This is a genomic window from Amycolatopsis sp. NPDC114484, assembly GCF_055633755.1.
The window spans coordinates 291,439-346,466 of the sequence record NZ_JBVKDQ010000008.1 but is presented as its reverse complement, the minus strand read 5'-3'; the positions used below and the strand labels follow the sequence as shown (position 1 = coordinate 346,466).

Genomic DNA, 55,028 nt, shown 5'->3' with positions numbered 1-55,028 from the left:
CATTCTCAAAGGAAACCCCGACGAGGGGGTTTCATATTAAGCTCTACTGGCTTAGTTCACTAGCACACTGTTGAGTTCTCAAGCAACACACCCCGAACCAACCCCGGAATCAACCAGGCCAAGCTCGATGCGTTATTTCAAGCTTTTGGTCGAGCATGCCGGTACCTACAAGCTAGTCGTAGGGAGTCGGCGGCCGCTCGTGGGCCGACGCTGAACATTACCTGGTCCGTTTCGCGGTGTCAACCCGCTCGGCCCTGGCTCCTGATCGGTGAGGCTTTCGGCCCCGCCGGCCCGGTGTTCCTGGCGACGAAGAGAAGATTACATGCCGTCCAACCACCCGAAAACAGGGGGGTCACTTAACGGCATCGACGCTGGTCAGAGCCTTGACAGCGGGCTGATTCGACCGGTTCGCGGGCCGTCGGGCGCGCTCGGCGGGGCTCCGGACGGCCCTCGAGTGACCCAGGTCTCCGCCGGAACGCCTTCGAACCGGCCCAGCCGCGGCCCAAGACCACTCCTTCGCGGCCGCATCCGCAACCCAATTACGCAGGTCAGCCCGCTGCCCGGCCACCCGACTGATCCGCAGCCACACCCGCCGAAAAACGAAAGCCGCCGGTCAGTGCAGTGCACTGACCGGCGGCCGACAAACCTTCACCCGCTTAGGGCGACCTCGAAAGACCTACCCGGGCAACCGGGGCAAGTACCGAGGCGGAACCCGAGCTGGCGCGACCCGCGTGTAGTCCGCGGCCAGCGCGAGCATCTTCCCGTCCGTCCACTGTCCGCCCATGAACGAAATCCCCACCGGCAGCGGTCCGACCGAACCTGCCGGCACGGTGACGGCCGGGTAGCCCGCCACCGCGGCCGGGGTCGAGGACGGGATCACGTCGTTGTCGCCGACCGCGCAGTCCGTCTTCCAGGCAGGAGGGTTCGTCGGCGACGCGATGGCGTCCAGGTCGTACTTCGCGAGGGTCTCGTCAAGGGACCGGCGCGACAGGTCCGTCAGCTCGGCCCGGTTCTTCAGGTAGGCCGGATCCTGCGGACCGGGCGCGGCGAGCGCCTGCTCGAACAGTTCCTGACCAGCGAAGCAGGTGCGTTCCAGCGGGTCAGCGCGGTTGTACGCGACGAGGTCCGCCAGGTTCCGCGGGCCGGTGGGGCGGGTGGCGAGGTAGGCGTCGATGTCGCGGTGGAACTCGGTCAGCAGCGCCGGGAACTCCAGCGCCGCGAGCCGGTCCTGGTACGGCAGCGTCACCTCGACAACCGTCGCGCCGGCGCGTTCCAGCGAGGCTTTCGTCTTGCTGACCACGGCGTCCGTGTCCGGGCCGAGCACCGGCAGCCGCCACAGCCCGATCCGGGCACCGCGCAGAACACCGGGGCGAAGGAGTTTCGCGTAGTCGGTCGGCTGGGTCGACGGGTAGCGCAGGGTGGCCGGGTCGGAGGGGTCTCGGCCCTGCAGGACCGAGAGCGTCAGCGCGGTGTCGACGACGTTGCGCGCGATGGGTCCCGCCGTGTCCTGTTCCGCGGAGATCGGCACGACGCCGGTGCGGCTGACGAGCCCGAGGCTCGGCTTGTGCCCGACTGTCGCGGTCATCCCGGCCGGGCACACAATCGACCCGTCGGTCTCGCTGCCGACCGCGACCTGCGCGAGCGACGCGGCGACGCCGGCCGCGGATCCGGCGGATGACCCGCACGGGTTGTGGTCCAGCACGTATGGGTTGTTGGTCTGCCCGCCGACGCCGGACCAGCCGGAAGTCGGCTTCGCGGCGCGGAAGTTGGCCCATTCCGACAGGTTCGCCTTGCCGAGGATCACCGCGCCGGCGTCGCGCAGCCGGGTGATCAGCGTGGCGTCCTTCGCCGGACGGCTCCGCAGCGCGCGCGAACCGGCGGTGGTCTGCTGGTCGTGGGTGTCGACGTTGTCCTTGACCAGCACCGGGATCCCGTCGAGCGGACCGCGGGTGCGGCCGGTCCGGTGCCGGACGTCGCTGGCCGCGGCTTGCGCGAGCGCGGCCGGGTTGAGCGCGAGGACGGCGTTGACCTTCGGGTCCAGCACCCGGACCCGGGCGAGGTACGCGCTGGTCAGCCGGGTCGCGGTGAGCTGCCCGGTCGCCATCCGGTGCTGCAGCGACGGGATGTCCGCGCGGTCGAGGTCGAAGTGCAGCTCGGCCGGGTCCGAGTGGTCACCCCGCATCGCGACCGCTGGCGGCGCGGTGGCCAAGCCCGCCGCCGCGACCAGTGCGGCGAGTACGGCGGGCAGTCTTTTTCCCATGTTCCGATGCCTCCCCAACGTCGGAGCACGGCCCGGGGGCTCCTCAGAGCATCGGCAACAGAGTCCGGAGCTCGTACGGAGTGACCGCGCTCCGGTAGTTGTCCCACTCGACCCGCTTGTTGCGCAAGAAGAAGTCATAGACATGCTCGCCGAGCGCTTCCGGCAGCAGCTCGGACTTCTCCATCTCGGAAAGCGCCTCGCCGAGGTTCTGCGGCAACTGCGAGTAACCGGCGGCGCGGCGCTCGGAGTCCGACAACTGCCAGATGTTGTCCTCGGCGGGCGGCGGCAGCTCGTAGCCCTTTTCGATGCCCTTCAGCCCCGCGGCCAGTATCACCGAGTAGGCCAGGTACGGGTTGCACGCCGAATCGAGCGTCCGGATTTCCACGCGCCGCGACGACGCCTTGCCCGGCGAGTACATCGGCACGCGCACGAGCGCCGAGCGGTTGGCCCTCCCCCACGACACCGTCGTCGGAGCCTCGCTGCCGCTGATCAGCCGTTTGTAGGAATTGACCCACTGATTGGTGACGGCGGAGATTTCCTTGGCGTGGTGCAGGACCCCGGCGACGAACGCCTTGCCGGTCTCGGACAGCTCGTGCGGGTCCTCGGCGTCGTAGAACGCGTTGCGGTCGCCTTCGAACAGGCTCACGTGGGTGTGCATGCCGGAACCGGGCTGGTCGGTGAACGGCTTCGGCATGAAGGTCGCGCGCACGCCCTGGGTCAGCGCGACCTCCTTGACGACGTAACGGAACGTCATCACGTTGTCGGCCATGGTCAGGGCATCGGCGTAGCGAAGGTCGATTTCCTGCTGCCCCGGCGCGCCTTCGTGGTGGCTGAACTCGACCGAGATGCCCATCGCCTCGAGGGTTTCGATCGCGTGCCGGCGGAAGTGGGTCGCGGTGGCGTGGCTGGCCTGGTCGAAGTAGCCGCCGTTGTCCGCGGGCTCGGGCTCGCTGCCGTCGTCGGGGAGGTTGGCGAGCAGGAAGAACTCGATCTCCGGGTGCACGTAGCAGGTGAAACCGGCCTCGCTGGCCTTCGACAGCTGACGGCGCAGCACGTGCCGCGGGTCGGCCCAGGACGGCGAACCGTCGGGCATCGCGATGTCGCAGAACATCCGCGCGGAGTACGGGCCGCCCTCCGGGGTCTCCCACGGCAGCACCTGGAACGTGGACGGGTCGGGCTTGGCGACCATGTCCGACTCGTAGACGCGCGCGAAGCCTTCGATGGCCGAGCCGTCGAAACCGATGCCCTCGCTGAACGCGCCCTCCAGTTCGGCGGGCGCGACCGCGACGGACTTCAGAAATCCCAGCACGTCGGTGAACCACAGGCGAACGAAACGGATGTCGCGCTCTTCCAAAGTGCGGAGCACGAATTCCTGCTGGCGATCCATGGCCGAACCCTAACCAGCACGTGTTAACGCCATGTTTCACGGGTCACCCCCGTTGGAGTCCGATTTATGCCGCGGCGGCGAGCTGGGGCTTCCTTGACCGGGTGATCGACAGCGAAGCGACCGACGCGATGACCGCGAGCCCGGCGGCGACGTACCACGCGATCGCGTAGTCGCCGAACTGGTCGCGCACCGCTCCGGCGGCGGAAGCGGCGAACGCCGCGCCCAGCTGATGGCAGGCGAAGACCCAGCCGAACACGATCGGACCGGCTTCGCCGAAAGACCGGCTGCAGAGCGCGACCGTCGGCGGAACGGTCGCGACCCAGTCCAGGCCGTAGAAGAGGATGAACGCCCACATGCTCGGCTGGACCGAATTCGTGAACAGCTGCGGCAACAGGGCGAGCGAAACTCCCCGCAACGCGTAGTAGACGCCGAGCAGGATCCGTGGGTCGACACGGTCGGTGAGCCATCCCGACGCGATCGTTCCCACCACGTCGAAGACACCGACCAGCGCGAGCAGGCTCGCCGCGGTCGTCTGCGGCATGCCGTGGTCGTGGGCGGCCGGGACGAAGTGCGTGCTGACCAACCCGTTCGTGGTCGCCCCGCAGATGGCGAACCCGACGGCGAGTAGCCAGAACGTACGGGTGCGCGCGGCCTGGAACAGCACCGTCAACCCTCGGCGGACAGTGCCGACCTTCGGTGCCGGGCGCGCCACTTCGGTGTCTTCGGGCGCTCCAAACGCGACAGTGCCGACATCGGCGGGGTGATCGCGTACGGCCAACAGCACGACCGGGACCACCGCGAGAGCCGCGATGGCGATGACCATGGATGCCGTCCGCCAGCCGTCGTCCACCGCGAGCGACGCGATCAACGGCAGGAAGATCAGCTGTCCGGTTGCCCCGGCGGCGGTCAGTACGCCGGTTACGACGCCGCGGTGGCGCACGAACCAGCGCGTCGCGACCATCGCGGCGAAGCTCATCGCCATCGAGCCGGTGCCGAGGCCGACGAGCACGCCCCAGCAGAGGATCAACTGCCAGCTGGCGCTCATGAAGACCGTGCCGCCCGCACCGAGAGCGACGACGCACAGCGCGGTAGCCGCGACCCGGCGGATACCGAACCGCTCCATCAGTGCTGCCGCGAAAGGCGCGAAGAGGCCGTACAGGACGAGGTTGACCGAGACGGCTGAGCCGATCGTGGCGCGGGACCAACCGAACTCTTGGTGCAGCGGATCGATCAGGACGCCCGGCGCGGCGCGGAAGCCGGCGGCGGCAAGGAGGGCGACGAACGCGGCCGCCGCAACGAACCAGGCGCGGTGCAGGCGGCGGGCGGGACGAGTCTCAACGGTCACGAGCAGTCAGTCTGGCGTGGTACGGGCCTGGTCGACAGTGGCCGGAAGGACACCATCCGAAAGGATCGGGCCAACCAAGTAGGCTCTCAGCCATGCTCAGCCGACGTGTCCTGCCGGCGCTGCTGCTCCTCGGGCTGGTCGGCGGTTGCACCGCGGCACCCCCCTTGCCCGCGGCGGACGGGTTGGTCGCCGCCGCCAAGGAGGACTTCGCGAAGGTCCGCAGCCTGCACTTCTCGGTCGGCGTCAACGGGGTGCTGCCCGGCCTGCCGATGACCAAGCTCGTCGGCAACGCGACCCTCAAGAGCGGCGGACAGGCGAGCGGCAGCGCGGAATTCACCGATCGGTCGTTCTCGTTCACCGTCTCCGGGCACACCGCGACCGCCAAGGACACGAAGGGTCGCGAAACGAACGGTCCCACGCCCTTCACGGTCGGCCGGTTCCTCGGCCCGCACGGCGGCCTGATCCGTCTCCTCGACTCGCTCCAGCAGCCGAAAACCGAGATCCGCGAGACGATCCAGCACATCGACGGATACCGCGTCGGCGGAACGGTGCCCCAGGCTGTCGCGGCGACGCTCGTGCCGCAGATCCACGCGGACGTAAACGTGAAGATCTGGGTGACGGTGACCGAACCGCACCACTTCGCGCGGATGTGGCTGCAGGTGCCGCCAGCGACGAACCGCGACAGCCCGGTGATGTACGAAGTGCTGTTGACGGATCAGCAGTCTTAGCAGTTGCCGTCGCTCGCGAACCGGCACCTGATAGCCCGGCCGATTCGCATGAACACCGCGCTGGTCGCGAGCCAGCGCAACCTCAGCTGGCCTTACAGCGAGTGCCGTCCGGCGGTGTCGTGCCATCGATGAGGTACGCAGTCCCCGCCTTGTCGACGCAGGCGTTCCCCTGCAGGAACACCGTGTGCTGCGTCCCCTCGAAGGTCAACAGCGACCCCTTCAGCGCCTTCGCGAGATTCACGCCCGCCTGGTACGGCGTCGCCGGGTCGTTCGTGGTCGAGATCGTCAGGGTCTTCGGCAGGCCTTCGACGTTCGGCTCGTGCGGCTTCGACGTGTTCGGCACCGGCCAGAACGCGCACGCGTCGCGAGCGGAGCTGGCTTGGCGACCGTCGTCGAGGAACGGCGCAGCCTTTACGTATTTCTCCTGGCCTTCGAGGATCTGCTTCGGATCGGTGATGCGCGGATCGTCGACGCAACGGATCGCGATGAAGGCGTCCTGTGTGGTGCCGTAGCTGCCGTCCGGATTACGCTCGTTGTAGATGTCGGCGAGCTTCTCCAACGTCGTGCCGCGCTGCAGCTTCAGCTCGTTCAGCCCGGTGTTGAGGTACTCCCAGAGACTCTGCTGGTAGAGGGCCTGGATGGCACCGGTGGTCGCGTCGTCGTACGACAGCTTGCGGCCGTCGCCCACGGGCACGGGGAAGTCGATCAACCGGCGCGTGAGGTCTTGAAACTGCTTCGTCGCCGCGGCCGGGTCGTGGCCGAGCGCGCAGTCCTGACGCGCCGCGCACCACTTCGCGAACTCGTTGAACGCTCCGCCGAAGCCTTGGCCCTGCGCGACGAGTGAGTCCTCCGGGCTCTGCGTCGGGTCGACAGCGCCGTCTAGAACGAGCGCGCGCACGTTCTTCGGGAAGGTCTCCGCGTACGTGGATCCGATGCGCGTGCCGTACGAGTAGCCGAGGTACGTGAGCTTCTCGTCGCCGAGGACGCTTCGCAGCACGTCCATGTCCTTAACGACGTCGCGCGTACCGACGTGCGCGAGCATGTCGTCGCCGTACTTCGTGCGCTGTGTGCACTTCGCGGCGAAGTCTTTCTGTTCCGTCTCCTGCTTCGCGACGCCGGCGGGAGAACCGTCGGTCTCGCTGTCGTCGGCACGGTCGGCGTCGCGCTCGGGTCCGGTCAGGCATTTGATCTGCGGTTCGCTGGCCCCGATCCCCCGCGGGTCGAAGCCGACGAGGTCGAACCGGTCGCCGAGATCGGACTTCGACACCTGGTCGAGCAGGCCCGCCGCGGCGACCATGCCCGAAGCGCCCGGTCCGCCCGGGTTCACCACGAGCGAACCGATTTTCTGGCCCGGATCGCTCGCGCGGTGCCGCAGCACGCCGATGGTGATCGTCTGGCCGTCCGGTTTGTCATAGTTCAACGGGACCGTGAGCCGTCCGCACTCGATTCCCTGCGTCTTGAAGGCGGACCGCGCGTCGTCCGAGGTCGCGTAGGGTGCACACGCGGACCAGGAGACGCTCTGCCCGTAGAACCGCGCCAGTCCGGCGGGCACCGGGCCCACCGGCGCGTGCGATTCGACCGTCGGCACGAGCGCGGCCTGATCGGGCTTGGCCGAGCACGCCCCGAGCGTGGTCGCGAGCAGGCCGGCAGCCGCTAACGCGACGAACGGATGGACTTTCGGGCTGGCGCTGGGATGACGTGGCACGGTTTGATCGTGCCATCCGGGCGCGGAACTCGAACGCACCGTCGGCGCGTTGGGCAGTGCGGGGTGCGACCGGAGACACATCGACACGAGGAGACCAGGGGTGGCACTGATCAGCCGGGTGGGCAAGCGGCTCCGCCGGATCATCCAGCGGCCGGGCAGCGTCGAGCTGACCCGTTACGAAGCGCTGCTGCCCGCCGTCGAGAAGCTCGAACCGGAGCTGGAGAAGCTCGAGGACGCCGAGCTCACCGAGCGCGCGGGCAAGCTGCGGGACGCCATCGGCGGGGCCGCCTCGTTCACCGACGGCCAGCTGATCGAGATCTGCGCGCTCGGCCGCGAGGCCGCCCGGCGCAAGCTCGGCGAGCGGGCCTTCGACGTGCAGTTGCTCGGCACCATGGGCCTGCTCACCGGCCACGTCGTGCAGATGGAGACCGGTGAGGGCAAGACGCTCGCCGGCGCGCTGGCCGGCGCCGGGTACGCGCTGCGCGGCCGCCGGGTGCACGTCGTCACGGTCAACGACTACCTCGCCCGCCGCGACGCGGAGTGGATGGGCCCGGTCTACGACCTGCTCGGCGTCACCGTCGGCTGGGTCGAACCGGCGCACTCGAAGGAGGAGCGCAAGGAGGCCTACGGCAAGGAGGTCACCTACGGCGCGGTCGCCGAGATCGGCTTCGACGTGCTGCGCGACCGGCTGGTCACCAGCGCTGACGACCTGGTGCAGAAGGCCCCCGAGGTGGCGATCGTCGACGAGGCCGACTCGGTGCTGGTCGACGAGGCGCGCGTGCCGCTGGTCATGGCCGGTTCGATCGACCACAACGACGCCGACGAGGAGGTCGCCAAGATCGTCCGGCGGCTGCGGCTCGGCCTGCACTACGAGACCGACTCCGAGGGCCGCAACGCGTGGCTGACCAGCGCCGGCGCGTCGGTCGTGGAGAAGTCGCTCGGCGGTGTCGACCTGTATGACGAGTCCGGTTCGGACCGGCTCGCCGCGGTGAACGTCGCCCTGCACGCGCACGCGCTGCTCACCCGCGACGTCGACTACCTGGTCCGCGACGGCAAGGTGCAGCTGATCAACGCCGCCCGCGGCCGCGTCGCCGAACTGCAGCGCTGGCCGGACGGGCTGCAGGCCGCGGTCGAGGCGAAGGAGCAGGTCACCGCCACCGACCGGGGCGAAATCCTCGACTCGATCACGGTGCAGGCGCTGCTCGCGCGCTACCCCGAGGTCGCGGGCATGACCGGTACCGCGGTCGCGGTCGCCGAGCAGCTGCGCGAGTTCTACAAGCTCGAGGTCGCGGTCATCCCGCCGAACACCCCGAACGTCCGCGAGGACCAGCAGGACCGCGTCTTCGCCTCGCCGTCGCAGAAACTGCGCGCGATCGAGGAGGAGATCCGCACGGTGCACGAGACCGGGCGGCCGATCCTCGTCGGCACCCAGGACGTCGCCGAGTCCGAGGAGCTGGCGGAAAAGCTGGCGAAGGCCGAGCTGCCGTGCGTCGTGCTGAACGCGCGCAACGACGCCGAAGAAGCCGCGATCATCGCCGAGGCGGGCAAGAAGGGCGCGGTCACCGTGTCCACCCAGATGGCCGGTCGCGGTACCGACATCCGGCTCGGCGGCAGCGACGGCACGACCCGAGAAGAGGTCGCCGAGCTGGGCGGCCTGCACGTGATCGGCACCGCGCGGTATCCGTCGAGCCGTCTCGACGGGCAGCTGCGCGGCCGGTCGGGACGACAGGGCGACCCGGGCAGCGCGATCTTCTTCGCGAGCCTCAACGACGACCTCGTGCTGTCGAACGCGCCGGACCTGCCGGACGGCATCGACGCGGACACCGAGACCGGCGAGATCACCGACCCGGCCGCGCACCGGCAGCTCAACCACGCCCAGCGCGTGGCCGAGGGCGTCGACCTGGAGATCCACCGCAACACCTGGCGCTACACCCGGCTGATCGAGCGGCAGCGCGCCGAACTGCTGGAGCACCGCGACAAGGTGCTGCACACCGGGCTCGCGGCCGAGGAGCTGGAGAAGGCGCAGCCGGAGAAGTTCGCCGAGCTGAAGGAAAAGCTGGACGACTCCGACCGCCTTGAGCAGGTGTGCCGCGAGGTCCGGCTGTTCCACCTCGACCAGCTGTGGTCGGACCACCTGGCGTACCTCACCGACGTGCGCGAGAGCATCCACCTGCGCGCGCTGGCCCGCGAGACGCCGCTGGACGAGTTCCACCGCGCGGCGATCCCGGAGTTCCACAAGATCATCGCCGAATCCGCCTCGCGGGCGGCGAAGACGCTCGAGGAAGCCGAGATCACCGACGACGGCCTCGACCTCGAGGACGTCGGCGTGCGGCGGGCGAACACGACGTGGACGTACCTGGTGCACGACAACCCGTTCGACTCGGACTTCGAGCAGACGGTCAAGAAGGTGCGCAGCATGATGCGGATGAAGAAGTCCTGATTCCTTCTTTCGGAGGGCCCCTCGCCGCGGGTGAGGGGCCCTTCGCCGTTCTCTGGCTCACCTCCGCGTAGTTTCTGTCGGTGCGGTGGGACAGAATGGCGGCATGCCGCAACTGCGCATCGCACTGGCCCAGGTCAACACCACCGTCGGCGACATCGACGGGAACACCGCGCTCACCGTCGAGTGGACCCGCAAGGCCGCCGAGGCGGGCGCGCACGTCGTCGTGTTCCCGGAGATGTCCCAGACCGGTTATCCGGTCGAGGACCTCACGCTCCGGCGCACGTTCGCCGAGGCGTCCCGGCGTTCGGTGACCGAACTGGCGCGCCGGCTCGACGAGGCAGGCTGCGGCGAGGTGCTGGCGTATGTCGGCTACCTCGACCACGACGAGATCGGCCCACGCGACGCGGCGGCGGCGCTGTACCGCGGCGAGGTCGTGGCCCGGCAGTTCAAGCACCACCTCCCGAACTACGGAGTGTTCGACGAGCACCGGTATTTCAAACCGGGCACCGAGCTTGAGGTGCTGCGGCTGCACGGCGTCGACATCGGCATGGTGATCTGCGAGGACATCTGGCAGGACGGCGGCCCGATCTCCGCGCTGGGCAAGGCCGGGGTCGACCTGGTGGTCGCGCCGAACGCCTCGCCGTACGAGCGGTCGAAGGACGAACAACGGCTGCCGCTGATCGCCCGGCGAGCGGCCGAGGCGGGCGCGCCGCTGGTGTACACGAACCAGGTCGGCGGGCAGGACGATCTGGTCTTCGACGGCGACTCGCTGGTGGTCGGCTCGGACGGGACCCTGCTCGCGCGGGCGCCGCAGTTCGTGGAGCACCTGCTGGTGCTGGATTTGGACCTGCCTGTTGCCAGTGCTGCCGCCACCGGCTCTTTCGACGGGCTGGAAGTGCACCGGCGAGTGCTCGGGAACGAACCGCTGCCCGCCTATGAGCCGCTTTCGGCCCGGACGATCAGCGAACCGCTCTCGGACGAGGCCGAGGTGTGGTCGGCGCTGGTCGTCGGGCTGCGCGATTACGTGCACAAGAACGGCTTCTCGACGGTCACCTTCGGCTTCTCCGGCGGAATCGACTCGGCAGTCTGCGCGGCGCTGGCGGCGGACGCGCTCGGCGGCGACAACGTGTACGGCGTTTCGATGCCGTCGAAGTACTCGTCCTCGCACTCGCGGGACGACGCTTCCGACTTGGCGGAGCGGATCGGCGCGCACTACCGGGTCGAGCCGATCGGCGACATGGTCGACGTGTACGTCAACCAGCTGCAGTTGACCGGGCTCGCGGAGGAGAACATCCAGGCGCGGGTGCGCGGGATGCTGCTGATGGCTCTGTCCAATTTGGACGGGCACCTCGTGCTCGCGACCGGCAACAAGACCGAGCTGGCCGTCGGCTACTCGACTATTTACGGCGATGCGGTCGGGGCCTTCGCGCCGATCAAGGACTTGTTCAAGACGCACGTGTGGCAGCTGGCGCGGTGGCGGAACGAGGAAGCGGCCAAGCGCGGGGAAACGCCGCCGATTCCGGAAAACTCGATCACGAAGCCGCCTTCGGCGGAGCTGCGGCCGGACCAGAAGGACTCGGACTCGCTGCCGGATTACGAGCTGCTGGACGACGTCCTGGACGATTACGTCGAGAACGACCGCGGGTACGCGGACCTGATCGAGGCCGGGTTCGACCCGGAGACGATCGACCGGGTGGTGCGGATGGTCGACCGAGCCGAGTACAAGCGGCGGCAGTATCCGCCGGGCACGAAGATCACGTTCAAGGCTTTCGGCCGGGACCGGCGGCTGCCGATGACGAACGGGTGGCGGGAGCGGAAGTCCTGATCGGGGTTTCCGGGTCCGTTTCAGAGGCGGGGCCGGGGCTTGCCGGGCGCGGTTGGCTGGTAGCTGGACGCGACGGGCTGGGATCTGGTGTGCCGTTCTGGTGCTGGGCACGACCGGGCTTTTGCTGCGGTCTGATTCCGGCTGGGGTTTCCGGCTCGATGGGCTAGTTTCGGCTCGACGGACTAGTTTTCGGCTCGGCTAGCGGCGGCTTCAGGTGCCGTTAGCCATTGCCAGGCACGATCGGCCGGGTCGCAGAACCCGGTCGCTACGGGTCCAGGGTCGTGTCGTTTTCTCGCCAGTTTCTGTCGGTGCGGGGTCGTACGCTGGCCGGTATGACGGTTGGGTACACGGTGTTCGACACCCCGATCGGGGCATGCGGCCTCGCCTGGCGGGACGGTGCGGTGATCGGAACCGCGCTGCCGGGAAGCACAGCCGAGCGGACGCGCGCGCACCTCGCGACCCGCTTCCCTGACGCGGTGGATTCGCCGGTGCCGGAGGACCTTCGCGCAGTGGTGGACGATGTCGTCGCGCTGCTGTCGGGAGAGGCTCGCGATTTGCGTGCGGCACCGTTGGATTACCGAGACGTACCGGAGTTCAACCGGCGCGCGTACGACGTCGCGCGGGCTATTCCGCCGGGGAAAGTCCTGACGTACGGGGATATCGCGCATCAACTGGGTGCGCCGGGCTCCGCGCAGGCCGTCGGGCAGGCGATGGGGAACAATCCGTTTCCGATCATTGTGCCGTGCCACCGGGTTTTGGGAGCAGGCAAGAACACCGGCGGCTTTTCGGCACCAGGCGGGGTTGAGACGAAGCGGCGGATGTTGGTGATCGAGGGAGCGTTCCCGGAGGAACCGACGCTGTTCTGACGGTCAGCTGCGGAGCTGGTCTGCCTTGACCGCTAATCGGGAGGGTCACTGATCGGCGGGGGCGCTGAAGTACAAGGCCGCTCAGTGCAGCGTCACTGAAGTGCAGGCAGCTCAAGTTCAGGGCCGCTCAAGTGCACGCCGCTGAGGCGCAGGCCCGCTGGGCGCAGGGCCGCTGAAGTCTTGGCTGGCTGCCACCCGAAGCTTCGTGATCAGGCTTAAGCCTTGGCGCACTCGGTCGGAATCCAGCCGCACCCCCAGTGCCGCAGGTTCCCAACCGAGTGCACCCACTTGCCGAGCAAAGGCCGCGGGCAGCCAAAGCCGCCCGGTCGGCAGGTGTCTGGCCCCGGCAGCCCAACCGCTGCCAGCCAGCCGACGATCCCGACGTCCGCGACCAGCCCGTCTTGCCCAGCCCAAGCCAAAGCGCCGACCGCCGCCGACCGAGGCAACCCAACCCGTGTGACTAGGTCTTCCCAGCTAGCCGACCGGCCACCCGGACTTCAGCCAGCAGTCCAACTCGGACGACTCAGCCGTCACAACCGACCAGTCGCGCAGCCTTCAACCAGGCCGCCCAACTCGACCGGCGCGCCAGTCACCGCCGATCAAGCCAGCGGTCAGCGAGAGTCAGCTCATTCCGCCGGTTTCCACGGCTTCAGCCAGTCCGTCTCCGGCCAGCCCTCTGCGGCGGCTTGCAGGGGCATGGCTGTGGCACCGTCCAGGGATTCTCGGACGATGTCGGCGTGGCCGGCGTGCCGGGCGGTTTCCTCGATCAGGTGCAGCAGCACCCAGCGGACCGACCAGGCCGAGGCGTCGTCCGGGAACCAGGGGACGTCCTTCGGGATCGGGACTTCCTGGTTCAGGTCCTCGATCCCGGCGATGACCTCTTCGGTGCGGGCGGCGACCTGGTCGTAGGCGGCGAAGGCCGACTCCAGCGTCTCGTCCGGGCCGAGGCGGTAGTTTTCCTGGTAGGTCGCGATGCTTTCGGCGAAGGGCTTCGGCGGGAGGCGCAGCACCAGGTCAATCCAGCCGCTTTCGGTGGACGACACGTGCTTCAGCAGGCCGCCTACGCTCAGGGCGCTCGCACTGGGCACGGCGCGCGCCTGGTCGTCGGTCAGCCCGTACGCGGCGGTCTTCACCGCTTGCCGCTGCTGAGCCAGGAAACCGAGCAAACCGCCGCGCTCGTCAGGGGTTGAGGAGACTTTGCCAGCCATGGTGGCCTCACTTCCGGAGTCTGTTGCTCCGCAGCATCGCACCCGCCACCGACAATTTTCGGCCGCGGACCGGAACCGGGGTCTGCACGACGTACGCGCCGCCGATCACGACCTGCGCCGCGTGCACCACCAGCTGAACCCGGGTGAACACGCCTTCCAGGTGCCCGGCCAGCGTCGACGCCACCACCAGCCCCCACGCGACCAGCACGACCACCAGGCAACTCACCGCACAGGCCCGCCAGCCGGCCGGCCACCAGAAGACCAGGCTGAACGCCCCGACGGCGACGGACGCGCTCAGCAGGTTCGGAGTCACCACAGTCTCCGGGACCCCGGCGCACACCATCAGCACGATCCCGAACACCGACACCGACACCGACGTCAACCGCCCGCTCCAGTGCGCTGGCGCGAGCCGCATCAGGGCGGGTCCGGTGAAGAAAAAGGCCAGGCCGCCGATGCCCGTCGCGACTTGGAAGACCGGCTGCGCATAGAACAAATCCCAGACCGGCTGATCGGTCGGCGACACCCCGGTCTGCATGAAGAACTCCAGCAGCCACGCGGAATATCCCGCCAAACCCAGTCCGAGCAGGACTATCAAAGCCACCCGCGCAGCACGCACTTGCCCACCCTAAGCGAATCTCTGCGACGAAGTGCCGGATGGTGTCACACCCGTGACTTACCGGAGGTTCCGGACACCATCCGCTACCACGAACTCACGCACCGAATTCCTGGGGAGGCTACCGGATCATGATTGGCGGGCCGCCAATACCTGCCTCGAACGTGAGGGAAACTCAGGAATCGGCCCGGGAGGCGCGGAGGCGAGGGCAGGAGTCAGGAGGGAGCGCTGGGTTTGGCCCGGTTTGGTGGGAGGACTGGGCGCGAGGCCGGACGGCTGCGGAGTCTGGGATGGCTGGCCGCGGAGGGTGCTCGGGGTAGCGGCGGTCCTGGGAGCGGCCGGGCGGCTGACCGCAGACCCTGGCTGGGACGGGTGCCCGAGGCGGCGGTTCCGGGAATGGCAGGCGGCTGACCGCGGACGATGGCCGGGGCAGCGGTCCCGGAGGTGGCCCAGGCTGCTGACTGCGGACGCTAGCCGGGACGAGTGCCCGGGGCGGTTGTCGCGGGAGTGGCCGGGCGGCTGACCGGGGACGGCGGTCCCGGGGGCGGCCCAGGCAGCTGACTGCGGACCCTGACTGGGGCGAGTGCCCAGGGCGGCGGTCCCGGGAATGGCAGGCGGCTGACCGCGGACGATGATCGGGGACGGCGGTCCTGGGAGTGGCCAGGCGGCTGACTGCAGACGCTGACTGGGGAGGGTGCCGGGGGTGGCTGGTCCAGGGGCGGCCGGGCGGCTGACCGCGGACGCTGGCCGGGAGGGGCAGTCCCAGGGACGGCCAGGCGGCCGACCACAGGCGCTGGCCGGAGCGGTCGGTGACCTGCAGGTGGCGTCTCTGGACCACGGCCGTGCGACGACGGCAGCGGCGTGTCTGCGATTGCCGACACCTGCGAGGTCGACGGCAACGGCGAGGCGACTGCGACCACGAATTCTTCCGACAGCCAGCCGGGCACCACGTCTGCAGCCGCCGACACCAGTAACCGGATAGCTGGAGCGCGTCGGCAAGTGCCGACATCTACGCACCAGCGGAAGCAGGCGGCGGCAAAATTCAGCAGGCAGCTACCGCAGCACCGTGTCTGCAGTTGCCGACACGGCCGACGAGAAGCACGACCTCCGCCCAGCTAACCAAGCGAGAACGGGTCGACTTCAGGCAGAGCTGCCAGCCCCGCCGAACTGGGCGAGAAGCCGACAAAACCCGCAGCGGGCGTTGCCCGTTCAGGCCGGGGGCAGGTCAAGCCCCGAACACGACCTCACCCCTGCGGACGGACGAACGGGAACAGCACCGTCTGCCGAATGGACGTTCCGCTCAGCATCATCAGCAGCCGGTCCACCCCGAGACCCAGCCCGCCGGTCGGGGGCATTCCGTGTTCCAGCGCCAGCAGGAAGTCCTCGTCCAGCTCCATCGCCTCGACATCCCCGCTCGCGGCGCGCAAGGACTGCGCTTCCAACCGGCGGCGCTGTTCGAGCGGGTCGGTCAGTTCCGTGTACGCGGTCCCGACTTCCGAGCCGAACGCGATCAGGTCCCAGCGTTCTGCCAGGAGCGGGTCGGTCCGGTGCTGGCGGGTCAGCGGGGAGACCTCGGTCGGGTAGTCCGTGTAGAAGGTCGGCAGAACCGTCGAACCTTCTACCAAATGCTCGTGCGCCTTCAGGACCAAGTCGCCCGCGCTGGCTTCTTCCGGCACGGGGACTCCGGCGGCGGCGCACAGCTTCCGCAAGGTGGCGATCGGCGTGCGGGAGTCGATTTCCTCGCCAAGGGCGTCCGACACGGCTTTGTGCACCGGGATCACTGGCCAGTCGCCGGAGATGTCGTGTTCGACGACTCGGCCGTTGGCGTCTGGGCGTCGCACGATCTGTGCGCCGTACGCGGCTTCGGCGGCATACTGGATCAGGTCGCGCATCAGGTGGCGCATGGCGTTGTAATCCGCGTACGCCTGGTACGCCTCCAGCATCGTGAATTCCGGGTTGTGCGTCGCGTCCACGCCCTCGTTGCGGAAGTTCCGGTTCAGCTCGAAAACCCGCTCGACGCCGGCCACGCACAGCCGCTTCAGGTACAGCTCCGGGGCGATCCGCAGGTACATCCGCATGTCGTACGCGTTGATGTGCGTGACGAACGGCCGCGCGTTGGCACCGCCGTGAATGGTCTGCAGCATCGGGGTTTCGACCTCGAGGAAGTCGCCCTGGTGCAGACGCTCCCGGACGGCCCGGACGACCGTCGAGCGCAGGCGGAGCATGTTCGCGGAGTCCGGGTTGACCGCCAGGTCCAGGTAGCGCTGACGTACGCGCGTCTCCGGGTCGGTGAGGCCCTTTCGCTTGTCCGGCAACGGGTGCAGGCACTTCGCGGTGACGGTCCATTCGTCCACGAGCACGGACAGCTCGCCTCGACGGGACGTGATTACCTCGCCGCTCACGCCGACGTGGTCGCCCAGGTCGACGCCGGTGCGCCAGCCGGTGAGGTCGAGGACCTTCGCGTCGAGCATCAGCTGCAGTTCGCCGGAGAAGTCCTTGATCCGCGCGAAGCACAGGCCGCCGAGGGTGCGCAGGGCGAGCACCCGACCGGCCACCCGAACGCGTTTTCCGGTGTGCGAATCCGGTTCCAGTCCGGAAAACGTGTGCACGATGTCACCGAGCTGGTCTTCGCGGGAGAAGCCGACGGGGTACGGGTCCACCCCGAGCTCCCGCAGTTTGTCCACTTTGGCCACTCGCACGCGCACCTGTTCCGGACGGCGCTTGGGCCGCGGCACGACCTGCGCCGCTTCCTCGTCGATCCGCCGGACCTGCGCGACGAAGTCCTCCCCCACGTTCTCCAGCCGCAGCGACCGCGCGCGCCCGGTGGGCACGAAGCCCTCCAGCGCGCCCGCGACGATGCCGACCCGCGGGAGCCGTCGCGCCGAGGAGTAGCAGAGGAACCGCGGTTCCCACTCCGGGCCGTACTTGGCGTTGGACCGGTACAGCGATTCCAGCTGGAAGAACCGCGACGCGACACCGAGCACCGCACGCCACGCGCGCAGCACCGGTCCGGCACCGATGCGCTCGCCTTCGGAGAACACCGCGCGGAACATCGCGAAGTTCAGCGAGATCCGCTGCGCGCCGACGTGCTGCGCGGCCGCGACGACCTCGGCGACCATGAACTCGTTGAGCCCGTTTTCGGCGTCCCGGTCACGACGCATCAGGTCCAGCGAGAGGCCTCGGCGGCCCCACGGCACGAAGGACAGCAGACCGCGCAGCTCGCCGCGCGCGTCGTACGCCTCGACCATCACGCTGCGGCCGTCGCTCGGGTCGCCGAGACGGCCGAGCGCCATCGAGAAGCCGCGCTCGGTCTCGTCGACGCGCCACTGCTGCGCGCGGGCGAGCAGCTGCACCATCTCGTCTTCGGGGATTTCGCTGTGCCGACGGACCTGCGCGGTGTACCCGGCACGCTGGATCCGCTTCACCGCCTGTCGCACGGACTTCCGCTCAGGGCCGGTGAGAGTGAACTCTCGAACGTCGAGGACCGCTTCGTCGCCGATCTGCAGCGCGCGCAGCCCCGCCGCGGCGTACGCCTTCGCGCCCTTCTCGCTCGCGCCGAGCACGCCCGGCGTCCAGCCGTACGTACGCGCTTCGTGGAGCCACGCCTGCACTGCGTCCGGCCACGCGTCGGGGTCGCCGATCGGGTCCGCGCTCGCCACTGTGGTGCCGGCCAGCACGCGGTACGTCACCGCGGCGCGGCCGTTGGGCGCGAACATGACGCTCTTGTCGCGACGCGTGGCGAAGTAGCCGAGAGAGTCGTCTTCGCCGTACTCGCCGAGCAGACGGCGCAACTGCAGTTCTTCGTCGTCTGTCCGAATGCGACGGCTGCGTACGCCGCGGAAGAGCGTGTACAGCGCGGCAGTGGACACGAAGGTCGCGCCGAGGTCGAGAACGACGTCGATCCACGCCGGTCCCTCGCCGACGCCGATGCGGCGCAGCTGCAGGTTCTCGCCAGTCGCGTGGTTGACCACCCAGGCGAACCGCTCCCACGCGTCGCCAAGACTGCCCGGGAATACCTCGGTGAGTGCCCAGCCGCACACGATCACCCCGAGGAAGCCGACGAACAGCACGGAAAGCCCGTTCCACCAGGCACCGGGGGCGAGCCGAGCGGGGAACGCGGGCCGCAGCGCCAGCAGGAACACGATCAGCAGGATCGAGACGACGTCGGCCACTGCGAGCGCGCCCACCTGCGTCGGGATGTGGCGCATCTGCCGGGCGGTGAGAGTCAGCAGGTCGGGAGCCCACAGCAGCAGTGCCTGCAGGACCAGCGTGGTGATCAGGCCGGCGACCTGGAACAGCACGAGCACGTACAGCGCGGCCTTCTTGCGCCTGCGCAGGGCCGCGCCGAGCACGACGAGCAGCAGCACGATCACCAGGCTCGAACTGGTCGGCACGCTCACCGCGCTGAACGCCATGTCGATGCCGTTCAGCAGGTGCCCGTGACGTCCGCCGGCGAGCAGCAGCACGACCGAGAAAATGGCCGCGAGCTGCACGACAGTGGCCACGAGACCGCCGGCGCGGGCCTTCCAGCCAAGGCTGCGCGGGCGGGCGCTCACTGGGGTTCCCATCGGTACCTTTCTTGCGGCGCGGCCACTCCGTCGAGGGAGGCGCCGGACTTTCTCACCACCGGACGCATATCGGTCCGGTGCCTATCAAGACGTCACAGGAGGCAAAACGGTTGTCGCTACCCGGCCGTGTGAAGCTGGTCGCACGACCTTGGGGCCCTCCCGCGCGCGTGTCACGCTGTGTCCGGTATTGACTCCACGACCCGGGGACCTCAGCGAGGCCTCGAGGGAAGGACGGTCGACGACGATGTCTGCCCAGTCTGCCCAACCCGATGGCGCCGCCGGCGAGGTGGCCGCCCCTTACGGAACCGGCCCCGCGAGCACCGGCACGGCCAAGCCGCGAAAAGTCCGGATCCACCATCTGCGCGAGCTGAAGGACCGCGGCGAACCGTGGCCCATGCTCACCGCTTACGACATGTATACCGCCGAGCTTTTCGACGAAGCAGGCATCCCCGTCCTGCTGGTCGGCGACTCCGCGGCCAACAACGTGTTCGGTTACGACACGTCGCTGCCGGTCACCGTCGACGAGCTGCTCCCGCTGGTCCGCTCGGTCACCCGGGCGGCGAAACGGGCGCTCGTGGTGGCCGATCTGCCGTTCGGTTCCTACCAGCTTTCCCCGGAGCAGGCGCTGGCCACGTCCGTCCGGTTCATGAAGGAGGGCCGCGCGCACGCGGTCAAGCTCGAAGGCGGGCACCGGTTCGCGGCGCACGTCGAGGCGCTCACCTCGGCCGGGATCCCGGTCATGGGCCACATCGGCTTCACCCCGCAGAGCGAGCACAACCTCGGCGGCTACCGGGTGCAGGGGCGCGGCGAAGCGGCGGACAAGCTGCTCGCCGACGCGCTGGCCCTGCAGGAAGCCGGCGCGTTCGCGGTCGTGATGGAGATGGTCCCCGCCGAGGCGGCCAAGCGCGTCACGCACGAGCTGAAGATCCCGACGGTCGGCATCGGAGCCGGCCCGGACTGTGACGCCCAGGTGCTGGTCTGGCAGGACATGGCCGGGCTGCGCCGCGGCAAGGCGCCGCGGTTCGTGAAGCGGTACGCCGATGTCGCCGGGGTGCTGCAGAGCGCCGCGACGGCGTTCGCCGAGGACGTCCGGCGCGGCGAGTTCCCCGCGCCCGAGCACGCGTTCCACTGAGCTGCCTCGTGAGTGCCGGTGCGAGCCGGCACTCACGAGCGGCGGAACCGTTCGGCGAGTTCCGGATCGTTCTCCCACCACAATCCCTTCGCCGGTGCTTCGCCTGCCGCTGCCTCCTCGTCCAGTTTCCGGTCGAGCCGTTTCGCCCGTTTTTCGTCGTCTCGTGACCACCTGATGAACAGCGCGCCGACAAACGGCAGCCCGGCGACGTCTCCGCCGATCCACAGCACCCCGGCACCGATGATCTGGTCGGTGCGCCGGTCCGGTCCCCAATCGCGGTGCACCGCGTCGTAATGCGCGGGCGCGAGCAACGGGCCGAGCCACAGCACTAGCCCGAGCGCGCCGTCGAAGACCACTTCGGTGAACGAGATCCACACTGACACCAGATGCGAGCCGTTGCGCGGCGTCGGGTCGAGCTGCACGCGGCTGTAGAAGTACAAGAAGCCGGCCAGCACGAGCGCCACTCGCACGAGGCCGCCGACGACCGCTGAGTCGAGCGAAAGCTCGTACAGCGGCGTGAGGTAGATGAGCAGGAACGGCGCGATCAACACCACGGTGACGCACAGCGGGAAGGTGATGAACTGCGCGAAGCGGCCACGGCCGTGCGTACGCAGCCACGTGGCGACCCTGGGCGGCGCGGTGCGCATCAGCAGCGTCACCGGCGCGCCGAGCGCGAGCAGCAGCGGCGTGACCATCAGCAGCACAGTGTTCTGCGTGGCGCGCACCCAGAACAGCGTCGTGTCGTACACCCCGAGGAACGAACACGTGACCAGGATGAGCGTGGCCAGCCCGGCGAGGAACGCTGTGGTCCGTCCGGCCGACCACTCCTGACGGCGTGCCGCCACGACGTAACCGGTGCCGAGCACGAGCGCGACAAGCACGGCCGGGACGTCCAAGGTCCAGGCCGTGAACAACGTCGATCCGCTCAGCGGCGGCAGGTCAGGCACGATTTCGATGCCTTCAGTGTGCACCCGGCGGAATTGCGTCCTACGCCGCCCCTGACACCGCGAAGAAGATCAGACTGCCGATTCCGGCGACCGCGCAGTAGATGGCGAAGGGGGTCAAGGTACGCGTTTCAAAGTATTTCGTCAGAAAACGGACAGAAATGTAGGACGCCACGAACGCCACCACGCTGCCGACCAGCGCCGGTCCGAGCGACGCCTTGTTCTCCGGCGTGAACAGCGACGGCATCTTCAACGCTCCCGCGGCGAGGATCACCGGAGTCGCCAGCAGCCAGGCGAAACGCGCCGCGTCCTCGTGGTCGAGACCACGCCGCAGGCCGGCCACCATGGTGATGCCGGAGCGGCTGATCCCGGGCAGCAGAGCCAAAATCTGCGCCGAACCGATGAGCACGGCCTCCTTCACGCTCAGCTTCGACAGCCGGACGTCGGTCGCCTCGTCGAGGGTCACCGCGCGCATCACCATCGTCTCCTCGGCACTGAAATCGATGGTCTCCTCCTCGCGCAAGACCTCCGCTTTCGGCTTCCGGGAGAACTTCTCCGCCGCGTAGAGCACGCCGCCGTTGAGCGCCAGGAAGATCGCCGCCGGCACCGGTTTGCCGAGTACGTCGCGCAGCAGGCTTTCCAGCAGCAGCCCGGCGATCCCGACCGGGATCGTGGCGAGGATGAGCAGCCACGCGAGCCGCTGATCCGCCGTGCGGACCTCGCGATGGCGGATCGACGTCCACAGGCCGGTGACGATGCGCACCCAGTCGCGCCGGAAGAAGAGGACCAGTGCGATCGCGGTGGCGACGTGCATCGCCACCAGCACCGCGAGATACGGCGAGTCCTTCCCGATGCTCAGGTCGCGTCCCCAGCTTCCGCCGACGAGCGCGGGCAACAGGACGCTGTGCCCGAGACTGGACACCGGAAACAATTCCGACACGCCTTGCAAAGCGCCGACGACAATGGACTCGAGGTAGCTGACCGCGGACATTCAACGGGCCTTTCTCGCCGCAGTTCGGGCATTCCGCGGAAAAGCTACCGAGGACCGGGTTAACTCCGAGCAAGCCGGGCGGGAACAGTCGCAGGCGACACTTACCGGCCACCCTTTGTTCACCGTGTTCACATCCATGAACATCAATCATGTACTTGACCAGTGTTCTCTCGATGTCTTAGCGTGAGCGCACGCCGCATCCGAAGTCATCGAGCCTCGACGAGGAGGGTTGGAATGCGCGTCCGCGATCGGGTTCTGGCAGCCACTGCCGGAGCCGCAGCACTGCTCGCACTCGCCACACCCGCGGCGTCCGCCGGGACTGTCCCGGTCAAGACTTCCGCCGAGCTGAAGACGGCGCTGGCCTCGGCCAAGCCGGGCACCACGATCCAGCTGGCCGCGAACACCACCTACACCGGCAACTTCAAGGCCGCCGCCAGCGGCACCGCGAGCGGACGCATCACGCTCACCGGCCCGCGCAGCGCGGTCGTGCAGGCGTCCGGCGGCCGCACCATCGAACTGACCGGCAGCTACTGGACGCTGTCCGGATTCACCGTCACCGGCGGCCAGAAGGGCGTGATGGCGCTGGGCGTCAACCACACGCTGGTCGACGGGCTGAAGGTGACCGGCATCGGCAACGAGGGCATCCACTTCCAGCACGACAGCAGCGACAACGTCGTGCAGAACTCCGAAATCTCCGACACCGGCAAGGAGAACGGCGGTTTCGGCGAGGGCATCTACTTCGGTTCGGCCAACAGCAACTGGCCGAACGGGCAGCCCGATCACAGCGACCGCAACAAGGCGATCGGCAACAAGATCGGGCCGAACGTGCGCGCGGAGTCGATCGACGTCAAGGAAGGCACCACCGGCGGCGAACTGCGCGGCAACACCTTCGACGGCACCGGCCAGAGCGGCGAGAACTACGCCGACAGCTGGGTCGACGTGAAGGGCAACGGATACCTGGTCACCGGCAACAAGGGCAGCAAGGTCTTCGTGCACGACGCGACTTACGGATCGTTCGAAGTCCACGTGCAGGTCGACGGGTGGGGCCAGAACAACACCTTCTCGGACAACACCGCGGACGTGCAGGCGCCCTCGGCCTACGGTTTCTACGTGGTCAAAGCGGCCACCGGGAACAAGGTCTGCGCCAGCAACAAGGTGACGAACGCCGGGAAGGGCTTCGCGAACGTAGCCGCGACACCAGGCTGCTGACCGCGATCACAGACGGGGGCCCGCTCAGCCCGGCGGCGGGGGCGGGCCCCCACCCTACTTTTGAGAAGCCGGAAGCTTTCGGGAAGAGTGTCCGGCATGGACGAGCTCTACCCGCCGACCCCGGTGCGCGCCGACGGAATGCTGGACGTCGGCGACGGGCACCGGATCTACTGCCAGGAAGCCGGGAACCCGCAGGGGAAACCGGTGGTGGTACTGCACGGCGGGCCGGGAAGCGGCACCGCGCCGATGACCCGGCGGCATTTCGACCCCGAGGCGTACCGGATCATCCTGTTCGACCAGCGCGGCGCCGGCCGCAGCACGCCCAACGCGGGCGACGACTTGTCGGCGAACACGTTGTGGCACTTGGTGTCCGACATGGAGCTGCTGCGCGAACGGCTGAACATCGAGCGGTGGCAACTGTTCGGCGGCTCGTGGGGCTCGACGCTTGCGCTGGCGTACGCGGAAACCCATCCGTCGCGGGTGTCCGAGATGGTGCTGCGCGGGATTTTCACGGTGCGCCAGCGGGAACTCGACTGGCTTTACCGTGGCGGCGCGGCGAATCTCTTCCCGGTCGAGTGGGACGCTTTCCTGGAGCCGCTGGACAATACGGAAGACCCGCTCGCCGGGTACGCCGAACTGTTGCACTCCCCCGACCGCGCCGTGCGCGAGCGGGCCGCGATCGCTTGGAGCGTCTGGGAAGGCGCGACGGTGGCGTTGCTGCCGCAACAGTCCTTTGTGAACCAATACGCGAATCCGCAGTTCGCGCTGACATTCGCTCGCCTTGCGGTGCACTACTTCCAGCATGGCGCGTGGCTGGAAGAAGGCCAGCTGATCCGGGACGCGGGGAAGCTCGCCGGGATTCCGGGCGTGCTGGTGCAGGGGCGTTACGACGCGGTGTGCCCGCCGATCACCGCGTACCAGTTGCATCGGGCGTGGCCCGGGTCCGAGCTGAAGCTGGTCGAGAGCGCCGGGCACGCGGTCAGCGATCCTGGTGTGATTCCCGCGCTGCGCGAGGCGACGGACCGGTTCCGGTAATCAACCCGGCGCGGATCAGGTCGGCGACTTCCTCCGCTGCTTCGAGGTGGACGTCGTGCCCGGTGTTCGTCTCGTGCAAGGAAAGCAGTGGTGTGTCGGCGGCCGCGGCGGCTAGCTGTTCGCCGAATTCCTCGCGGTAGCGCGCGAAGGCGACGCCGACCTCTTCGGGGAGCATCATCTCGGCGTCTGGCCGCATCGAGGAGACGACAATGAGCGGGCACCGCGTGGTCCGGTAAGTCGCGATCAGGTCTAGTTCGTCGAACGCCGCGATCAGCGCGCCGAGATCGGGGTCATCGGACAGCCGGACTTGCTCGTCGATGAAGGCGCGCAGCACCGGGCCGGTGGGATTGGTGTGGCCGTCGAGGTTGACGGCGAGCGGGCATTCGGGATGTTCCGTGGCCCACAGCGCCGCCAGCATGCCGCCGAGCGAATGTCCGATGACGGCGGGCCGGTCTAGGCCGAAATGCTGGATGACGTCGGCGAGGTCGGTCAGTGCCCGCCGCCAGTTCCAGGGTCCCGGGCGGAAGGTGTACGTGACGATCCGGAATTCGGGCAGGAGTGGGACCAGGTGATCCCAGTCGTGCCTCGTGCGGCCCCCGCCGCCGTGCAGCAAGACGATCGGGGCACCGTCGCCGCCGTGCTCACGCATGTCCACGGACCGCACTGTGCCCGCTGTTCCCGAGGCGCGGCAACCGGTTTACCGCGCTAAAAGCCGTGAGGGGAACCCTGAAGGAATCAGATTCCCTCAGGGTTCCCCTCACGGACTTGTACCGAGCTAGATCCGGCCGCCGCTGGAGCTGTCGCCGCCGGAAAGCCGCTGTGCCAGGTAAACCGGCACCGTGGACACGATGATCAGCACCGCCGCGACCACGTTGACCACCGGGGCCTGGTTCGGCCGGAACAGGTTGTTGTAGATCCAGATCGGCAGCGTTTCCATACCGGTGCCGAGGGTAAAAGTCGTCACGATGATCTCGTCGAACGACAGCGCGAAGGCGAGCAACCCGCCTGCCAGCAAAGCGGATCGCAGCATCGGGAACGTCACCAGGCGGAACGTCGTCATCCCGTCCGCGCCAAGGTCCATCGACGCTTCTTCGAGGTTCCCGCCCATCCGGCGCAACCGGGCGACCACGTTGTTGAACACCACCACGATGCAGAACGTGGCGTGCGCGATGATCGCCGTCATCAGCCCGAGGTCGAGCCCGAAGATCGTCCGGAACGCGTTGTTCAGCGCGATACCGGTAACGATGCCGGGAAGCGCGATCGGCAGAATCACCAGCAGCGACAACGAATTGCGCCCGAAGAACCGGTACTTCTGCAAAGCGAACGCGGCCATCGTACCGAGCACCAAAGCGATCGCGGTCGCCGAAAGACCGGCGATGACGCTGGTCCACAAGGCATGCAGGGCACCCTCGTTGGTGATCGCCCGGCCCCACCATTCGAGAGTGAAGCTCTTGGGCGGCCACCCGAACGTAGTGTCCGCGTTCACCGAGTTCAGCAGGACCACCAGCAGCGGGAAATAGATCACCGCGAATCCGGCCCCGAGCGCGGTCCACAACAGCACCCGGGCGGGTTTCGACATCCGCACGGCGGTCTCCTAGAGGTTGTCCAGCGCACCGGTGCGACGCACCGCGGCCAGGTAAACGAGCATGATCACGACCGGAACCGTCGCGACGGTCGCGGCGAACGGCAGGTTGTTGGCCGCGCCGATGTTGTCGTACACGACGTTGCCGAGCATCTGCGAAGTACCGCCGACGATCTTCACCGCGATGTAGTCGCCGAGCGACAGCGAGAAGGTGAAGATCGAGCCCGCCACGATCGCCGGGAAGGTCAGCGGCAGGATCACCGAACGGAACGTGCGGAACGATTTCGCGCCGAGGTCGCCGGAAGCGTCCACCAGGGACGTCGGAAGTTTCTCGAGGCCCGCGTAGATCGGCAGGATCATGTACGGGAGCCAGAGGTAGGACAGCGTGATCACGGTCGCGGTGACGCCGTAACCCGGGCCGGACAGGCCGAGCGGGTCCAGCAGCCAGTTCAGCACCCCGTTGCCGGACAACAGGGTCCGCCACGCGTACGCCTTCACCAGGTAGCTCGCCCACAGCGGCGTCATCACCATGATCACCAGCAGCCGCTGCGTCCGCGGCGACGCGAGTTTGGCCATGGCGAACGCCATCGGGAACGCGATCACCGCGTCGATCACGGTCACCAGCAGCGCGATGCCGACTGTGCGGAACGTGATCGTGCGATAAACAGAATCACTGAAAAGAGTGACAAAGTTGTCGAAGGACCAGTCGGTGACCACCTTGCCGGTGAAGACGTCGGTGGACCAGAAGGCCGTGATGAAGAGGGCGGCGAGCGCGCCGAGGTAGGCCAGGCCGAGCCAGAGCATCGGCGCGGTGAGGAGAAGTCCGAGGCGCAGCTTGGGTTTGCGGTGGAAGAAAGCCGAGATGCGGTGACTCGGCGGGCTCACGGCGGTCATGTCTTAGCGCTTTCGGGTGTGGAAGGGAGAAAAAGCCGAGGGCTGCGGGAACATTGGGGAGGGCCCGCAGCCCCCGGCGGACTCGCGGATGCCGGCGCGGTGGGTACCGGCATCCGCGAGAGTCACTTCAGCCCTTGATCTCGGTCCAGGCCCGGGTCCAGTCGCCGTAGTCCTTGCACTTGACGTCCGTGCGGCCGTCGAGGCACTGCGGGATCGGCGTGGTCCAGTACTGGATCTTGGCGGCGTACGCGGCGTCGTTGGCGTGGTAGGTGTCGCACAGCGACTTGTCCTTGAACTCCGCACAGGCCTTGGAGTTCGCCGGGGCCTCCCCGAAGTACTCGGCGACCTGGGCGTTCACCTTCGGGCTCGTGATGTAGTCCATCCACTTGTACGCACACGTCTTGTGCTGCGACTTCGCGGACACCATCCAGGTGTCCGACCAGCCGGTCGCACCTTCGCTCGGCACCGTGGCCGCGATCGGCGCGCCCTCGCTCTTCGCGAGGTTCACCGTCACCTGCCAGGCCGTGCCGATCACGCCGTCGCCGCTCTTGAGCGACTGCGTTTCCTTGAGGTAGTCCGACCAGTACTCCTCGACCAGCGGGCGCTGCTTCTTGAGCAGGTCCGTGGCCGCCTTGAACTGCTTGTCGTCCAGCGCGTACGGGTTCTTGATGCCGAGGTCGGGCTGGTGCGCCATCAGGTACAGCGCGGCGTCGGCGATGTAGATCGGCGAGTCGTACGCGATGACCTTGCCCTTGAACTGCGACTTCTCGTCGAACATCGGCGACCACGACTTCGGCTCCGGCTGCACCTTGTCGGTGCGGTAGGCCAGGACGTTCGCGCCCCAGCCGTGCGGGACGCCGTAGGCGACGTTGTTGACGCTGTTCCACGACTTGTTCTTGAGGAACGGGTAGATGTCGTTGTAGTTCGGCACGAGCGCGGTGTTGACCGGCTCGACGTCGCCCGAGGCGACCAGCCGCAGCGAGGCGTCGCCGGACGCCGAGACCACGTCGTACTGCCCGGTCTTCATCAGCGTCACGGCCTCGTCCGAGGTGCCGAACGGCTTGACGTTGACCTTGCATCCGGTCTGCTGTTCGAACGGCGTGACCCAGTTGACCTTCGCGTCGTTCGAGCCGTTCTCCGCGTAACCGGGCCACGCGAGCACGTTCAGCTGGCCTTCCGGCTGGCCGAGCTGCGTCAGCGCGGCCAGCTTCGGCGGCGTGAAGCCCTGTGCGCCCGGCGCCGACCCCGTTTTGGAGTCGGAGCCCGAGGTGCCGCAGGCAGCGAGCAGGAGGCTCACGCCGCACAGCCCTGCGAGCAGCGTCTTCCTGTTCTTCATAGCGAGAGAAACCTTCCCGTGAGGAACTAGCCGGCTTCGGGGACCCGGAAACTGTGTTCGCGGCGCCAGCGCAGGCGAACGCGACCGTCGGCGAACTCGGTCGGCTCGCTGGTGTTCTGGCGGACAACGGACAATTGGCCCCCGGCATCGAGCGCGACAGCGTAGCGCACCGTCGAACCGGCATAAACGACATCCGTTACCGAACCGGTCGCCGAAGTCTCTCCGGGACCGGCCGGCGACGCAAGGTCTCCGTCGATGCGGATCTTCTCCGGCCGGATGCTGTACACGCCCGGCCTGCCGATCACCGCCTCCGCGCCGCGCCCGCTGAGCAGGTTCGACGTGCCGACAAACCCTGCCACGAAAGCACTTGCCGGGCGTTCGTAGACCTCCACCGGAGTGCCGACCTGTTCGATGCGGCCCGCGTTGAACACGGCGATCCGGTCGCTCATGGTGAGCGCCTCGTCCTGGTCGTGGGTGACGAAGACGAAGGTGATGCCGACCTCGCGCTGGATCTGCTTGAGCTCGACCTGCATGGTCTGGCGCAGCTTCAGGTCAAGTGCGCCGAGGGGTTCGTCCAAAAGCAACACTTTCGGGTGATTTACCAGAGCGCGGGCGAGCGCGACCCGCTGCCGCTGTCCACCGGACATCTGCGACGGTTTGCGCTCGCCGAAGTCCTCCAGCCGCACCGTTCGCAGCGCTTCCTTCGCGCGCTCGCGGCGTTCGGCTTTCGCGACCCGCTTGACTTTCAGGCCGTACTCCACGTTCTGCTGCACCGTCATGTGCGGGAAGAGCGCGTAGTCCTGGAACACCGTGTTGACGTCGCGGTCGAACGGAGCCAATTGGCTCACGTCCTTGCCTTCGAGTTCGATCGTGCCCGCGGTGGGCAGTTCGAACCCGGCGATCATCCGCAGCACGGTGGTCTTGCCGGAACCGGACGGGCCGAGCATCGAGAAGAACTCGCCGGGCGGGATGTCGAGGTCCACCCCGTCCACGGCACGCACCTTGTCGAAGTGCTTTTCCAGGCCGGTGAGCCGGATCGCCGGCTGCGCGGACTGCGGACGCCTTCCCGGCGGCCGGGTCTCGGCGGGGGCTTGATGGGGCATGACGGGCCTTCCCATGGATCTGGTCACGACGGCTACAGCGCACTCATCACGTGCTTGACGCGGGTGTAGTCCTCGAGGCCGTACAGCGAGAGGTCCTTGCCGTAGCCGGACCGCTTGAACCCGCCGTGCGGCATCTCGGCCACGAGCGGAATGTGCGTGTTGATCCACACGCAACCGAAGTCGAGTTTCGCCGAGAACCTCATGGCGCGCTGGTGGTCCTTGGTCCACACCGAGGAGGCGAGGCCGTAGGGAACGCCGTTGGCGTGCTTGAGCGCCTCGTCGTCCTCGGTGAACCGCTGCACCGTGATGACCGGGCCGAAGACCTCGTTCTGAATGATCTCGTCGTCCTGGCGGACGCCGGAAACCACGGTGGCCTCGTAGAAGTAGCCCTCGTCGCCGGACCGCCGTCCTCCACAGTGGACAGTCGCGTGCTCCGGCAGCCGGTCGATGAAGCCGGAGACCTTTTCCAGCTGTGCGGCGTTGTTGAGCGGACCGAAGGCGACGTCGTCGCCGGTGCCGGTCTTGTTCGCCTCGGCCTGGCGGGTGAGCGCGTTGACGAAGGTGTCGTGTACGTCGTCGTGCACCAGCACGCGAGTGGCGGCGGTGCAGTCCTGGCCGGCGTTGAAATACCCAGCCGCGGCAATGGCTTCGGCGGCGGCTTCGAGATCGGCGTCCGGGAACACGATCACCGGGGCCTTGCCGCCCAGTTCGAGGTGCACGCGCTTGACGTCGTGCGCCGCCGAACCGGCGACCTCGATGCCCGCTCGCACCGAGCCGGTGATCGACACCATCGCCGGAATGTCGTGCTCTACCAACGCACGTCCGGTGTCGCGGTCGCCGCAGATCACGTTGAACACGCCCGCGGGCAGGTGCTCGCCGCAGATCTCGGCGAGCAGCAGCGTGGAGGCGGGCGTGGTGTCGGACGGCTTGAGCACGATGGTGTTGCCCGCGGCGAGCGCCGGCGCGATCTTCCAGATCGCCATCATCAGCGGGTAGTTCCAGGGCGTCACCTGCGCGCAGACGCCGACCGGCTCGCGGCGGATGAAGGACGTGTGGCCTTCCATGTACTCGCCGGCCGAGCGGCCTTCGAGCACGCGCGCGGCACCGGCGAAGAAGCGCACCTGGTCGATGACCGCGGGCAGCTCCTCCTCCATGGTCAGCGCGAACGGCTTGCCGGTGTCCCGCGCTTCGACGCGGATGATCTCCTCGCCGCGCGCTTCGAGCGCGTCAGCGATCTTCAGCAGTGCGAGCTGCCGCTGCGCCGGGGTGGTCTCGCGCCAGCTTTCGAACGCTTCCGCGGCGACCTTCAGCGCGCGGTCCACGTCCTCGGCGCCAGCCACCGGCGCGGTGCAGTACGCACGGCCGGTAACCGGGTCGACGATCTCCGCGACCTTTCCGGACAGCGAGTCGACGTAGGTCCCGCCGATGTAGTGCTTCAACTCCTGCACGCGTGCGCCTCCTGACTCTCCGTGGCAGGATGAAACATATAACTCCATATTTCAAATGACAAGGCCCTGGGGCAGGATTGGCTCCAACGGATGCCGAGACGGGTGGACCAACGATGCGCAAGGAGATGTCGAACAGCGCACGACTGGCGATGTTCGCCCCGCTGGAACAGGTGGGGCGCGCGGAAGCGGTCGCCGCGCGGCTCTTCGACGCCATCACGCTCGGTCTCCTCGACGACGCCGAGCAGTTGCCGAGCGAGGCCGAACTCGCCGCGCAGTTCCGGGTCTCCACGGTCACCGTGCGCGAGGCGCTCGCGGTGCTGCGGCAGCAGGGCCTGGTCGAAACGCGGCGCGGGCGCGGCGGCGGCAGCTTCGTGCGCACCCCGGACTGGCCCGCGCAGAGTTCGTGGGCCGAACGCCTGCGTTTGGTCTCAATGGCTGAACTTCGCGACTTCGGCGACCACTACCTCGCCGTCGCGGGTTCGGCGGCGAAACTCGCCGCCGAACGCAGTACGCCCGAAGATCTCGAACGGCTGCGGCTCACCGCGGAAGACCTCCTCGGCGCGAGCGGCCCCGACGCGACCCGCGCGGAGCGGCACTTCCACCTCGAAGTCGCCGCCGCCGCACAGTCCCCCCGGCTCACCAACCAGGAAGTTCAGCTGCAGAGCGAACATGGCGTATTGCTCTGGGCGCCCCTCGGCGACAAGGAAACCTGCCGGGGGTCTTACGCTGAGCACCAGGCGATCGTCACCGCGATCGCCTCGGCCGACGGCGATCGGGCGCGCGCCTTGACCGAAGAACACCTCCTCGGCGCGCTTGATCGGCTCGCAGATCTGCACCTGACCCTCGAAACGCCGTAAGCTCCGATGACCCGCATCACGAGGTGAGCATCGTGACCGACACCGACACGCTGACCGGCGAAGAGGTAGTGACCCAGGTTTCCTCCCTCGTCGAGGAGATTTTCGCGCGCCTGAAGCCAGTTCTGGCCGCCGCCGAAACGCTGCTCGCCGAGCCTGGCGACCTGTCCGCCGAAGCGCTGCACGCGATCCGGCCGCAGGTCATCGAGGCGCTCGGCGGCCTCGTGGTCGGCGCGGGCTTCGTGAGCGCGCCGAAGGTCTTGGCTGATCAGGAACTCGGCTTCGAATGGTGGACGTCCTGCCGCACCGACGACGGCGCGCCGGAACAGCTGTTCATCAGCCTCGATCCGGAGAGCCCTAATTTCCTTGACTACACGCGGCAATCGTGGTTTACCGTGCCGCGCGACAGCGGACGGCGGCACGTCAACGGGCCGTACGTGGACTATCTCTGCACCGACGAGTACACGCTCACCTTCACCGTGCCTGTCACACGCGGTGAGGAATTCGCCGGAGTCGTTGGTGCGGACGTGTATGTGCGCGAGTTCGAGCGCACGGTGAGCCGCCGGCTTCGCGCGCTCGGCCGGACCGCCGCGTTGCTCAACGCGCAGGGGCGGGTGATCGTGTCGAACAGCGTGCGGAAGGCGACCGGGTCGCTGGTGCGCGAGATCGACGTACCTGCGTGGTGGGCGTCCGGGGCGGAACCGTATACGGCGCCGGGCGGGATGACCTTGCGGCGGTGCGGGGATTCGCCGATCACCTTGCTGGTCACGACCTGATCTGGAGCGCGAACCACAGCTCCCCGCGGACGCCTGGCGCGTCGAGGTCCCGGCCCAGCAGTTCGGCCGCTTTGGCGACCCGGTTGCGCAAGGTGTGCCGATGCACGCCGAGCTTTGTCGCGGCGAGGTCCCAGTGGCCGTGGTGTTCGAGCCAGCAGCGCAGCGACAGTTCCAGGTCGCCGCGGCCGGTGCGGTCGAACTCTCGCACCGGAGCGAGGAGCTGGTCGGAAAACGCTTGCGCGGCTTGGTGATCGACCAGGCCGAGCAGCCCGGCCCCGGCGTGATCGGCGTATCGCAGCATCGGCACGCGCTGTGTCCGCGCCGCTTCGGCCGCTTCTTCGGCCTGCCTTAAGGCGGCCGGGAACTCCCCCGTCGACAGTCCACTGTGGAATTCCCCGGTCTCCGCGACGATCGCGCTCACCTCGTCGTTCTCCGCCAGCACGATCAGCTTGTCTCCGCGATGTGCGGCGAACACCTGCCCGGCAAGGGTTTCCAGCCGTTCGTAGAGCGTGTTCCGGGCGGCCTTGCTCCCCTTTACGGCCAGCACCGTCCACGGTTCCGGCGGAAGGTCCGGCACGACCTCGTGGGCCAGCTCGTGCTGTCCGGCGGCGAGCAGCTCCAGCACGCCGGTATGCAACTGGGACAGTGAAACCCGCTGTGCCCGATCCTGTTCCAGCGCAAGAGAAAGCAGCGAGACAGCCGTGTTGACGATGTGCTGCCCGGTGGCGTCTAACGGTTCCGCGGTACCGACCGCCAACGCGCCGCGCGTATGCAGAGTCTGCAGCACCACCTCGTCGTCGCCATGGGACACCACGCGCGTCCCCGCGCGAAGGCCGGTGACGTCCAGCTCGACACTGCGCGCTTTGGCCGACGACGCCTCCCGCACGCGCCCGGCGGAGTCGTAAAGCACGACCCAGCCGTCGATGAGCCGCGCGAGCCGCCGCACCACTCCCCCGGCACCGCTGCGGCCGACGGCGGTCCGGGTCAGCTCCTGTTGGGCTCGGCCGATCCGCACCGTCGCGGCGTACTCGTCGGCGGCGACCGACCGGGACACCGCACGCGTGATCGCGATGAACGGTGTCTTCCGCGGCACCTCCAGCACCGGCAACCCGACTTCGTCGGCGACCGCCACCAACGCGTCCGGCACCTTCGCGTGGCTCAGCCCGACGCCGAACCCGAGCCCGGCGACATCCGCGTCGACGAGCCGCCGGATGTACGCCGCGTAGGTGGCGCTGTAGAGCGTCAGACCGGTCGTGAGCAGCAGTTCCCCGCCTTCGAGGAAGACCTGCGGGTCGGTCAGCTCGGTGGGGTGCACCCAGCCGATCGGACGGTCCAGCCCGGCCTCGCCCGCGACCACGCGCAGGCTGAGCGCGGGTTCGGCGGCCAGTGCCCGCAGGGTGAGTGCCATAACGGCTAAGTGTAGCTGCCGAATTGGACAGAACGGCCAGCTGACGGCGGACGGCGCAGGCCCCATCCTGAGAGCGACCCACCCAATGTCCGTGAGTTCCCACCGGCACTCACGACCCGCGATGTAGGAGCGCCGTGACCACCAGCACCGCCGCCGAGCCGCAGGCTCCGGCACCCCGGCAGCGCAGGCTGCAGACCGAGATCCCCGGGCCCGCCTCCCGCGCGCTGCAGGAACGCCGCGCGAACGCGGTCGCCGCCGGGGTCGCGTCCACGCTGCCCGCCTACATCACCTCCGCCAGCGGCGGCCTGCTCACCGACGCCGACGGCAACGTGCTGATCGACTTCGGTTCCGGGATCGCGGTGACGAGCGTCGGGCACTCCGCGCCCGAGGTGGTCGACCGGGTGCGCGAGCAGGCGTCGCAGTTCACCCACACCTGTTTCATGGTGACCCCGTACGAGGGTTACGTGGAGGTGTGCGAGGCGCTGGCCGAGCTGACGCCGGGCGACCACGCGAAGAAGTCGGTGCTGTTCAACTCCGGTGCCGAAGCGGTCGAGAACGCGGTGAAGATCGCCCGCACCGCCACCGGTCGCCAGGCCGTCGTGGTGTTCGACCACGCCTACCACGGCCGCACCAACCTGACCATGGGCATGACCGCGAAATCGGTGCCCTACAAGCACGGTTTCGGCCCGTTCGCGCCCGAGGTGTACCGCGTGCCGGGCTCGTACCCGTACCGCGACGGGCTGGCCGGCCCGGAGGCCGCGCGGCAGGCGATCGACCGGATCGAGAAGCAGATCGGCGGCGACCAGGTCGCGGCCGTCGTGCTCGAACCGATCCAGGGCGAGGGCGGGTTCATCGAGCCCGCGCCCGGCTTCCTGCCCGCGATTTCCTCGTGGTGCGAGGAGAATGGCGTCGTGTTCGTCGCCGACGAGGTGCAGACCGGCTTCTGCCGCACCGGTAACTGGTTCGCCTCGCAGCACGAGGACGTCGTCCCCGATCTGGTGTGCACGGCCAAGGGCATCGCGGGCGGTCTGCCGCTCGCCGCGGTGACCGGGCGTGCGGAACTGCTCGACGCGGTCGGCCCGGGTGGGCTCGGCGGCACTTACGGCGGCAATCCGATCGCGTGCGCCGCGGCGCTGGGCGCGATCGAGACCATGCGGGGCGACGGCCTGACCGGTTCCGCGAAGCGCATCGAAGAGCTGGTGCTGCCGCGACTTCGGGCGCTGGCCACGGAAACCGGCGTGATCGGCGACATCCGCGGACGTGGCGCGATGCTGGCCGCCGAGTTCGTCAAGCCGGGCACGAACGAGCCGGACTCTGACCTCACGAAGCGCATCGCCGCTGCCTGCCACGCGCAGGGTGTCGTGGTGCTGACCTGCGGCACGTACGGCAACGTCGTCCGGCTGCTTCCCCCGCTGTCCCTGTCCAACGAGTTGCTCGACGAAGGCCTCGCCGTTCTCGAGTACGCGATCGCCACGGAGGCCCGCAAGTGACTTTTCCGTTCTGGGTGGCCGGAAAGCCGGTAACCAGCAGCGAAACGACCGTCGTGCGGCATTCGTTCGACGGTTCCGAAGCCGGTAAGCACTACCTGCCCGGACCGTCCGATGTGGAGACTGCGGTCCAGGCCGCGGCGGACGTCGCCGACGAGTACGCGACGCTGCCCGCACACGTCCGCGCGGGCGCGCTGGACCACATCTCGCGGCGGCTTTCCGAGCGGGCGGAGGAGATCGCGCAGCTGATCACCGCCGAATCGGGCAAGCCGCTGAAGTGGTCGCGCGGCGAGATCGGCCGTGCGGTGTCGACGTTCCGTTGGGCGTCCGAGGAGGCCCGCCGGTTCTCCGGCGATCTGCAGCGCCTCGACACCGACCCCGGCGGCACCGGACGGCTCGCGCTCGTCCGGCGCGTGCCGCGCGGTCCGGTGCTGGGCATCACGCCGTTCAACTTCCCGCTGAACCTGGTGGCGCACAAGGTAGCCCCGGCGATCGCGGTCGGCGCGCCGATCGTGCTCAAGCCCGCCCCGGCGACGCCGCTGACCGCGCTGCTGCTCGGCGAAATCCTTGCCGAGACCGATCTTCCGGCGGGCAGCTGGTCGATTCTGCCGCTGGGCAACGAAGCGACCGCCGAACTGGTCAAGGACCCGCGGCTGCCGGTCGTGTCGTTCACCGGCTCGGTGCCGGTCGGCTGGGCGATCCGCGACAGCGTGCCGCGCAAGCACGTCGCGCTGGAGCTCGGCGGCAACGGCGCGGTGCTGGTCTGTCCGGATTGGACTGACCTGGACTTCGCCGCGCAGCGGATCGCGACGTTCGCTATGTACCAGGCCGGACAGTCGTGCATCTCGGTGCAGCGCGTGTACGCGCACACCGACGTCTACGACGAGTTGCAGGCGAAGGTTCTCGAGCAGGTCGCCGCACTGCGCACCGGAAACCCGCGCGAGGACGGCGTCGACGTTGGCCCGCTGGTCAACGAGGCGGCCGCGTCGCGGGTCGAATCCTGGGTCACCGACGCGGTTGTCGCCGGAGCCAAGCTGCTGACCGGCGGCGGCCGTAAGGGTGCGACGGTGGAGCCGACCGTGCTCGCCGAAGCTCCCGAGGACGCTTCGGTGATGGCGGACGAGGTGTTCGGCCCGGTGGTCTCACTGGTCCGGGTGCCCTCTGTGGACGACGGCGTCGAGCGGATCAACGCGTCCCGTTTCGGTTTGCAGACCGGCGTGTTCACCCGCGACCTGCCGACGGCGTTCGACGTGTCCGCGCGGCTCAAGGTGGGCGGCGTGCTGGTCGGCGACGTGCCGAGCTTCCGCGCCGACCAGATGCCCTACGGCGGGGTGAAGGACTCCGGCGTCGGCCGCGAAGGCCCGGCCGCGGCGATGGCGGACTTCACCGAGGAGCGCGTGATTGTCCTTACTGGACTGACTCTCTGAGCGCCGCGTAGGCGTCCACGAGGGACGGTCCGTACCACGTGAGGTAGCGCCCGGACAGCAGTACCGGGCGCATCTCCGGGAAGAAGCCGGGGCCGTCGTCCTGGGTGAACTCGTACGGCTCGTCAGGCAGTACGACCAGGTCGGCCCCGGTCTCGCGGAGTTCTTCCAGCGAAGGCCGGGGATACCGCTCGGAGTGTCCCGAGTAGACATTCTCGACGCCGATCCTGCGCAGCACGTCTCCGGCGAAAGTGTCGCGCCCCAGCACGATCCACGGCTTGCGCCACACCGGGATCACCGCCCGGTACCGCACCGGCGCCACCTCGCGCCACAGCTCGTCCGCGGTGTCGAGCCATTCCGGTTCGTCGATGCCGTACACCTGGCCGAAAATCCGCCGCAACGACCCCAGCGCGGCAGGCACGGACTCCGCAGCCGCCATGACGAACACCGGAACCCCGTTGGCACGCAGGGTTTCCACGTCCTCCGGACGGTTCTCCTCGGAATTCGCCAGCACCAGATCCGGCTTGAGCGCGAGCACCCGGTCGAGCTTCGGATACTTCGACCCGCCAACCCGTTCCACGTCCAGATCGGCCGGATGGGTGCAGTAGTCCGTCGCCCCGACCAGCCGCCCGGGCGCGCTGACCTCCACCGCCTCGGTCAGCGACGGCACCAGCGACACCACCCGCCGCGGCGAGCCCTCGATCGGCACCGGCTCGCCGAGATCGTCCACCAGTTCCGCGTTCCTCATACCCGTTCGAACGACACCTTCCGCTGCTCGACGTCCACTTCGGTCAGCCGCACCGCGATCCGCTCGCCCTCCGGGAACTTCTCGCCGGAGCACTTCGCCATCACCGGCGGATTCTCGACCAGAATCTCCGCGCGCGTCTCCTCCGCACGCAGCACCACCGCGGTGAACTCGTGACCCACATGCTCAGCGAGTACCCACGCCTCGACCTGATCTATGCACGCACGCTCCACCCGCGCCGCCAGACTGTCCGAAGCGGACATATGCGCGGGCACCTCGGACAACGCTTCCCGCACCCACTCCGGTACCTCGCGCCCCGCCGTCACCGCCAGGCACACTTCGGTGCCGAACCGGTCAACCAGCCGCCGAATCGGTGCCGTGACGTGCGCGTACGCCCCGCCGATCCCCGCATGCGTCGTAACCGCGGGCAATTCACCGGCAAAGCCCGTGTAACCCGCGCCCCGCAAAAGTCTTGTGGTGTCCGCATACAACGCCATCGAAGCGGGCTGCCCCGGGTCCAAAGTAGACAGAAACTCCGATACCGTCTGCTCGACCGGCCAGGCCAGCCCCACCGCCGCCGCGGACCGGCGCAGCCATTCCACCGCGTCCGGCTCGGGCGACGGCAGCGTCCGCAACACCCCGATCCCGGCGTCGATCATGATCCGCGCCGCCGCCATCCCGGTGAGCAAAGAGATTTCGGCGTTCCACGCGTCAACGACGGTCCGCGGCCGGCGCGCGAGAACCCAGCCGCCGTCGACGCCGCCGCTGATCTCCTGCTCCGGCAACTGCAACTCGACCGCGCCGCGCTGCACCGCGAGACTGCGCCGCAACCGCCCGAGGTCCGGCAACGGCGCCACCGACGGATGCGGTTTCCCCGCGTCCAGCGACGACTGGACCCCTTCGTAGTCAAGCTGCTCCGTCGAACGCACCAACGCCCGCCGTACCCGCGTGGCGATGATTTCCCCGCTCGAGTCGACGTCGATGGTCCACAGCACCGCCGGCCGGATCTCGCCCGGCAGCAGGCTGGCCGCCCCCTCGGACAGCACCGGCGGATGCAGCGGAACGTTGCCGTCCGGGAGATACAGCGTCTGCCCGCGCCGCCGCGCCTCGTGATCGAGCGCCCCGCCCGGCGGCACGAACGCCGCGAGATCCGCGATCGCGTACTGCACCCGGAAACCGGCCCCGCGCCGCTCGATCACCATCGCCTGGTCGAGGTCCTTGGACCCGGGCGGATCGATCGTGACGAACGGCAGGTCGGTGGCGTCCTCGCGGCCGCCCGCCGACGCGAGCGGATCGACCACCGCCGCCTCGGCCTCCGCGAGCACCCCCGGCCCGAACGACTCCGGCAGCGCGAATTCCGCCCGGAGACGACCGAAGTCCCCTCCCGACGCTGGTGTCCTCAGCACGAGTGGCGGCACGGTCCAACACTATCCCGCCGAACCGCCGATGATCGCCCGTTCGGGCGCGGGCCGGTCGGGTGTAGCCTGCCTGGCATTGATAATCGTCTTCATTTTCAGAAGGGGTCGGATCGGTGAAGATCGCGTTCGTCGGCAAGGGCGGCAGCGGGAAAACCACGCTCTCGTCGCTGTTCGTCTCGTACTTGGCGGGTGCGGGCAACCCGGTGCTGGCCATCGACGCCGACATCAACCAGCACCTGGCGGTAGCCCTCGGCGCGACCGAGGAACAGGCGCTGGCGTGGCCGACCCTCGGCGAGCACATGCCGCTGATCAAGGACTACCTGCGCGGCGACAACCCGCGGATCCCCTCTGCCGACGCGATGATCAAAACCACCCCGCCCGGCCGGGGTTCGCGGCTCGTGCGCCCCTTCGAGGACAACCCCATCTTCGACACCTGCTTCCGCCCGCTGGGCGACGTCCGCCTGGGCGTCACCGGGCAATTCGACGAGGACGACCTTGGTGTCGCCTGCTACCACTCGAAGGTCGGTGCGGCGGAACTGCTGCTGAACCACCTCGTCGACGGCACGGACGAGTACGTCGTGATGGACATGACCGCCGGTGCCGACGCGTTCGCCTCGGGTCTGTTCACGCGCTTCGACGTGACGTTCCTGGTGTGCGAACCGACCCTTCGCAGCGTCGGCGTTTACCGTCAGTACGCGGATCATGCGCGGGACTTCGGGGTTCACCTGGTTGCCGTCGGAAACAAGGTGACCGACAGCGACGACGTCGACTTCCTGACCACGCAGCTGGGCTCGGCGCTGCTGGGCTGGATGACGACGTCGGGCCACGTCCGGGCCGCCGAACGCGGGACCACCCGGCCGATCGGCGAACTGGAGCCGCGCAACCTGGCGACGCTGGCCGCGATGCAGGACCTGGTGGACGCGACGCCGCGCGATTGGGCGCGGTACCAGCGGCAGGGAGTGGAGTTTCATCTGCGGAACGCGCGGGCCTGGGGGAACGGTCGCGCCGGGGCGGATCTGGAGGAGCAGGTGGATCCGGAGTTCGTGCTGGATCCGGCCTTGGTGGCGGGATAGCTGAGGGGTTGCCTGGTTGAAGGCATCCATGCCGCCGACCGGACAGTGCCCCTGTCCGGTCGGCGGTTTCTTTGCTCTCCGGCGGCTTGGCCGTCGTTTCAGCCAGGTTTGACAGCGAACACCAGCAGGTCAGTCACGATCCGACGCGTGACAAAGCTGCGTCGGGGTGCGCTATGTCGAGCCACTCAAGCTCGGCAGCGAGTGTCAGCCGATCTCGCGGGCGATGTCGCACCCGGCGAACCGACCGCACCCGCCACCCAGGCTCGACAGCGAACCTCAGCCGATCAGTCGCCGTCCCAGGAACGGTCGGCCGCATCGGCCTGGCGGGTGCGTTCGCGGGCGATGTCGAGCGCCCGGCGGGCCGTGGCCTCGTCCGGGTAGGGGCCGAGGAGGTCGACTCCGCGGCTGCGTTCGAGGTGCTCGACTTCGTGGGTCCGGGTGTTGTAGTACCAGCCCTGGTCCGGGTTCGGGTCGTCAGACATGGGTTCAGCCTGACACCTGCCCGCTCACTTGCGCCAGCGGAACGGAACCTCGGTGGGCTGGCCGGTGGGCCCGAAGTCGGCCGGGCCGTCGTCCTCGTGGTCGGGGTGCTCGTCGAACCACCCGCGGTTGTCCGGAACCGGGATGCCGCGGGGCGGGGTCGCCGCGTCGTCCGCCGGGGAGGAAGCACCGTAATCCGGCTTCGGCACCGGCGGTACGGCCGACGTCTTGCCGGGGAAGACCGGAGGCTCGTCCCGATACGTCCGCGACGGTGGCGGCCCGGACGGACCGGTTTCCTGCCCAGGAAAGACCGGCAACGGCCGCCCGTCCGGCCCAGTCTCGACGGACCGACGGCGGCCGCTGGGCTGCGGCAACTGGAACGGAACACCCGTGGCGGGCGGGTTCGGTTGCGATGGTCCGGTCGCGGACGGATTCGCCTGCGGCTGCGCGCTCGGCTGAGCCGGGGGTTGCTGCGCGGGCGGAGCCGGTTGGGTGCCGGGGGCGGGCGGAAGGGGTTGCTGTGCGGGAGGGTTCGCGGGCGGAGGCGGCTGCGAGACAGGCTGCGCAGGCGCGGTCTGTTGCGGGCCAGGCGCGGACGGAGCCGGTTGCTGCACAGGTGCGGTCTGATTCGCGCCAGGCGCGGACGAAACCGGTTGCTGCACAGCCGCGGCCTGATGCGGACCAGGCGCGCGCGGAGCCGGTTGTTGCGCAGGCGCGGCCTGATTCGCATCAGGTGCAAGCGAAGCAGGTTGTTGAATAGGCGCGGCCTGTTGCTGGCCAGGCGCGGACGAAACCGGCTGCTGAGCCGCTGATGCAGGAGGGCTCGTCGGCGGAACCGGCTGCGCCGGGGGCTGCTGCGCGGGCGGAGCCGGTTGCGCAGCAGGCGGAAGGGGTTGCTGCACGGGAGGGTTCGTCGGCTGCTCCGTAACCGGCACGGCCGGAGATGCCGCCGGAACCTGTTGCGGCGTCCCGGAAAGGGGCGGCTGCGCTGGGGATTGTTGCGCGGGCAAAGCCTGCTGCGCCGGGGACGGAGCGACCGGCGGCGGAGCGTACTGCGGACCCGGACCGGGCTGGGGGACCTGACTCGGCGGCAACCCCCCGCGCGGAGGAACCTGGCCCGACGCCGGATTCTGCCCGCGCCATCCCGTCGAGGCAGGAACGTCCTGGGCTGCCGGGGTCTCCGGAGCCGCCTCGTGCCGACCGTGCGTCGGATTTCCTTGCGGCGGCAACGCTTCCGTCGGACGTGCGGCCTGCCTCGGCTCGTGGACGTACGGCTTCGGCTGCCACGACTGCCTCGCCTGCAACTGCGGATCGGCTGGCGGAGCATCGTGCGGTACTGGGGCGGGAGTCACCGGTGCCGCAGAGGGCGGGCTCGCGGGCGGCACCTCTTCCACTGCAGGCTGGGCGGAATCCGCAGCGCCCGAGTTGGGCGGGACCGGCTCTTCGGCAGTCGTGCCCGAGTCAGTTGCGGGCACCGGGGCGGGCTGAGGTGTCTCTTCCGCAGGGGTTGGGTCCGGGCTGGCGGTCTCCGAAACCTGGTCAGCCGTCGCAGCGGGCGGTACGGGCGTGGGCTGGTCCGCTGTCGCTGGGAGAGACGCGGGCTGGTCCGCTGTCGCAGTCGCCGGGACTGGCGCGGTTGGTTCTGCCGTCGCAGCAGGCGGGACAGGCGCAGGCTGGTCAGCCGTCGCAGCGGGCTGGACAGGCGCGGGCGGTTCCGAAGCCTTGGCCTGGCCATTCGTCACCGGCTCGGGATTCGCGGCCGGAACCTGTGCCGAGCCGCTCTGACCAGCACCAGCGAACGGCCGCACCTCCTCCGGCGGGCGCTGCGCCGGGCCAGCCGATGCCTGACCGTGGTTCGCCGGACCAGGACCAACCGCGCCCTCACCAGGCCCGTTAGGCGCCGACCGCCACACCGGAGCCGGGCCGATGTTCATCGGTACCGGTGCGGGCAACGGCCCGACCGGCCGCACGTCCCCCGAAGGCACCGGTCCGGCCGCGGCCGGGCGTGGGATCGGGTCCAGGCAGGACACCAGGACGGTCGTCCGGTCCGGATCCTGGACCTTCCGGCCGCTGCGCTCCCGGTAGACCATCTCCCCCTCGGCGTCCATCTCCACCAGGTAGCCGGCCTCCGCCAACTGCTCCTCGTCGAGATCGACCAAACGCTCGTAGCGGGACGGGACCACCCGATACACCGGCCACGACAACCGCGCGTGCGCCGCGTGGAACTGGGCCAGCAAAGCCGCCATCTGTTGTTGCCACGGCAGCGACATGCCCTCCGCCAGGGAACGCGGCAGGACGACGTACCCGCCGTCCACGCCGGGCATGCCCTGGTTCAGCAGGTCCGCCAACGGGGTGCTGGACGCGGGGTGCGCGGACTGGCGCGGCGGCTGCGGTGCGCCGAAAAGCGCCGCCGGGTCCTGGGGCTCGCTCTGGCCTGACTTGCCTCGCTTGCCGAATTTCCGTGCCACGTGTGCCATCCTCTGCCAGCGCGCGGCCACGTGCTCGTGGACAGGCCGCGACTTCGGGGTGAATCCGGACCCGCGGTACTGGGCACCCGCGGGTCAAGAGCCGATGCCTCCCGCACCCATGCTAGACGCCGGGGCGCACCGCCTGCGGCACGACTTGGCGCTCGTCGAACGAGAACGGCCGGATGTGCACCGGGACGCCGGTCTGCTGGGCCTCGACGATCTTGCCGTCTCCCAGGTACATCGCGACGTGGTGGATGGTCGTCGGGTCGGCCGGGTCGGTGGCGAGGAAAATCAGGTCGCCGGGCTGGGCTTCGCGGACCGGCAGCATCGCGCCGGCGTGGTACTGGTCCTTCGACACGCGCGGCAGGATCACGCCCGCCGACTCGTAGGCGCGCAGCATCAGGCCGGAACAGTCGTAGGAGTCCGGGCCGGTCGCGCCCCAGATGTAGGGCTTGCCCTGCTCGCCGAGGGCGAACTTGATCGCCTGCGCGGCGGCCTGGCTCGGCGGCAGCGCGGCGCCCATGCCCTGCCCGCAGCCGACCACGTCCGCGATCTGGCCCATGTTCTGCACCAGCGAGGCCGCCATGGCCTCCCAGCGGTGATAGCGATCCGGGAAGCCGGACCGTTCGACCTGCTGCGCGGCGTCGCCGGGGCGCAGGTTCTCCCAGTCCGGGACGCCGAGCAGGACGTCGAAGAATTTGTTGATCGCGTAGTTCGGGTCGGTGACCTGGGCCGCGCTGCCCCAGTTCATCGACGGGCGCATCTGGAAGATGCCGAGCGAGTCGCGGTCGCCGTAGTTCACGTTGTGCAGCCGCGATTCGGTCATCCCGGCCTGGATCGCGACCTGCCACGCGCGCGGCGCGAGGCTGCGCTGCTTGCCGATCGCGATGATGAGCGAAACCGTGCCGCGCGACTCCTGGTCGAGTTCGGCCGCGTCCGACCCGCCTTGTTCCGGCTGGCCGGGCTGGGTCGGGCCGATCGCGGCGTCGCACGAGGTCAGCGCGATCCCGCCGGCCGCTGCCTGCTGCTGGTCGTTCACGACCTTCGTCACGACGTTGGTGGTGAGCACCGTGGCGAAAACGGCGGCGATCACCACCGAGACGAGAATGGCCAGCTTCACGGTCAGCTCGCCTGGTCGTAATCCGACACTCGCCATCCCGCGCTGGTGAGGACCACGGTGATGCTGAGTTTCGGACCGTCGGTGGGGACCACGACCTTGACCGAACTGGAGTAGGACTGCGCGACCGTCGGGTCGCCGGTGACCTTGGTGGCCGGGATGTTCGCGGGGTCCACAGTGGACATGACGGGGAGGTACTCGTCGGTGGTGAGCCCGCGCATCCCGTTGAGCCAGTTGGCGTTCGAGATGCCCGCCGGATGGCGGACCCAGGCGGTCGCCCACTGCTTCGCGACGTTCAGCGCCTCCGGATTCGGCGGCGCCGATGTCGGCGTGACCAGCGGCTGCGACAGCCGGGTCGGCAGGGTTTCAGTGCTCGGCACCGGGGCCGCGACGCCGGTGCGCGGCGCGGCCGACGAGTTCGGCGGGGCCGCTCCCGGCTGCGCGGACGCCGGTTTGCCCAGCACCTTCGGCAGACCGATGCCCAGCGCGGTGATGACGACCGCGAGGAACACCAGCGTGCCCACGAGGTGCCGGGGCGAGCGGAGCGGGAAGCCCCACAGGCGGCGGTAGACCGCGGTCCGGCCGCGGTTGGTGCGGATCGGCATCGCCTCACCGCCCCATGACCTGGTCGGTGTCGCGGACCTCGATGCCGCGCGACGGGCGGTACAGCACGAACACCGGTTTCCCGGCCACGACCTCGGGATCCACCCGGCGCGGCTGGGCCCGGATGCCTTGCGTCGGCACGGTGAACCCCGGCTGGTCCGGGGCCGGGGCGGAGTACCCGCGGTCCGGCGCGCTCATCCGGGACGGGACGACCACCGGTTCCGGCTCGTCGCTCCACCGCCGGTCGGCGACCGGGGACGTGTCGACCTGGCGGCTTTCCTTGACCGGCCACCGCGCGCCCGCCATGACGTAGTCGCCGGGCGCACCGGCCACCGGGTGGTACTGGCCGAACGCCGGCGCGCCTCCCCCGCCGCCCGCGGGCAACGCGCCCGCGGCGGACTGCGCGGGACCGACCGCGCCCGGCCACGGAGCGCCGGACCAGGCCGCGGCGGGCCGGGCCGCCCGGGAGCCGTTGTCGAGCCGCTGCGAACTGGCGAAAACCGCCGCCTCGGGCCGGTACCGGCCGCCGCCGACGGTCGCGCCGATCGGGCCGCGCTGTTCGCCGTCGACGACGTCGTCGGTGTCGCGGACGTTCTGCCAGAACTCGTCCTGCGGCGTCGGCCCGTTCTTCCGGCGGAACCGGGAGAACAGCCCGCCGCCCGGAGACGGCACCGCCGCGCCGACCATGCTGACCGACATCTCGACCATCTGCCACAGCCGCCGCACCGGCCGTCCGACCAGGAACAGCAGCACCGTGATGAGCCCGGCGAGGACCATCTTGGTGAGCAGGTTGAGCCCGTCGCCCGCGGCGAAGATCGCCTGCAGCAGCAGGGCGTGCACGCCGGCCAGGACCGAGAGCACGACCAGGTTGAACGCGATGCCGCCGGCGACCTTGAGCACCCGGCGCAGGATCTCCGGGTTCAGCAGCGCGACCAGGCCGATCAGCGGCGCGGTGAGCGCGAACAGGCGGATCAGCACCTGCGCGAGCAGCACCGACGCCTTGGCCAGCAACTGGAAGAGCGAGTAGACGAGGCTCTGGCCCAGCGCGAGGAACCCGGCACCGGTACGGCCGCCGGACTCGCCGGTGAAGTAGCCGGTGGCGGGGCCGAGTTTGGTGGAGATGTCTTTGAAGGCGGCCTTTTTGGCGTCGACGACGTTCTGCTTGCCGTCGTCGCCGTTCACCAGCTGATTACGGGTGAACGCCTGCGCGTCCAGAAGCGGCTTGCCGTATTGCTGGGCTTGCGGGGCGGTGGGCGAGCCGAACTCGCCGCGCAGCCAGTTGTCGTAGACGACCTGGGTGTGCAGATCCGTGGGCAGGATGTCGCGCACGATCCGGTTTTCCGACTCGTCGACGAATCCCGCTTGGATGTTGGTGGTGGTCTGGACGATCGCTTTGTCGATCGGGTCGAAGTACCGCAGCATGGCCAAGGACGAAGCGGCCAGCCAGACGCCTGCCAGCGCGTAGAGCGCCCGCTTGCTGACCCCGGCGAGGTCGCCGCGCCAGATATTGCGGAACAACATGATCGACAGGATCAGCGCGACCAGGCCGAACAGCTGTGCGTAGATGTTGCTGTACACCTTCTCCGCGCCCGACTTCACCGCGTTGTAGATCGGGTTCAGCAGTCCGCCCTCGAGGACGGTGTAGTGCAGCGAGTTCGTGGCGCCGACGATGTTCTTGCCGACGTTGAACAGCTGGTTCCCGGCCCAGGTGTCGATGGTAGAACTGGGGGACGCGATAGCGGAAAGCGCGGTGCAGTTGGTCTGGTAGGTGTTCCAGACCGTGCCCGCGTAGCTGTAGTCGATGTAGGCGCTGCCGGGTTCGCCGTGTCCCTCGGGCGGGTCGAGCGCTCCGACCATGCCTGAGCCCGGACGCTCCGGGTTCGGCGATTCCCCGCAAGCCGCCGCGTTGGCCGCGGGTGCGAACAGCACCGTCTGCAGCCCGATCACCGCGACCACCGCCAGCAGCGACGCGCGCCTGCTCGGCCGGCGGCCGCCCGGCTTCGGGCCCTCCTTGACGCGTTTGCGCAGCGCGTGCCAGCCGGCGGCGAACGCGAGGACGAACGCCAGAGTGAAGACGGTGTTCACGCAGGCCTCCTCACGGCCGGCGCGGGCCGGCCCGGATCACCGGGGTTCATGCGGCATCCCTGCCGGTGCCGCCGCCCTTGCCGCCGGCGCGGGCGTGCCGGTCCTCCTGCCGTCCGTTGCGCACTGCACCCTCCACCTCGCCGGTCTCGGACGCGAGCGGGTCCGGCGAGCCCAGCAGCTGCTCGTCGGCAAGACCGACCTCGAGTTCCGCTTGGAGTTCGAAGTCGTGTTCCAGCTCGTCGTCCTCCGGTGGGGCGGGGACATACGGCTTGGCCTCGTCCTCGCGGGGTACCACGAGTTCGCCGCCGGGTTTCGTGCGCGCGTCGGGCGAGCCCGGGGTGGTGTCCATGACCGCGCGCAACGGGTCGAGATGCGGGCCGGAGAAGTCGACGCGGATGCGCTCCACGCCGCCTGCTCCGTCGCCGAAGATGAACTGCCGGGGCTCCATGTCGCGTTCCAGCCCGCGCTGGGCGCCGGGGCGGCGGCCCAGTGCCGCGACGACCTGCTCGTAACCCACGCCGACCGGCACCTTCAGCAGCCGCAGCGCGTCGGCCTGGGCGTCGTCGTCGTCGAGCCGTCCGACGAACACCGAGTCCAGCAGCGCCACGAATCCCTGGATCTTCAGGAAGTCCGCCGGGATCTGCGACGACAGCAGCACCCGGACGTTCCACTTCCGCGAGTCTCGCGCGAACCGGTTCATCAGCACGCGCCCGGTCGGCACCTCGGACAGGAAGAACGCCTCGTCGATCCAGACGCCCTTGCGCAGTTCCTTCGGCTTCTCGTACACCGACCGCTGGGTCAGCCACGCCGCGAGGTTCAGCATTTCCACACCGAGCGATTCGGCGTCGGTCCAGTACTCGCGCGGGACGCCGTCCTTCGGCAGGGTCAGGCCCGCCATGGTCAGCACGGTCATCCGGTCGTCGCGGGTCTCGGCGTACGGGTCCGCGTCGGTTTCCGGGATCAGCAGCGCCATCCGCTCGCGCATCTCGTCCAGGAAGTCCGCGACCACGACCGCGTGCTCGTGGTGCTCGCTCGAATCCCGCCGCAGCGCGTCGATGACCTGGCCGGGGTCCGCGTCGAACCGGCCGCCGACCGCGCGCACCGCGCGCAGCAGCACGATCCGGGTCTGCGCCATCCGCGACACCTCGTATGGCAGCACGCCGGTGAGCACGTCGAGCACCAGCCGCCGCCGGGTCGCCCCGGCCAGCGCCTTCTCGCGCCGCCAAGAGCGCTCCGGGTCCTCCTCGTCCATGAAGTGCTCGATCAGCGGATCGGCGACCACCCGGTACGGGTTGAGGATGCCCGGCTGGGCGTTGAGCAGGTTGATCGGCCGCGCGTACGGCCGGATCTCCGGCAGGTCGCACAGCCGCGACAGCGGGCCGGACGGGTCGAGGATCGTCCAGTGCGCCCCGGCCCGCAGCGTCTTGTAGACGATGCCGCCGCCGAGGAAGGACTTGCCGCCGCCCAGCCCGGCGACCATCGCGGTGAGGCCCGATCCGTCGCGGATCTCCTGCGCCATCCACGGGTCCCAGGCCACCGGACGCCGCGTCGCGGTGACCGTTTCGCCGAGCAGGATCCCGCGCCGGTCGCCGACCTCCGCGGTCGCGGTGGGCACCGCGGACGCCGTCCACACCACCGAACCGCGGCGCATGTACGCGCCCGAGGCCAGCGGCTCGCCCGGGATGAACTCCCGGGCCATCGCGTACTGCGCTTCCGGGTGCTCGATGGCGATCTTCGGCTTGTACAGGTCGAGCAACTGCTGGGCCAGCCGCAGCGCGTCGCGCTCGGTCGGGCCGGACACCGCGAGGCGCCACCACGACCGCACGCGCGTGGCGAGCGCGGTGAAGCCCGACGTCATCTCGTCGTCGATCTCCAGCACCCGGCCGGCCTGGCGGGCCAGCGACTGCGGCGGTTCCAGCTCGTGCTCGTCGGTGTAGTGCTTGACCTGCGAGCGGACCTTGTTCATCTGCCGCTGCAGCTCGCCGGACACCTCTTCGGGGCGCCGCACGTAGATCCGCGCGGACACCTCGACCGCGGCGGGCAGCCGGTCCGCGTGCTGGATCCACGGGTCGTCGACCTCGGGGATCTGCAGCCCGTGCATCTGGCCGACGGTGAGCACCGCGAGATGCCGCGACACGCCGGCGTTGGACCCGGTACGGCCACGCACGGTGACCGTGGGCGCGTACGGGTCGGCGTGGAAATCAGCCGCGTCGGTGAAGCTGGCGAGGTCCTCGGGTTCCCACGCCGCACCCGGCACCGCGGGCATGTTCCGCGGCGCGGGAAGGCCCAGCGAGCACGAGCGGTGCATCAGCCAGGACATCTCCTCGGCGTGCACCGGACGGCCTTCCAGCCCGGCGCTGCCGATGACCTGGTCGAGGTGCTCGATCTCCGAGTCGAGCGCGGCCAGTTCGGCGTCGACCGCCTCGGGCAGGATCCGGCGCAGCACCGGCGCGGCGCGTTCGACCGCGCGGTCCACCATGCGCCGGGTCTGCACCTGGACGCCGAGGTAGACCTCTTTTTCCGCCATCGAGCGGCCCATCAGCTGCTGCTGCTCGCCGATCAGGTAGTCGTCGAACGACAGCGCGCCCGGCACGTCGCCCGGCCTGCCGACCGCGTTGTGCACGTGCGCCTCGGCCCACATCCGGATCGGATACGGCCGGTTCGTGACGCGCAGGTGCAGCCAGCGGCCCTGCAGTTCGGCGTACTGGCCCGCGATGGCCGCGATCAGGTCGCGGCGCTGTGAATCGGAACGGAACGACCAGCGCTGCGGCGCGAGCCGGTACCAGGCGTACACCTCGTACCCGGTCCGCAGCAGGTGCCCGTCGATGCTGCGCGCGGCGATCGACGGCGTGTACGCCGGTATCGCCTGCTCACCGGGCAGCCGGCGGCCCTTGCCGCCGGAGTTTGTGCCGCCGGACGGCGGACGGCCCCGCGGTGGCGCGTTCCACGCGCCGGCGGGGACGTCTTGCTCCCGTTTCCCTCGGCTTCCGCCGCGACCGAACAACGACTACCTCCCGGCCCGAGCCGCGGGGCGGCTCCGGCGCGCTCGTGGTGCTCCCTGTTTCCCGGCACTCGCGCCAGCACCGCGACGGGGGTCGCGGTGCTGGTATTGCCGCCTTCTCTTGTGCTTCGGCAGCGGGCGCTCCGCCCGCACCCGGACCCGGCTGGCGCTGACCGCGCCGCCCGTGCCCGAGGCCGTTTCCCTCGGCGCGCGCAACTCCTGGCCCATCATCGCGATCACCGCGCCCAGCGGGCGCTCGTGGCTGATCTTCGCGGTGATCAGCCTGGTGATCACGATCGTGGCCACGAACGCCCACGCCGTGGAAAAGAACCCGAAACTCCAGCCGACCCACCGCTCCACGGTGAGCACGACCAGGAAGACCGGAATGCCGACGAGCCATGCCACGTAACGGGCTCGCCAGGGAAAAGTCGCCTTCGGCGGGCCGAGCCAGACGGCATCGACCCGGTACACCTCGTCATCGGTCCTGATCCGCACGCCTGCTCCGCCTCAGCCGGTGAAGAGGCCGGCGATCCACTGGCCCACGTTGACTCCCGCTCCGCTGACCGCGAGTCCGATGATCGCGAGCGCGATGACCACGCCGGCGAGCCGCCGCATGACCCCCGCGTTGTCGCCCTTGCCGCCGCCGAGCCACAGCAGCAGCAGCGCCACCGCGAGCAGTACGAGCGGGATGACGTTGTCGAGCAGCCAGGTGCGGACGTTGCTGGTGCCGAGCCCTTCGGCCACGAACGTCTCAAGGGCGGTCATGCTGGTCATCGCGATACTCCCGGTGCACGGCAGGCGCCGCGCTGTTCTGGCTTCGGCGAAGCTACGAACACCATCATGGCGTTACGAGGGGTAATGGTCAAAGCGCGCTGCGTAGGTATCGGTGGAATGTCGACTTGTGGTCAAGGGGCGGGTACTGCTGTCCGGTGGCCAGGATTCCTCGCCCTCCATCATCGTGGCAAGGGTGCTCCGGAATAACCCAAGCCACCCGGATTGCGCAGTGTTCCGGCGGTGCGGCTCCGCAAAACGTGCCGAGCTCACTCTGAGTGCGCCCCGGACCGGCGTGTCGGGCAGGCACCAGTGTGGCATGCCCCGATCGGCGTTCCGCCGCGAGTCCGGTGAGTGACAACCGGATTGGAAAACAATCCGGAATTGATCACTCTCTGATGCGATAACGGTCACCATCACGTCCGATGTGCGCATTTGTTCACTACAAAGCGTGATCCCGGGCAGTTCCAGACCGTCTCCCGGATCAAGCCCGGAACGCCGCGCTCGGGATCGCTCCGGCCTCGATCACCCGGCGGCTGAGCGGGGCGCACAACTGCTCCAGCCGAGCCGTCTTCTCCTCGCCGAGGTGCCGCCACGGACCTTCGGCCGCCGCGTTCGTCGCCGTCTCGACGCGCTCGCGCAGCTCCAGTCCGCGCTCGGTCAGCGCGCCTTCGGCGTCGAGGATTCCGTCGACAGTGAGCCTGGCTGTCGCCGCGTCCCACTCTTCGTCGCTCCAGCCGCGGGTGCGCTTGGCGGTGTCCGGTGGGGTGCCGTTCTTGGTCGCGCTGTGCGTGACCAGCGCGTCGAGGGCGGAAAGGTCGTTGAGGATCAAGGTCGCGACGTGCCCGTCTCCGCGGTGCTCGCGCAGCAGGGTGATCGCGTGCCAGAGCGCGAGGTGCGGTTGCTCGGGCCACTCCAGGTCCGCGTGGGCGGCATAGAGCGGACGTCCCTCCGGACGACAGCCTTCGGTCGCTTCGCGCGCGAGCGCCGCCGCTTCGGCGACCTCCGCGGACGCGAGCGTCTCGTCGCCGAACAGCCGGCGATAGATCTCGTCGACGGCGGCGAGCCGGGCTTCCAAGACGGTCTCCGGCGTGGCGAGCGTCCAGACGCGCGGGACGAAGTGGGCGACGAGGCCGGGGCTGAAGCTGTAGAAGGTGGCGGTGACCGTTCCCGGCCCGACCGGGCCCATCGCCGCGGCTCGGCTGGCGAAGTAGGTCATCGACCCCGGTTTGAGCCCGACAGCGGCGAGCCGCTCCTGGGTTTCGGGCGCGAAGTAGACGGGGGCGTGCAGAGCGTCGAAAGTGGTCCGGAAGGCGACAGCGGCGGCGACGGCTTGACCCATGCGCCCGATCGTAGCGATCGGGCGGACGAGCTGGCATGTAAGCCGGATCCTGTTCCCGGGCCGCCTCGCGGCGGACCGGGCGACGGTCATCCATCTCGGCCTGCCGTCGCCGGCAGGCTCCAGCGGCCTACCCGCAGGCATCGGGCGGGCCGCCCTCGATCGCCTGCGCAGGAGCGTTGCTCCCTCTTGGCCTTGCTCCGGGTGGGGTTTACCGAGCCATCCCGGTCACCCGGGATGCTGGTGGTCTCTTACACCACCGTTTCACCCTTACCCCCGCCGTGAAGCGGGGGCGGTCTGTTTTCTGTGGCACTGTCCCGCGGGTCGCCCCGGGTTGCCGTTAGCAACCACCCTGCCCTGCGGAGTCCGGACTTTCCTCGGTCCGGGAGAACCCGGGCCGCGACCGTCCTGCCAGCTCGTCCGCCGAAACAGCCTACCCGGGAGCCGGCGCGGCCCCCGGCACCGGCTGGCACATTCCACCGCGTGGACGCCCTTGGCCCCGGGGCCCGGCCGCTGTTTCACTCCCGCCATGTCCGCACCCGAACCGCACGAACCCCTGAAATTCGCTTACTGGGTCCCGAATGTGAGCGGCGGCCTGGTCACCAGCGACATCGAACAGCGCACCGATTGGGGCTACGAGTACAACCGCGACCTGGCCGTGCTCGCCGAGAACAACGGCTTCGAGTACGCGCTCACCCAGGTCCGCTACACGGCCAGCTACGGTGCCGCCTACCAGCACGAATCCACCGGTTTCAGCCTGGCGCTGCTGCTCGCGACGCAACGGCTGAAGGTCATCGCGGCCGTCCACCCCGGACTGTGGCAGCCCGGCGTGCTCGCGAAGTTCATCGCCAGCGCGGACGTCATCTCCGGCGGCCGAGCCGCGGTGAACGTGGTCAGCGGCTGGTTCAAAGACGAGTTCACCGGACTCGGCGAACCGTGGCTGGAACACGACGAGCGCTACCGCCGCTCGGAGGAGTTCATCCGCGTGCTCAAACAATTGTGGACCGACGACCACGCCGAGTTCGGCGGCGATTTCTACCGGATCCACGATTTCGACATCAAACCCAAACCGGTCGCCGGTCCCGGGCGGCCGCATCCGGAGGTCTTCCAAGGCGGCAACTCCACTGCCGCGCGCAAGCTGGCCGGTCGCGTTTCGGACTGGTATTTCAGCAACGGCAAGGATTTCACCGGTTTCAGCGAGCAGGTCGACGAGGTGCGCGGGTACGCCGCGGAGAACGACCACGCGGTGCGGTTCGGGCTCAACGGGTTCGTGCTCGCCCGCGAGACCGAAGCCGAGGCGCGCGCGGTTTTGGGGGAGATCGTGGCGAAGGCGAACGTGCCCGCCGTCGAAGGGTTCCGCTCGGCGGTCGCGCAGGCCGGGAAGTCCACTTCGGACGCCAAGGGCATGTGGGCGGATTCGGAGTTCGCGGACCTGGTGCAGTACAACGACGGATTCCGGACCGGGCTGATCGGGACGCCGGAACAGATCGCGGATCGGGCGATCGAGTACAAAAAGCGCGGCGCGAACCTGTTGCTGCTCGGGTTTTTGCACTATCTGGAGGACGTCGAGCACTTCGGCCGGGCGGTGCTGCCGGTGATCCGGGAGAAGGAGCGGGTGCTGGAGCGCGGCGCGGGAGTTCCGGAACCGGCGGGGATCTGACCTCACGCGACAGCTAGCGTTCGGGGGTGAACGGTCCCCTGTCCCTGCTGCTTCTGGCCGGAACGCTCTGGTTCGCCATGGCGCGCCCGCGCGGCCTCCCCGAAGCTGTCTTCGCGGTCCCCGCCGCCGGTGTCGTCCTCGCGCTCGGCCTGACTTCGCCGCACGACGCAGGCGAGCGGGTCGTCCAGATGCTGCCGACGATGGGCTTTCTCGCAGCGATCCTGTTGGTCAGCCACCTCGCCGCGGCCGAGGGTGTGTTCACCTGGCTAGGCGCCGAACTCGCCGAAATCTGCCGCGGCCGGCAGCCACGGCTTCTGCTGCTCACCTTCGCCGCGGCGGCGATCGTCACTGCCGTGCTCAGTCTCGACGCGACCGTCGTCCTGCTGACCCCGGTCGTCCTCGCCACCGCCGCAGAACTGAAACTGACCGCGCGCCCGCACGTCTACGCGTGCGCACACCTGGCCAACTCGGCGTCCACGCTCTTTCCCGTCTCCAACCTGACGAACCTGCTCGCCTTCAGCGCTTCCGGCCTGACCTTCGCCGGTTTCACCGCACTGATGGCGTTGCCGTGGCTCGTCACGCTCGCCGTCGAACTCGCCGCGTTCGCCTGGTTCTTCCGCAAGGACCTCCGCGAACCGGCCAGCACCCGCCGCCCCGAACACCGCGAAGCGCCGGTCTTCACGCTCGTCGTGCTGGCAGTCATGCTGGCCGGATTCGCGACGGGACAACTGGTGCACGTCGAACCGGTCTGGATCGCCGCGCTGACTGCCCTCGTCCTTGCGACGAAAGCCTTGGCAGAGCGGAAGATCCGGCCGTGGCAGGTGCTCACCGAAGCGTCCCCGCTGCTGATCCTCTTCGTGCTCGCCCTCGCGGTGGTGGTCGAGGCGGTCGACGAGCACGTCCTCGGCGGTCTGCTGCGCACGATCCTGCCGACCACCGCCGGGCTGCCCGAACTACTCCTCGCCGCAACCGTCGCGGCGGTGCTGGCGAACGTCGTCAACAACCTGCCCGCGACGCTGATCCTGCTGTCCGTGCTCGGCCCGCACCCGAATCAGGGTGTGCTGCTCGCCGTGTTGCTGGGCGTGAACATCGGCCCGAACGCGACCTACCTCGGTTCGCTCGCGACGCTGCTGTGGCGCCGTGTTGTGGTCCGGCACGGACAACATCCGCCGGTGCGCGAATTCCTCAAGCTTGGCGCGCTCACGACGCCGCTGACACTGGCAGCGGCGACGTGCGCGCTGTGGCTAGCGCTCTAACCGCGCGGCGCGATCGTGCTGCCGCGCGACAACGTCGGACCACAGTCATCCAGACCGTCCCCGAACCGCTGCGCCCCCACGCTCATCACGGACACCCGCGGTTCGCTCACGACACCGCTGTGGCGACGCGTCGTCCAGCACGGCCAACATCCGCTCTTAAACGAACTCCTGAAACTCGGCGCGCTCGCGATCCCGATGTCACTAGCAGCGGCGACGTGCGCGCTGTGGCTAGCGCTCTAACCGCGCGGCGCGACCGTGCTGCCACGCGACAACGTCGGACCACAATCGTCCAGACCGTCCCCGAACCGCTGCGCTTCCACGTTCATCATGGTGACCTGCGCGTAGTGCTGGACGGCGGCGAGCTTCGCCGGGTCGGTGACCGCGTCCTTGCGGACGAAGTCGCCCTGGCGTTTGCCCGGGCCGGGGTACACCAGGATCGGGACG

The 55,028-nt window shown here is 69.1% G+C and carries 42 protein-coding genes and 1 other RNA gene (1 of these 43 running past the window's edge); 14 read left to right on the top strand and 29 right to left on the bottom strand.

Annotated elements, in window-relative coordinates:
* Positions 1 to 676 precede the first annotated feature (676 nt).
* The 3 genes from ACZ7SW_RS22240 to ACZ7SW_RS22230 form a co-directional block, all read right to left on the bottom strand.
* Positions 677 to 2,260: an amidase gene (locus ACZ7SW_RS22240; protein WP_470232311.1), complete on the bottom strand. Its 1,584-nt coding sequence runs from the start codon at positions 2,258 to 2,260 to the stop codon at positions 677 to 679.
* Between the two features lie 43 nt (positions 2,261 to 2,303).
* Positions 2,304 to 3,647, bottom strand: a complete 1,344-nt coding sequence (glnA, locus tag ACZ7SW_RS22235; protein ID WP_470232310.1) for a type I glutamate--ammonia ligase — start codon at positions 3,645 to 3,647, stop codon at positions 2,304 to 2,306.
* A 64-nt stretch (positions 3,648 to 3,711) separates the two neighbouring features.
* The gene (locus ACZ7SW_RS22230) at positions 3,712 to 4,992 is read right to left on the bottom strand and encodes an MFS transporter (protein ID WP_470232309.1); all 1,281 of its coding nucleotides are present in this window, start codon (positions 4,990 to 4,992) and stop codon (positions 3,712 to 3,714) included.
* 92 nt (positions 4,993 to 5,084) lie between these two features.
* Between ACZ7SW_RS22230 and ACZ7SW_RS22225 the strand changes: the two genes are divergently transcribed.
* Positions 5,085 to 5,720: an LppX_LprAFG lipoprotein gene (locus tag ACZ7SW_RS22225; RefSeq protein ID WP_470232308.1), complete on the top strand. Its 636-nt coding sequence runs from the start codon at positions 5,085 to 5,087 to the stop codon at positions 5,718 to 5,720.
* An 82-nt stretch (positions 5,721 to 5,802) separates the two neighbouring features.
* Here the strand turns inward: ACZ7SW_RS22225 and ACZ7SW_RS22220 are convergent, their stop codons facing one another.
* Entirely contained in the window at positions 5,803 to 7,425 is a 1,623-nt protein-coding gene (locus ACZ7SW_RS22220) for an alpha/beta hydrolase (RefSeq protein ID WP_470232307.1), read from the bottom strand.
* A 100-nt stretch (positions 7,426 to 7,525) separates the two neighbouring features.
* Here ACZ7SW_RS22220 and secA2 point away from each other — a divergent pair, with 100 nt between their 5' ends.
* The 3 genes from secA2 to ACZ7SW_RS22205 all read left to right on the top strand — a co-directional run bounded on the left by secA2 (position 7,526) and on the right by ACZ7SW_RS22205 (position 12,556).
* Entirely contained in the window at positions 7,526 to 9,865 is a 2,340-nt protein-coding gene (gene secA2 / locus ACZ7SW_RS22215) for an accessory Sec system translocase SecA2 (RefSeq protein WP_470232306.1), read from the top strand.
* Between the two features lie 103 nt (positions 9,866 to 9,968).
* Positions 9,969 to 11,690, top strand: a complete 1,722-nt coding sequence (locus ACZ7SW_RS22210) for an NAD+ synthase (RefSeq protein ID WP_470232305.1) — start codon at positions 9,969 to 9,971, stop codon at positions 11,688 to 11,690.
* Between the two features lie 332 nt (positions 11,691 to 12,022).
* A complete protein-coding gene (locus tag ACZ7SW_RS22205) occupies positions 12,023 to 12,556 on the top strand; it encodes a methylated-DNA--[protein]-cysteine S-methyltransferase (protein WP_470232304.1) in 534 nt (177 codons plus the stop codon).
* Between the two features lie 626 nt (positions 12,557 to 13,182).
* On the opposite strand, the gene ACZ7SW_RS22200 is transcribed toward ACZ7SW_RS22205, so the two are convergent.
* The 3 genes from ACZ7SW_RS22200 to lysX all read right to left on the bottom strand — a co-directional run bounded on the left by ACZ7SW_RS22200 (position 13,183) and on the right by lysX (position 18,945).
* Complete coding sequence (locus tag ACZ7SW_RS22200; protein ID WP_470232303.1) at positions 13,183 to 13,764, bottom strand: DinB family protein; 582 nt, start codon at positions 13,762 to 13,764, stop codon at positions 13,183 to 13,185.
* Between the two features lie 7 nt (positions 13,765 to 13,771).
* Positions 13,772 to 14,380: a hypothetical protein gene (locus ACZ7SW_RS22195; RefSeq protein WP_470232302.1), complete on the bottom strand. Its 609-nt coding sequence runs from the start codon at positions 14,378 to 14,380 to the stop codon at positions 13,772 to 13,774.
* Between the two features lie 1,241 nt (positions 14,381 to 15,621).
* The gene (lysX, locus tag ACZ7SW_RS22190) at positions 15,622 to 18,945 is read right to left on the bottom strand and encodes a bifunctional lysylphosphatidylglycerol synthetase/lysine--tRNA ligase LysX (RefSeq protein ID WP_470232301.1); all 3,324 of its coding nucleotides are present in this window, start codon (positions 18,943 to 18,945) and stop codon (positions 15,622 to 15,624) included.
* A gap of 244 nt (positions 18,946 to 19,189) precedes the next feature.
* Between lysX and panB the strand changes: the two genes are divergently transcribed.
* Positions 19,190 to 20,077 (top strand): 3-methyl-2-oxobutanoate hydroxymethyltransferase, encoded by an 888-nt coding sequence (gene panB / locus ACZ7SW_RS22185; protein WP_470232300.1) that lies wholly within the window; start codon positions 19,190 to 19,192, stop codon positions 20,075 to 20,077.
* 32 nt (positions 20,078 to 20,109) lie between these two features.
* Here panB and ACZ7SW_RS22180 read toward each other — a convergent pair whose 3' ends face one another.
* Entirely contained in the window at positions 20,110 to 21,048 is a 939-nt protein-coding gene (locus ACZ7SW_RS22180) for a cytochrome c oxidase assembly protein (RefSeq protein ID WP_470232299.1), read from the bottom strand.
* 16 nt (positions 21,049 to 21,064) lie between these two features.
* Positions 21,065 to 22,012: an undecaprenyl-diphosphate phosphatase gene (locus tag ACZ7SW_RS22175; RefSeq protein ID WP_470232298.1), complete on the bottom strand. Its 948-nt coding sequence runs from the start codon at positions 22,010 to 22,012 to the stop codon at positions 21,065 to 21,067.
* Positions 22,013 to 22,246: 234 nt separating this feature from the next.
* Here ACZ7SW_RS22175 and ACZ7SW_RS22170 point away from each other — a divergent pair, with 234 nt between their 5' ends.
* Positions 22,247 to 23,221 (top strand): right-handed parallel beta-helix repeat-containing protein, encoded by a 975-nt coding sequence (locus ACZ7SW_RS22170; protein WP_470232297.1) that lies wholly within the window; start codon positions 22,247 to 22,249, stop codon positions 23,219 to 23,221.
* A gap of 96 nt (positions 23,222 to 23,317) precedes the next feature.
* Positions 23,318 to 24,256 (top strand): prolyl aminopeptidase, encoded by a 939-nt coding sequence (pip, locus tag ACZ7SW_RS22165; RefSeq protein WP_470232296.1) that lies wholly within the window; start codon positions 23,318 to 23,320, stop codon positions 24,254 to 24,256.
* On the opposite strand, the gene ACZ7SW_RS22160 is transcribed toward pip, so the two are convergent.
* The 6 genes from ACZ7SW_RS22160 to ACZ7SW_RS22135 form a co-directional block, all read right to left on the bottom strand.
* A complete protein-coding gene (locus ACZ7SW_RS22160; RefSeq protein ID WP_470232332.1) occupies positions 24,201 to 24,905 on the bottom strand; it encodes an alpha/beta fold hydrolase in 705 nt (234 codons plus the stop codon). The genes pip and ACZ7SW_RS22160 overlap by 56 nt on opposite strands.
* A gap of 126 nt (positions 24,906 to 25,031) precedes the next feature.
* Complete coding sequence (locus ACZ7SW_RS22155; RefSeq protein WP_202506820.1) at positions 25,032 to 25,835, bottom strand: ABC transporter permease; 804 nt, start codon at positions 25,833 to 25,835, stop codon at positions 25,032 to 25,034.
* A 15-nt stretch (positions 25,836 to 25,850) separates the two neighbouring features.
* Complete coding sequence (locus tag ACZ7SW_RS22150; protein WP_470232295.1) at positions 25,851 to 26,732, bottom strand: ABC transporter permease; 882 nt, start codon at positions 26,730 to 26,732, stop codon at positions 25,851 to 25,853.
* 127 nt (positions 26,733 to 26,859) lie between these two features.
* On the bottom strand, positions 26,860 to 28,068 hold the full coding sequence (locus tag ACZ7SW_RS22145; protein ID WP_470232294.1) for an ABC transporter substrate-binding protein: 1,209 nt from the start codon (positions 28,066 to 28,068) through the stop codon (positions 26,860 to 26,862).
* Between the two features lie 26 nt (positions 28,069 to 28,094).
* Complete coding sequence (locus ACZ7SW_RS22140; RefSeq protein ID WP_470232293.1) at positions 28,095 to 29,171, bottom strand: ABC transporter ATP-binding protein; 1,077 nt, start codon at positions 29,169 to 29,171, stop codon at positions 28,095 to 28,097.
* A gap of 32 nt (positions 29,172 to 29,203) precedes the next feature.
* Entirely contained in the window at positions 29,204 to 30,619 is a 1,416-nt protein-coding gene (locus ACZ7SW_RS22135) for a gamma-aminobutyraldehyde dehydrogenase (protein WP_470232292.1), read from the bottom strand.
* A 113-nt stretch (positions 30,620 to 30,732) separates the two neighbouring features.
* Between ACZ7SW_RS22135 and ACZ7SW_RS22130 the strand changes: the two genes are divergently transcribed.
* Positions 30,733 to 31,476, top strand: a complete 744-nt coding sequence (locus tag ACZ7SW_RS22130) for a FadR/GntR family transcriptional regulator (protein ID WP_344288431.1) — start codon at positions 30,733 to 30,735, stop codon at positions 31,474 to 31,476.
* 32 nt (positions 31,477 to 31,508) lie between these two features.
* Entirely contained in the window at positions 31,509 to 32,249 is a 741-nt protein-coding gene (locus ACZ7SW_RS22125; protein WP_470232291.1) for a cache domain-containing protein, read from the top strand.
* On the opposite strand, the gene ACZ7SW_RS22120 is transcribed toward ACZ7SW_RS22125, so the two are convergent.
* A complete protein-coding gene (locus ACZ7SW_RS22120) occupies positions 32,239 to 33,657 on the bottom strand; it encodes a PucR family transcriptional regulator ligand-binding domain-containing protein (RefSeq protein ID WP_470232290.1) in 1,419 nt (472 codons plus the stop codon). The genes ACZ7SW_RS22125 and ACZ7SW_RS22120 overlap by 11 nt on opposite strands.
* A gap of 134 nt (positions 33,658 to 33,791) precedes the next feature.
* On the opposite strand from ACZ7SW_RS22120, the gene gabT reads away from it, so the two are divergent.
* On the top strand, positions 33,792 to 35,147 hold the full coding sequence (gene gabT, locus ACZ7SW_RS22115) for a 4-aminobutyrate--2-oxoglutarate transaminase (RefSeq protein ID WP_470232289.1): 1,356 nt from the start codon (positions 33,792 to 33,794) through the stop codon (positions 35,145 to 35,147).
* A complete protein-coding gene (locus ACZ7SW_RS22110) occupies positions 35,144 to 36,571 on the top strand; it encodes an aldehyde dehydrogenase family protein (RefSeq protein ID WP_470232288.1) in 1,428 nt (475 codons plus the stop codon). Before gabT ends, ACZ7SW_RS22110 begins: the two co-directional genes overlap by 4 nt.
* On the opposite strand, the gene ACZ7SW_RS22105 is transcribed toward ACZ7SW_RS22110, so the two are convergent.
* Both ACZ7SW_RS22105 and ACZ7SW_RS22100 read right to left on the bottom strand, forming a co-directional pair.
* Positions 36,552 to 37,316, bottom strand: a complete 765-nt coding sequence (locus ACZ7SW_RS22105) for a helical backbone metal receptor (RefSeq protein ID WP_470232287.1) — start codon at positions 37,314 to 37,316, stop codon at positions 36,552 to 36,554. The two genes, ACZ7SW_RS22110 and ACZ7SW_RS22105, sit on opposite strands and share 20 nt — an antisense overlap.
* On the bottom strand, positions 37,313 to 38,731 hold the full coding sequence (locus tag ACZ7SW_RS22100) for an RNB domain-containing ribonuclease (RefSeq protein WP_470232286.1): 1,419 nt from the start codon (positions 38,729 to 38,731) through the stop codon (positions 37,313 to 37,315). Before ACZ7SW_RS22100 ends, ACZ7SW_RS22105 begins: the two co-directional genes overlap by 4 nt.
* A 113-nt stretch (positions 38,732 to 38,844) precedes the next feature.
* Here ACZ7SW_RS22100 and ACZ7SW_RS22095 point away from each other — a divergent pair, with 113 nt between their 5' ends.
* The gene (locus ACZ7SW_RS22095) at positions 38,845 to 39,804 is read left to right on the top strand and encodes an ATP-binding protein (protein ID WP_470232285.1); all 960 of its coding nucleotides are present in this window, start codon (positions 38,845 to 38,847) and stop codon (positions 39,802 to 39,804) included.
* A 284-nt stretch (positions 39,805 to 40,088) separates the two neighbouring features.
* Here the strand turns inward: ACZ7SW_RS22095 and ACZ7SW_RS22090 are convergent, their stop codons facing one another.
* From ACZ7SW_RS22090 to rnpB, 10 genes are all read right to left on the bottom strand, one after another.
* A complete protein-coding gene (locus ACZ7SW_RS22090) occupies positions 40,089 to 40,286 on the bottom strand; it encodes a hypothetical protein (RefSeq protein ID WP_037815747.1) in 198 nt (65 codons plus the stop codon).
* Between the two features lie 24 nt (positions 40,287 to 40,310).
* Complete coding sequence (locus ACZ7SW_RS22085) at positions 40,311 to 40,601, bottom strand: hypothetical protein (RefSeq protein ID WP_470232284.1); 291 nt, start codon at positions 40,599 to 40,601, stop codon at positions 40,311 to 40,313.
* A 2,272-nt stretch (positions 40,602 to 42,873) separates the two neighbouring features.
* The gene (locus ACZ7SW_RS22080; RefSeq protein ID WP_470232331.1) at positions 42,874 to 43,872 is read right to left on the bottom strand and encodes a C40 family peptidase; all 999 of its coding nucleotides are present in this window, start codon (positions 43,870 to 43,872) and stop codon (positions 42,874 to 42,876) included.
* Positions 43,873 to 43,874: 2 nt separating this feature from the next.
* Complete coding sequence (locus ACZ7SW_RS22075; RefSeq protein WP_470232283.1) at positions 43,875 to 44,474, bottom strand: hypothetical protein; 600 nt, start codon at positions 44,472 to 44,474, stop codon at positions 43,875 to 43,877.
* A 4-nt stretch (positions 44,475 to 44,478) separates the two neighbouring features.
* Positions 44,479 to 46,557: a magnesium transporter gene (locus tag ACZ7SW_RS22070; RefSeq protein ID WP_470232282.1), complete on the bottom strand. Its 2,079-nt coding sequence runs from the start codon at positions 46,555 to 46,557 to the stop codon at positions 44,479 to 44,481.
* A gap of 46 nt (positions 46,558 to 46,603) precedes the next feature.
* On the bottom strand, positions 46,604 to 49,561 hold the full coding sequence (locus tag ACZ7SW_RS22065) for an ATP-binding protein (RefSeq protein WP_470232281.1): 2,958 nt from the start codon (positions 49,559 to 49,561) through the stop codon (positions 46,604 to 46,606).
* Between the two features lie 3 nt (positions 49,562 to 49,564).
* A complete protein-coding gene (locus ACZ7SW_RS22060; protein WP_470232280.1) occupies positions 49,565 to 50,053 on the bottom strand; it encodes a hypothetical protein in 489 nt (162 codons plus the stop codon).
* A 12-nt stretch (positions 50,054 to 50,065) separates the two neighbouring features.
* Positions 50,066 to 50,332, bottom strand: coding sequence for a hypothetical protein (locus ACZ7SW_RS22055; RefSeq protein ID WP_344288458.1), 267 nt, complete (start codon positions 50,330 to 50,332; stop codon positions 50,066 to 50,068).
* Between the two features lie 481 nt (positions 50,333 to 50,813).
* A complete protein-coding gene (locus tag ACZ7SW_RS22050; protein WP_470232279.1) occupies positions 50,814 to 51,671 on the bottom strand; it encodes an SCO6745 family protein in 858 nt (285 codons plus the stop codon).
* A 22-nt stretch (positions 51,672 to 51,693) separates the two neighbouring features.
* Positions 51,694 to 52,087, bottom strand: an RNA gene (rnpB, locus tag ACZ7SW_RS22045) — RNase P RNA component class A.
* Positions 52,088 to 52,197: 110 nt separating this feature from the next.
* Here rnpB and sfnG point away from each other — a divergent pair.
* Together sfnG and ACZ7SW_RS22035 are read left to right on the top strand one after the other, a co-directional pair.
* Positions 52,198 to 53,328 (top strand): dimethylsulfone monooxygenase SfnG, encoded by a 1,131-nt coding sequence (sfnG, locus tag ACZ7SW_RS22040; RefSeq protein ID WP_470232278.1) that lies wholly within the window; start codon positions 52,198 to 52,200, stop codon positions 53,326 to 53,328.
* Positions 53,329 to 53,354: 26 nt separating this feature from the next.
* Positions 53,355 to 54,584, top strand: coding sequence for an SLC13 family permease (locus ACZ7SW_RS22035; protein WP_470232277.1), 1,230 nt, complete (start codon positions 53,355 to 53,357; stop codon positions 54,582 to 54,584).
* 236 nt (positions 54,585 to 54,820) lie between these two features.
* On the opposite strand, the gene ACZ7SW_RS22030 is transcribed toward ACZ7SW_RS22035, so the two are convergent.
* A protein-coding gene (locus tag ACZ7SW_RS22030) for a hypothetical protein (protein ID WP_470232276.1) crosses the window boundary here: on the bottom strand, positions 54,821 to 55,028 show its final stretch. 1,538 nt of this gene lie beyond the right edge of the window; only the last 208 of its 1,746 coding nucleotides appear in the window; the start codon falls outside the window, past its right edge; its stop codon occupies positions 54,821 to 54,823.

Bases quoted from the DNA above. Each gene is read 5' to 3' on its own strand.
- ACZ7SW_RS22240 (WP_470232311.1), bottom strand. From the start codon at position 2,260: ATGGGAAAAAGACTGCCCGCCGTACTCGCCGCACTGGTCGCGGCGGCG.
- glnA (WP_470232310.1), bottom strand. From the start codon at position 3,647: ATGGATCGCCAGCAGGAATTCGTGCTCCGCACTTTGGAAGAGCGCGAC.
- ACZ7SW_RS22225 (WP_470232308.1), top strand. From the start codon at position 5,085: ATGCTCAGCCGACGTGTCCTGCCGGCGCTGCTGCTCCTCGGGCTGGTC.
- ACZ7SW_RS22210 (WP_470232305.1), top strand. From the start codon at position 9,969: ATGCCGCAACTGCGCATCGCACTGGCCCAGGTCAACACCACCGTCGGC.
- ACZ7SW_RS22205 (WP_470232304.1), top strand. From the start codon at position 12,023: ATGACGGTTGGGTACACGGTGTTCGACACCCCGATCGGGGCATGCGGC.
- ACZ7SW_RS22200 (WP_470232303.1), bottom strand. From the start codon at position 13,764: ATGGCTGGCAAAGTCTCCTCAACCCCTGACGAGCGCGGCGGTTTGCTC.
- lysX (WP_470232301.1), bottom strand. From the start codon at position 18,945: ATGGGAACCCCAGTGAGCGCCCGCCCGCGCAGCCTTGGCTGGAAGGCC.
- panB (WP_470232300.1), top strand. From the start codon at position 19,190: ATGTCTGCCCAGTCTGCCCAACCCGATGGCGCCGCCGGCGAGGTGGCC.
- ACZ7SW_RS22175 (WP_470232298.1), bottom strand. From the start codon at position 22,012: ATGTCCGCGGTCAGCTACCTCGAGTCCATTGTCGTCGGCGCTTTGCAA.
- ACZ7SW_RS22170 (WP_470232297.1), top strand. From the start codon at position 22,247: ATGCGCGTCCGCGATCGGGTTCTGGCAGCCACTGCCGGAGCCGCAGCA.
- pip (WP_470232296.1), top strand. From the start codon at position 23,318: ATGGACGAGCTCTACCCGCCGACCCCGGTGCGCGCCGACGGAATGCTG.
- ACZ7SW_RS22160 (WP_470232332.1), bottom strand. From the start codon at position 24,905: ATGCGTGAGCACGGCGGCGACGGTGCCCCGATCGTCTTGCTGCACGGC.
- ACZ7SW_RS22155 (WP_202506820.1), bottom strand. From the start codon at position 25,835: ATGTCGAAACCCGCCCGGGTGCTGTTGTGGACCGCGCTCGGGGCCGGA.
- ACZ7SW_RS22150 (WP_470232295.1), bottom strand. From the start codon at position 26,732: ATGACCGCCGTGAGCCCGCCGAGTCACCGCATCTCGGCTTTCTTCCAC.
- ACZ7SW_RS22145 (WP_470232294.1), bottom strand. From the start codon at position 28,068: ATGAAGAACAGGAAGACGCTGCTCGCAGGGCTGTGCGGCGTGAGCCTC.
- ACZ7SW_RS22140 (WP_470232293.1), bottom strand. From the start codon at position 29,171: ATGCCCCATCAAGCCCCCGCCGAGACCCGGCCGCCGGGAAGGCGTCCG.
- ACZ7SW_RS22130 (WP_344288431.1), top strand. From the start codon at position 30,733: ATGCGCAAGGAGATGTCGAACAGCGCACGACTGGCGATGTTCGCCCCG.
- ACZ7SW_RS22120 (WP_470232290.1), bottom strand. From the start codon at position 33,657: ATGGCACTCACCCTGCGGGCACTGGCCGCCGAACCCGCGCTCAGCCTG.
- ACZ7SW_RS22105 (WP_470232287.1), bottom strand. From the start codon at position 37,316: ATGAGGAACGCGGAACTGGTGGACGATCTCGGCGAGCCGGTGCCGATC.
- ACZ7SW_RS22090 (WP_037815747.1), bottom strand. From the start codon at position 40,286: ATGTCTGACGACCCGAACCCGGACCAGGGCTGGTACTACAACACCCGG.
- ACZ7SW_RS22075 (WP_470232283.1), bottom strand. From the start codon at position 44,474: ATGCCGATCCGCACCAACCGCGGCCGGACCGCGGTCTACCGCCGCCTG.
- ACZ7SW_RS22055 (WP_344288458.1), bottom strand. From the start codon at position 50,332: ATGACCAGCATGACCGCCCTTGAGACGTTCGTGGCCGAAGGGCTCGGC.
- ACZ7SW_RS22050 (WP_470232279.1), bottom strand. From the start codon at position 51,671: ATGGGTCAAGCCGTCGCCGCCGCTGTCGCCTTCCGGACCACTTTCGAC.
- sfnG (WP_470232278.1), top strand. From the start codon at position 52,198: ATGTCCGCACCCGAACCGCACGAACCCCTGAAATTCGCTTACTGGGTC.